This is a genomic window from Mycobacterium sp. (genome assembly GCF_052144515.1).
Taxonomy (GTDB): Bacteria; Actinomycetota; Actinomycetes; order Mycobacteriales; family Mycobacteriaceae; genus Mycobacterium.
Window position 1 is genome coordinate 1 of the sequence record NZ_JBKQQD010000279.1, and the last position, 50,762, is coordinate 50,762.

Consider the following 50,762-nt stretch of genomic DNA (forward strand, 5'->3'; position numbering starts at 1 on the left):
AACGCGCTCGCGTCTGCAGGCTGGATTTGGCTACTCTTCTTCACGGCGGTCCCCTTGCTGTTGGTGTTCTTTGGCGGAACGCCCGACACCTACACGGCAGGAATCAAGCGGGGGACCGCCACCTCAACTTCCACGAGACCCGGGACAACCTCTGCCAGTCGAGACAGACCAGATTGGTCTCGATGGACGACAAGGATTTTCCAAGGATTTGGCAAGGGCCGGGCGGAATTCTTTGAGTGTCAGCACCGACAAACATACCCACAGAAAGTGACACCAATGTTCAACAACCGCATTCGCACCATCGCTCGCACCGCCACCGGCTCGGCCCTACTGGCCTCCGGCCTCGGACTGGCCGCCTTCGGACTCGCCGGTACGGCCAACGCCGCCCCGGTCAACCACGCCCCGGAGCGGGTGTATTGCCAGGTGTACCACAACGGCATTCCGGTGTACTGGTACCCGGGCTTCTGCCGCTAAGTCCACACCGAAATCTGGACCCAGCCCGTAGTGGGCTGGGTCCTTTTGTGTGTAGCTTGCCCACCGAGCCCAGCGGACGTCTGCGCTTGCCGGGATCACGAAACATCGCAGTCGTCGCGGATGCCCCAAAGTCGGCAATTATCAGTTACGTAAAGGCTTCTCTAGAACAATGGTGTTTGTGCCGCGATGCCCGGCAACGTGAGCTCGCAGGCCAGCAACACCAGCATTTCGGAGCATCCGCCGTCGACCTTGACCGTGGCCAGGTCGTCGCCGCGGGTGCGCCCGCGGTTGACGATAGCGACGGGGATGCCCAGTGCGGCGGCATGGCGGACGAACCGGTAGCCGGAGAACACAGTCAGCGAGGAGCCTGCGACCAATAACGCCTCAGCTTCGTCCACGAGTGAATAAGCCCAGGCCACAATCTCTTTCGGTACAGTCTCGCCGAAATACACGATCTCGGGCTTGAGCATGCCGGCGCAGCGCGGACAGTCGAGGTAGCGGAATGACGCGGTGTCGGCGGCCGGCGATATTGAGGCGTCGGCGTCGGGAGCCACCGCCAGTCCGCCGATGGCCTCGGCGCGCTCGATGAATCCCGGGTTCATGGCCTCGAGCTGTTCGGCCAGCGCGGCGCGGCTCATCGTGCGGCCGCAGCCTAAGCAGATCACCCGCGCGTAGGTGCCGTGCAGGTTCACCACGTTTGTGCTGCCGGCCTTGGTGTGCAACAGGTCGACGTTCTGCGTGATCACGCCGGTCACCGCGCCGGCGTGCTCGAGCGCGGCCAGCGCCCGGTGCCCCGCATTGGGCAGGGTTTCGTCCATGTGCCGCCAGCCGACGTGGTTGCGTGCCCAGTACCGCTGCCGGAAGACGGGATCCGACGTGAACTGGCGGATCGTCATCGGATTGCTCGGCGGGGAATCAGGTCCCCGATAGTCGGGAATGCCCGAGTCGGTGGAGATCCCGGCACCCGTCAGCGCCGCAAACCGGCGTCCCTCCAACAGCGCGACGAGGTCCGGGGATTCGGAGGACTTCACAAACTCGAGCCTAGGCATTCACGAGGAGGAGGCGGCAGACGAGGCGAGTTTTGCGAGCTGATTGGGGTCTTAAGGCCCTGCTAGGCGACAATAGAGGTGATGGATTTCTACAACAGCTACAGCCAGGGTTTTGTCCGGGTCGCCGCGTGCACGCACCACACCACGATCGGCGACCCGGCGGCCAACGCTGAGTCGGTCTTGGGGTTGGCGCGCGAGTGCCACGACGACAGCGTGGCGTTGGCCGTCTTCCCCGAGTTGACACTGTCGGGCTACTCCATCGAGGACGTCTTGCTGCAGGATTCGTTGCTCGACTCGGTCGAGGACGCACTGCTGAACGTCGTGGTCGCATCCACCGATCTGCAATCCGTCCTGGTGGTCGGCGCGCCGCTGCGACACCGGCACCGCATCTACAACACCGCGGTCATCATTCACCGTGGCTCCGTGTTGGGCGTCGCGCCCAAGTCGTACTTGCCCACCTACCGGGAGTTCTACGAGCGCCGTCAACTCGCGCCCGGGGACGGCGAGCGCGGCGTCATCCGCATCGGCGACATAGCGGCCCCGTTCGGTCCCGACCTGCTCTTCGCCGCAGCCGACCTGCCCGGATTGGTGCTGCACGTGGAGATCTGCGAAGACATGTTCGTGCCGATCCCGCCGAGCGCCGAAGCGGCATTGTCGGGTGCGACGGTGCTGGCCAACCTCTCCGGCAGCCCGATCACGATCGGCCGCGCCGAAGACCGTCGCCTGCTGGCCCGCTCGGCGTCGTCGCGGTGCCTGGCCGCTTACGTCTACGCCGCCGCCGGGGAGGGTGAATCGACAACCGACCTGGCCTGGGATGGGCAGACGATGATCTGGGAGAACGGCGTGCTGCTCGCAGAATCCGAGCGCTTCCCCAAGGGAGAGCGACGCTCGGTTGCCGACGTGGACACCGAACTGCTCCGCTCGGAACGGCTGCGGATGGGGACGTTCGACGATAACCGGCGGCACCACCGGATGCTGACGGAGTCATTCCGGCGCATTGAGTTCCGGCTCGACCCACCGGCCGGTGACATCGGGCTGCGGCGGGAGATTGAGCGTTTTCCGTTCGTGCCGGCCGATCCGCAACGGCTGCAACAGGATTGCTATGAGGCCTACAACATCCAGGTCTCCGGGCTGGAGCAGCGGTTGCGTGCGCTGAAATATCCGAAGGTCGTCATCGGTGTTTCCGGCGGGTTGGACTCGACCCACGCGCTGATCGTCGCCGCGCGCGCGATGGACCGAGAAGGTCGCCCGCGCAGCGACATTCTGGCATTCACGCTGCCCGGATTCGCGACGGGAGATCGCACCAAGAACAACGCGACCAGGCTCGCGCATGCGCTGGGTGTCACATTCGAGGAAATCGACATCCGCGACACCGCCCGGCTGATGCTCGAGGAGATCGGCCATCCGGTCTCGGACGGCCAAAAGGTCTACGACGTCACCTTTGAGAACGTCCAGGCCGGCCTGCGCACCGATTATCTCTTCCGGCTGGCCAACCAGCGCGGCGGCATCGTGTTGGGCACCGGTGACCTCTCCGAGCTGGGGCTGGGCTGGTCGACGTACGGAGTCGGCGACCAGATGTCGCACTACAACGTCAACGCCGGCGTGCCCAAAACGCTGATCCAGCACCTGATCCGCTGGGTCATCTCGTCAGGGCAATTCGAGTCGGAGGTGGACGAAGTTCTGCAGTCGGTGCTCGACACCGAAATCACCCCGGAACTTATTCCGACCGGTGAGGAGGAAGAGCTGCAGAGCAGCGAGGCGAAAGTCGGGCCGTTTGCCCTGCAGGATTTTTCGCTGTTCCACGTCCTGCGCTACGGCTTCCGGCCGTCCAAGATTGCGTTCTTGGCCTGGCATGCATGGAACGACCCGGAGCACGGCGATTGGCCGGCGGGATTCCCCGAGGATAAGCGACCGTTCTACTCACTCAAGGAGATTCGGCACTGGCTGCAGATCTTTGTGCAGCGATTCTACTCGTTCAGCCAGTTCAAACGCTCGGCGTTGCCCAACGGCCCCAAGGTATCTCATGGAGGTGCGTTGTCGCCGCGCGGGGATTGGCGAGCACCATCAGATATGTCCGCGCGCATCTGGCTCGACGAAATCGAACGCGAGGTCCCCGAGGATTAGTCGGGTCTAACGCTGATAGGTACCGGTCAGCATGCCGCGGGCCAGCACGTGGCCGCTCATAGCCGCCAGCAGCGACTTGGCTCTGGTGACACCGCCCGGAATGGTGTCGTCGATCGCGAACACGTGAAACCGGTAGTGGTGCGGCCCGTGGCCGGGAATCGGGCGTGGGCCGGCATAGCCGCGGTGACCCAAATCCGCTCGGATGAAACGCATTCCCGTGCAGCCGGGTTGCAAGGAACCCGCGGTCACGTGGTCAATCGTTGGGTCGATCACCGCGATGGTGTGCAGCAGCGGGCGCGGCAGCGGAACATCGACGTCGTCGATGATGAGCACCACCTGCCGGGTCTGCGGCGGCAGGCCAGACCAGTGCAGCGCCGGTGACGTGTTGTCACCTAACCCTTTTCCTGAGCCCTTGCCCGCGCTGGACTGCGGCATCGGGCCACCATCGGTGAACGCCGCGCTGGTGACGGCGATGGAGGATGGCGCATCAAATCCGCTGCTGGACAACGGACTACGTCGCTCGCCGGCACGGATGCGGCGAAAAAGCCTTCCCAGCAGCGCCATCACGCGCCGCTTCCGGCGCCGCGCATCGCGACGGTGCTGGAGCGCAGCAGGTCGCCGAGTTCGGCCGGCAGGTAACCCTGCGCCGCCAATCGGGGCATGACGCCTCCGCTTTCGATGATGTCCAGGATCAGGTCGGGCAGTTTGGGAACCGTACCAGATGCTCCAGTCGTGTCGTTGCGCCACGTGCCTTCGGACAGGTCGAAGGTTCCGGTGTCACTTTCGGTGAAGACGGTGGTGGCGTCGGGCACGGTCATGGCCGGCAAGCCGGCGTTGACGGCATTGCGGAAAAACAGCGAGTTGAATTCCTCGGCGACCAGTCCGGCGATGCCCAGCTCGGTGAACAGGTACGCGACCGGGCGTGACGATCCGAGCCCGAAGTTCTTGCCGGCCAGCACGATATCGCCCGGCGATACCTGATCGGTCCAGCCGGGGCGGATCTCGTAGAAGATGTGTTTGGCCGCCTCCGCCGGTTCCATCTTCATCGCGAAGGCGGGGTACATGGCGTCGGTGTTCAGGTTGTCGCCGAACACCCAGACCTTGCCCGTGAAAGCGAGCGTCATACCGTCACACTCCGTGGGTCGGTGATGTATCCGGTGATCGCGGATGCGGCGACGGTTGCCGGTGAGGCCATGAAGATCTTGGCCTCGGGGCTGCCCATCCGTCCGGTGAAGTTACGGGTGCTGGAGGTGATGCATACCTCCCCGGGTCCGAGCACACCCATGTGGTAGCCGAAACAGGCGCCGCAGGTGGAGTTGGTGATGACGCCACCCGCATCGGCGATGTCCTGCAGGTAGCCCAGCCGCATGGCTTGCCGGTACACCGCCTGCGAGGCGGGCGTGACGAGCAGGCGCACCCCCGCAGCTACGGTCTTGCCGCGCAACACCCGTGCGGCGATCTCGAGGTCCTCGAGTTGACCGTTCGCGCAGGAGCCGATGAACGCCTGGTCGACCTTCTGGCGGTCCAACCGGGAGACCGGCAGCCCGTTGCGGCTGACGGTGCCCGGCCGCGCCACATAGGGCTCCAGCGTCGCCATGTCGACGTGCCGGACGTCGTGATAGGTGGCGTCGGGATCCGGTGTGGCCGCGGTGTATCCGGTCACCCCGGCGTCGTCGAGAAACCGGGTCAAGACGTCGTCGGCTTCGAAGGTGCTGAAATCGGCCGACACCTCGGCGCCCTGGGTTGCGATGGTGCGCCGGTCGTGCATCGGAATGCCGGCCAGGCCCGGGCCGCCGAACTCCAGGTTCAGGTTGGCGGCGTCGCCGTACTCGTTGGCGATATGCAAGAAGATGTCCTTGCCGCTCACCGTGTCTGGTTTGCGACCCTCGAGTTCATAGCGGACGGTCGGCGCGACCTGGAACCAGGTGGTTCCGGTGCACATGATCGAATACACCTCGGCGGGCCCCAGCCCACGGGCCGCGGTGTTGTAGGCGCCGGCGGCGCATGTGTGAGAGTCGGTGCAGGCCAGAATCTCTCCCGGGCGCGCCAGCCCGTTCTCGGCGATGACTTGGTGGCAGATGCCGTGCCGGCCGACATCGTAGAAACGCTTGATGCCGAAGTCGGCGACGAATTTTCGGGCATGCCCACCGCCGGCGGCGTCCTTGATGGTTGGCGCCGGTACGGCGTGGTCCATGATGACGGCCAGCTTGTCGGGATCGTTGATGCGTTTGGGCGCAATCCACATGGTGGCGAACTGCAGGTCGATCAAGACGGTCATGTCGACATCCACCACAACGGTGTCACCGACCGAGACGGAGTCCAGGCCGGCCTTGCGCGCGAAGATCTTTTCGATGATGGTCATGCCCATGAGGGGTCCTTGCGCGCATACCGGGCGTCGAGGTCCAGCCACTCGTCCATGCCGAGAAGATTGAAGAAGTCGGCGGGGCTAGTCGGCGTGTGCGCAGCGATGTCGGTGCCGTTGAGCTCGCAGAGGCTTTGCAGCATGCCGAAAGTCGCGCGCATCAGCAGGTTGCCCGGATGGATCGCGATCGCGTAACCCAGCTCCTGCAGCCGCGACGCCGACTCCAACGGTGTCATGCCGCCGAGCACCAGATTGATCAGCAGGGGAGCGGCGACTTCGCTTGCGATGCGCTCGATTTCGCCGGCGTTCTGCGGCGCCTCGACGAAGATGACGTCCGCACCGGCTTGCGCGTATCGGTTGGCCCGCTCGATCGCTGCGTCCAATCCCAGCGGGGCGCGCGCGTCGGTACGGGCCACCACGAGCAGGTCGTCATCGGAACGGGCGTCCAGCGCGGCGGCGAGCGTCTGTTCGAAGACCGCCGCGTCGACCACCTGCTTGCCCGCCAGATGGCCGCATCGCTTGGGGAATACCTGGTCTTCCAATTGGATCGCGGCCACCCCGGCCGCGTCGTAGGAACGGACGGTGCGTACCACGTTCATCGGTGCGCCGTAGCCGGTGTCCGCGTCGGCGATGAGCGGGATATCGCCCAGTGCGTCCGTGATCACCCGGACGCGGTCAGCCATTTCGGTCGCGGTGACCAGCCCTATATCGGGCAGGCCGAAACCTGAGGCCGCAACTCCCGCCCCGGTCATGTACGCCGCAGTGTGGCCGGTGCGTTTGGTCAGCTGCGCGGAGATGCCGTCGAAAACCCCTGGCGCTATGACGAGTTCGCGCTTGTCGAGCAGATCTTTGAGCCGCTGACGGGCCGGGGTGGTAGCCATGCCTGTTCCTTTCAGTGCAGTGTCAGTCCAGTGTCAGTCCAGTGTCAGTGCAATGCGCCCGCGACGGGCGCGGCCAGCAGATCTACCAGGTAGTTGACGTTGTCGAGGTCCTCGAGGCCGACGACCGCGCGCTCAATCGCTTCGGCACGTGGGCTGCTGGTGACGCGGTCGGCGAGCGCGTGGAACTTCGCGACGAGTTCGTCGTCGGTGACCGGGTCGGGGGGCGCGCCGTGCGGCACGTCGACGCAGGCGCGGTGCACCGCGCCGTCCCGTGTGGTGACCGCGACGTCGGTGCGGAACTTTTCGGTGATGTCGGCATGGGCCAGCGATGCGTCGAGGTGCACCGTGGTTGCCGCGATCAGCGACCAGATGTCGTCGGAATCCAGGCGGCTGGGGGTGAACTGCTCGGGCAACACGGTGCCGTCGAGCAGCGCCGCGGCCGTCGCGTACCCGATATTCATCTGAGCGCCGATCGGCGTCAGTGGCCGCTGCGGCACCCACCAACCGTGCTTGTAGACGGTCTCGCCGACGGTGATGTCGACCTTCGAGATATCCTCGGGCGCAACCGAACTACACAATTGTCGGGCCGCGTCGATGGCGCCGTGCAGCCCGCCCATGGCGGCGTAGGACTTGACCATGATGATCGTGGTCTCCCAGCGCTGGCCGAGTTGGGCGGTTAGCAGCGAGGCATCGGGATCATGGCCCTCACCGAAAACGCTGAGGAATCCACCATATTCGCGCTCGAACACCCGCTTGATGCCGGTATAGCCGCCCGCCGCAAGGCCCGCCGCGTAAAAGCCGTTGCGCGCCGCGAAACCGTGGTGCATGCGCTTGCTCATCGCCTCGTACTGCGCGGCCATCAAACCGGCCGACTGGGTGCCGGCCAAGCCGAGGGCGTCCTCCAATTGCGCCGGCCGCAGGCCGCGCAGCTTGCCCGACGCCATCGCCGCCGAGTGGGTGCCAAAGACGGGTCCCGAGTGCCAGCCGCGGTCCAGCATCTGGGTGCCGTGCAGCGTGTACCCGACTCGCGGGCCCACTTCGAAGCCGGCGATCGCCGCGAGCAGGAATTCGGCACCGGGGGTTGTTTCCGGCCGCGTTGTCGCCGTGGACAGCGCCGGAATGAGCAGCGAGCAGCTGTGCAGCGGTGCCAAGGGATGGAAGTCGTCGAGTTCGAACCCCTGGATGAACGTGCCGTTCAGCACGGCGGCCGCGGGCGCGCTGGTGACCTGGCCGGTGCCGATAACGAGGGTGTCGCCGTTGCCTTCCAGGCCGAGCACCGCTTCGGTGGCGACGCGCGACCACGGCAGTTGGGCGCCGACCAGGGCACAACCCAGGCCGTCGAGCAGGAGGTGTTTGGCTCGCTCGACGACGTGGTGCGGGACCTGGTCGAGCGTGAGGTCGGCGACCCAGGTGGCCAGTCTTCCGGTCGGCCCGTCCGGATCGGTGGCGGCCTGCGGGTGCACTGCGGTCATGGGATCTCCGCGCTCCTCGTACTTGCCTTGTTGTTATATACATATAACAATTAACAGGGCCGCGCAAGAGGGGCGGTGTGGAAACATTGATGACCGTGCTGTCGACTGACGCCGGGGTGCCGTTGCATCGGCAACTGTTTTTGGTGCTGCACGATGAGATTGACCGGGGCGTCATTGCTCCCGGCGACGCGTTGCCCACCGAACAGACGCTGTGCGACCAATTCGGGGTGTCCCGTATCACCGTGCGGCGGGCATTGGCGGATCTCGCCGAACAGGGATACATCGAGCGCAGGCAGGGCGTCGGTTCCTTTGTGCGCGAGCACGCTCCGTCGGAGCCGACGGATACGTTATTGGCGGGGCGTTCGTATATGGATGGACTGCGGCAGACGCAGTTCGAAACCGAGGTCGACGTGGTCGAACTCGACACGCGGCGCCCACCGCGGCCCATCGCCGAGGCCCTCGAGAGTTCCAGTGAGCTGCTGCACATCGTTCGGGTGCGGCGGCAACGCAGGACGGGTGAGCCGTTGATCGTGACCGATGCCTGGCTGCCAGCGCATCTGGCGGACACGTTGACCGAATCCGCGTTGCTGCGCGCCGCACTGTACGAACTGCTCGCGGATGCCGGAGTCGTCGTGGACCGTGTGCAGCATGAAATCACCGCCGAGATCGCCGGCCCGCGCAATGCAAACCTGCTCGACACGGCGATCGGCGCCGCGCTGCTGCGCCTCAACCGTCTGGCGTTCGTGGGTGGCGCGCCGCATCACTACGTGTCTGTTCTGTTGTCGCCGAACCGCAGTCGTGTGGTGATGAGTCAGTCGGCGGCCGAGCTGGAAACCGGTGACGGTATGGCGATCACCCACGACGTGCGCCGCGAGTCCCGCTAGCACCCGCGATCAGCAGCTAATCCGTTCGATCGCTTCGGCGTCCGGCGCGCAGTCACCGGCGCCGGGCACCAGTGTCGCCAACGCACCCGCGGCGCAGGCGCGCTGCAAGGCGTGCAAACGCTGGGCCTTCAACGCGGGGTTAGTACCCGGGTCGCTGGGCCAATTGGCGGCCAGCACACCGGCGAACACGTCGCCGGCCCCGGTCGTGTCCACTGCCTTTACTGCTGGGGCCGGTACCGCGAACTCTCCGTCCGGGCCGATGTAGCGGGCGCCGCGCGCGCCCAGCGTAACCACGAAATGGCTTGGCTGCCGCGGCCATTCGCCCGCCTCGGATTCGTTGGCGATCACGACCTCCGCGAGAGCCGCCAGTTCTGCCAGCGCGCTCGGGTCCTGACCGGCCGGTGAGGCATTGACCATGACGACCGCTCCGGCGGACCGGGCTTCCCGTGCCGCCGCCACCGCCGTCGCCACCGGAATCTCCAACTGGGTCAACAACACATCGCAGTCGGCAACCACCGCGCGCACGGCCGCCTGTGCCATCGTCAGGTGCCCGTTGGCGCCCGGCGCTACCACGATGGTGTTCTCGGCGCCGGCATCGACCACGATGATCGCCGTGCCGCTCGGTCCGGGCACCCCTACGGTCCCGTCCAGTCCAACATCGTTGGCCAGGAGGTGCGCTCGCAATGGGTCAGCGGCAGCGTCGTCGCCGACCGCGCCGACAAACTGAACCCGTGCGCCCGCACGTGCCGCCGCCACTGCCTGATTACCGCCCTTGCCGCCGGGTGCGTGGCTCATCGACGAGGCCAGTACCGTCTCGCCCGGACGCGGAAGGGTATCGACACCGAAGGTGATGTCCATGTTCACGCTGCCTACCACGCAAACCCGTGCCATCCCGCAGACGTTAGTCGTTCTCGGCCTTTGAAACGTACGAGGCGATTCCGTGCGCCACAGTATTTGTCCAATTGCTATACGACAAACGCCATTTTCTTTAGATCCGCGCGCTAGTCTGCTGCGTTAGCGATGCTGAATCCTCTCGGACAAGGGGGAAATTGATTGACGTCGGCCCAAGCAACAGACCGGGTACCGGACGCAGAGACCGCGCCGGCTCAAAAGCCCCCCAAGCGTACGCGCCGGCCTCTGGTGTGGACGCGTTTCCGGTTCGGTATCCAGTCCAAGATCCTGGTGGCATTGCTGTTGTCGAGCATCTTGGGCGTGGCGGTGATCGGCCTCATCGGGGCTGTATCCGGCCGCAGCGCGTTGCGGGAAGTCGAGTCCGAGCGGTTGATCGAGTTGCGCGAGTCCCAGAAGCGGGCGGTGGAGGCGCTGTTCAGGGAGGTGACGAATTCGCTGATCGTCTACAGCGGCGGATTCAGTATCAACCAGGCTACGACGGCGCTCACCGAGGGCTTCGCCCAATTGGCCAACGCCACGATCACTCCCGCGCAACAGGAGGCGCTCGTCAACTATTACGACAACGAGATGATCCAGCCGATCAAACGGGCGACCGGTGACGGTATCGATCTCAACGCGGTTCTGCCCAGTTCCAACGCTCAGCGATATGTTCAGGCGTACTACACCGCACCGCCCAGACCGACCGCCAACTCGCTGCCCGTCGTGGACGCCGGCGACGGCAGCCCATGGTCGGCGGCCAATGCCCGCTTCGATTTCTACATGCGCGGTATTGTCACCCGCTTCGATTACCGGGACGCGCTGCTGCTGGACATGCAAGGCAATGTCGTCTACAGCGTCATGAAGGGTCCCGATCTCGGGACCAACATCCTCGCCGGCCCCTACCGCGAATCAAATCTGCGCGACGCATACCAAAAAGCTTTGGCCTCCAACGACGTCGACTTCGCCTGGATCACCGACTTTCAGCCGTATCAGCCACACCTCGACGAGCCCACGGCGTGGGTGGTCTCGCCGGTCGGCATGAACGGCAAATTCAACGGGCTCATGGCCTTGCCGGTGCCGATCGCGAAGATCAACAAGATCATGACCGCCGACAAGCACTGGCAAGCCGCGGGCATGGGCACCGCGACCGAAACGTATTTGGCGGGTCCCGATAACTTGATGCGTTCTGATTCGCGGCTTTTCGTAGAAGACCCGAAGGAATACCGGCGCGAGGCTATCGACGCGGGTACGCCACCGGATGTCGTGGACCGAGCGATCCGGTTGGGTGGCACGACGCTGGTGCAGCCGGTGGCGACCGCGGGTCTTCGCGCCGCCCAGCGCGGAGAGACCGGAGTTGTCAGCGCCACCGATTACCTGGGCAACAGGGAGTTGGAGGCCTATGCGCCGTTGATCGTGCCGAACTCCGATCTGCATTGGTCGGTGCTGGCGACGCGAGACAACTCCGATGCTTTTGCGCGGCTGGGTCGGTTCAGCAAAGGGCTCGTGATTGCCGTCACGGCGATGGTTTTCGCCATCTGCGTGGCCTCGCTGATCATCGCCCAAGCAGCGGTGCGGCCGGTCCGGCGCCTCGAGGAGGGCACGCGAAAGATCAGTTCCGGCGATTACGACATCAACATTCCGGTAATGGCACGAGACGAAATCGGCGACCTCACAGCGGCTTTCAACGAGATGAGCCGGAATCTAGGGATCAAGGAAGAACTGCTCAACGAGCAGCGCCGGGAAAACGACCGCCTCTTGCTGGCGCTGATGCCCGAGTCGGTGGTGCAACGTTATCGCGAGGGTGAGGAGAACATCGCCCAGAAGCACCAGGACGTCGCCATTATCTATGCCGACATCGTTGGCCTCGACGAAATCTCCAACGATCTGCCGGGGGATCAATTGGTCGGGATTGTCGACGAACTGTTCCGGCAGTTTGATTCGGCCGCCGAATCCCTTGGCGTCGAACGGATTCGCACGTTCCACAACGGCTATCTCGCCAGCTGTGGGGTTGTCACCCCTCGGCTGGACAGCATTCACCGCAGCGTTGACTTCGCCCTGGAAATCGGCCGCATCATCGACCGGTTCAACAGCGAAACCGGCCACCAGTTGGGCCTTCGGGTCGGCGTCAATACCGGCAACGTCGTGAGCGGGCTGGTGGGCCGCTCCAGCCTGGTCTATGACATGTGGGGCGGCGCGGTAAGCCTTGCCTACCAAATGCACAGTGGCGCACCGCAGCCCGGCATCTATGTCAGCTCGCAGGTGTATGACGCGATGCGGGAAGTCCGACAGTTCGCGCCGGTCGGAACGATTTCGGTCGGAGGTACCGATCAGGCGATCTACCGCTTGTTGGAGCGCTGATGAATACGTGGGACGACCCGTGGTTCTACTGGGCGATCGGGATTGCGATCGGATTACCGGTCGGGCTGATCCTTCTCACTGAGCTGCACGACCTACTCGTCCGCAGAAACCGCCGTCTGGCCAGGCAGGTGAGCCTGGTGCGCAACTACCTGCTGCCGCTCGGTGCGCTTTTGCTGCTGCTTGTCCAGGCCTCGGAGGTCCCGGCCCGAGACATCCCGGTGCGAATCCTCACCACGGTGTTCGGCATGTTGGTGCTGGTCCTGTTGTTGTCGGGGCTGAATGCAACCGTGTTCGAGAGCGCGCCCGAAAAGAGCTGGCGCAAACGGCTACCCACCATCTTCCGCGACGTGGCCCGCTTCGCTGTGATCGGCGTCGGTCTGGCGCTGATGCTGTCGTACATCTGGGGTGTGCGGATCGGCGGACTTTTCACCGCGCTGGGCGTCACGTCGGTCGTCATCGGACTGATGCTGCAGAACTCCGTCGGCCAGGTCGTATCGGGCTTGTTCATGCTGTTCGAGCAGCCCTTCCGGATCGATGACTGGCTGGACACGGGGACGGCGCGGGGGCGCGTTGTCGAGGTGAACTGGCGCGCCGTGCACATCGACACCGGTAGCGGCATGCGGATCATGCCGAACTCGATGCTGGCCACCACCTCGTTCACAAATCTCAGTCGCCCGCCCGGCACCCACAAATTGGCGGTGACGACGACATTCTCCAGCGCCGACCCACCCGACCGGGTCTGCGCGATGCTGTCGGATGTTGCCCGCGCGTTGCCGCAGCTCAAGGCTGGCAGTGTGCCCCGCTCGGTACCGCTCGGCGCCGCCGAGTACGGCACGTCGATCGGGCTGAGCTCACCCGCTGACGCTAGCGCCGCGAAGGCAACATTTCTGCGGTGGGCCTGGTACGCCGCACGACGGGAGAACCTGCACCTCGACGACGCCGACGACGACTTCTCGACGGCCGAACGAGTGGAGCATGCATTGCGCACCGTGGTGGCGCCGGCATTGCGGCTCAGCGCTGAGAACCAGCGGTCGCTGCACTCGTGCGCGAAGATCTTCCGGTACGGCGCCGACGAGATCGTGGAGTACGCCGGTCAGGTGCCGGCAGGGATGACGTTCCTGGTGTCCGGGCGGGTTCAGCTGACCGCGACGGCTGACGACGGGTCGGTGGTGCCGGTCAGCACGCTGGTCGAGGGGTCCTTTCTCGGGCTGACCACGCTGACTCGGCAACCGAACCTTGCCAGCGCCTACGCGCTGGAAGAGGTGACCGCGTTGGTGATCGGTCGCGAGCACCTCGAGAATCTGGTGATGCATGAACCGTTGCTGCTACAAGAGTTTGGCCGCACCCTGGAAGAGCGTCGAAGCAAGGTGCGGCAGGCGCGCGCGGTGAGCGGGTCAGCTGAGGTGCCGGCGCGTCAGCGGTCCTGATGCTAGGCCGCCCCGGCCGGGTGGGGCAGCCTAACTTGCCCGGCTAAGGACCGATACCCTGGTTCAATGAGTCTGCAAGGACCATCCCGAAGCGGAGCGACACAGCAGCGGGAGTCCGACTTGCGTCAGGAGGTCCACGACGCTGCGCGCCGCTCCCGCGTCGCTGCCCGCGCCCTCGCGTTGTTGCCGACCGTGGCCAAGGACCATGCGCTCAAGGCCGCGGCGGAGGCGATCACGGCCAACGCCGGGCACATCCTTGCGGCCAATGCCGAAGATCTCGACGCCGCCCGGGCCGCCAACACACCGACCGCGATGCTGGATCGGCTCGCGTTGAACGCGAACCGCATCGACGGAATCGCCACCGGTCTACACCAGGTGGCCGGGCTGCCCGACCCGGTCGGGGAGGTCTTGCGCGGCTACACCTTGCCCAATGGGCTGCATTTGCGCCAGCAGCGGGTTCCGCTGGGCGTGGTCGGCATGATCTACGAGGGCCGGCCCAACGTCACCGTCGACGCTTTCGGTTTGGCGTTCAAGTCCGGTAATGCCGTGCTGCTGCGCGGGAGCTCGTCGGCCGCGAAGTCCAACCAGGCGCTCGTCGACGTGTTGCGCGCCGCGTTGGTCAGCGAGGATTTGCCCCCCGACGCGGTCCAGCTGCTTTCGGCCGCCGATCGGTCCACCGTTACCCACCTCATCCAGGCCCGCGGCTTGGTCGACGTGGTCATTCCGCGCGGGGGAGCGAGCCTGATCGACGCGGTAGTGCGCGATGCGCAGGTGCCCACCATCGAGACCGGTGTCGGCAACTGTCACGTCTACGTGGACGAAGGCGCCGACCTGGAGGTGGCCGAACGGGTCCTGCTGAACTCCAAGACCCGCCGGCCCAGTGTCTGCAACGCCGCCGAGACGCTGCTGATCGACGCGGCGATCGCCGACCGCGCCATGCCCAGGCTGGTGGCCGCCCTGCACGATGCCGGGGTGACGGTGCATCTCGACGCGGGAGAGGACGACCTGCGCCGCGAATATCTTTCGATGGACATCGCGGTGGCGGTGGTGGACGGCGTCGACGCCGCGATCGCCCACATCAACGAATACGGCACCGGACACACCGAGGCCATCGTGACCACCAATATGGCTGCGGCCCAACGGTTTGCCGACGGAGTCGATTCGGCCGCGGTGATGGTCAATGCTTCGACGGCCTTCACCGACGGTGAGCAGTTCGGTTTCGGCGCCGAGATCGGCATCTCCACCCAGAAACTGCATGCCCGCGGCCCGATGGGACTGCCCGAATTGACCTCGACCAAATGGATCGCGTGGGGAGACGGCCAGACCCGTCCGGCCTGAGTGCTTAGGAGAATTCGATTGTGACCGTGCCCGCCCGGCCCACCCCGCTGTTCGCCGACATCGCCGACGTCTCGCGACGGCTGGCCGAGACCGGCTACCTGGTGGACACCGCCACCGCGACAGCGGTGTTTCTCGCCGACCGGCTCAGTAAGCCGCTGCTGGTCGAAGGCCCCGCCGGCGTCGGCAAAACCGAGCTGGCGCGGGCAGTCGCCCAGGCCACCGGGTCCGGTCTGGTCAGGCTGCAGTGCTACGAGGGCGTCGACGAGGCCCGTGCGCTCTACGAGTGGAACCACGCCAAGCAAATCCTGCGCATCCAGTCGGGTTCGGGGGACTGGGAGGCGACCAAGACCGATGTGTTCACCGAGGAGTTCCTGCTGCAGCGTCCGTTGCTGACCGCCATCCGGCGCACCGAGCCGACGGTGCTGTTGATCGACGAGACCGACAAGGCCGACATCGAAATCGAAGGCCTGCTGCTGGAGGTGCTGTCCGACTTCGCGGTGACCGTCCCAGAACTGGGCACGCTCACCGCGGAGCACCCGCCGTTTGTGTTGTTAACCTCCAACGCCACCCGGGAACTGTCCGAGGCGCTCAAGCGCCGCTGTCTGTTCCTGCACATCGACTTCCCCAGTGCTGACCTGGAACGCCGCATCCTATTGTCGCGGGTCCCCGAGCTGCCCGAGCACCTGGCCGAGGAGCTGGTGCGCATCATCGGCGTGATGCGCGGGATGCAGCTCAAGAAATTGCCGTCCATCGCCGAGACCATCGACTGGGGTCGCACGGTGCTGGCGCTGGGCCTGGACACCATCGACGACGCGGTCGTCGCCGCAACTCTTGGCGTGGTGCTCAAGCACCAATCCGATCAGCAACGCGCCGCCGGAGAACTGAGGCTGAATTAATGGCTGCCCGCCGCATCCGACCCACCCGGCCGCTCGCCCCGCACGGGCTGCCCGGGCATCTGGTGGGGTTCGTGGAAGCGCTTCGCGGGGCAGGGATTTCGGTGGGCCCGTCTGAGACGGTCGATGCCGGCCGGGTGATGGCCACCCTTGGCCTGGGTGATCGTGAGGTGCTGCGCGAGGGTATCGCCTGCGCGGTCTTGCACCAGGCGGATCACCGCGACACCTACGATGCCATGTTCGACCTATGGTTTCCCCCGGCATTGGGTGCGCGCGCAGTGGTCACGGAAGAAGAGGAAGGCGGGGCCGCCGGGGACGACAGCGGCCTGCCGCCCGACGACGTCGAGGCGATGCGCCAGATGCTGCTGGATTTGCTCGCCGACAATCCCGAGCTCGCCGACCTGGACCAGCGGCTGGTGGCGATGATCGCCCGGATCGTGGAGGCCTACGGCAAATACAACTCCAGTCGCGGTCCGTCATTCTCGTCCTATCAGGCGCTGAAGGCGATGGCGCTGGATGAATTGGAGGGCAAGCTGCTGGCGGGACTGCTGGCCCCCTACGGCGACGAACCCACCCCTACCCAGGAGCAGATCGCCAAAGCGCTTGCCGCGCAGAAGATCACGCAGCTTCGTAGAATGGTCGACGCCGAGACCAAGCGGCGCACCGCCGAGCAGCTGGGCCGCGATCACGTCCAGATGTACGGCATCCCACAGCTTTCCGAGAACGTCGAGTTCCTGCGCGCGTCCGGCGAACAGTTGCGCCAGATGCGAAAGGTAGTGGCGCCGCTGGCCCGCACCCTGGCGACCCGGCTGGCGGCCCGCCGGCGCCGCACCCGCGCCGGGTCGATCGATCTGCGCAAGACGCTGCGCAAGTCGATGTCCACCGGCGGTGTGCCGATCGACTTGGTGCTGGCTAAACCACGCCCGGCGCGGCCGGAATTGGTCGTGCTCTGCGACGTGTCCGGTTCGGTCGCCGGGTTCAGCCACTTCACGCTGCTGCTGGTACATGCTCTGCGCCAACAGTTCTCGCGTGTTCGTGTCTTCGCCTTCATCGACACCACCGACGAGGTGACGCACATGTTCGGGCCGGAAGCCGATCTGGCCGTGGCGATTCAGCGGATCACCCGGGAGGCCGGTGTGTACAGCCGAGACGGGCACTCCGACTACGGGAATGCGTTCGTCTCGTTCATGCAGGCTCACCCGAATGTGCTGTCGCCGCGCAGCTCGCTGTTGGTGCTCGGGGACGGGCGCACCAACTATCGTGATCCGGCCCTCGACGTGCTGGCCGATATGGTGACCGCCAGCCGCCATGCGCACTGGCTGAATCCCGAGCCCAAACATCTGTGGGGCAGTGGAGACTCGGCGGTGCCGCGCTACCAAGACGTGATCGCGATGCACGAATGCCGGTCCGCCAAGCAGCTGGCCGCGGTGATCGATCAGCTGCTGCCGGTCTGACGGCGTTAGCGCGTCTTCTGGTAGACGAGCCAGCGCATCTCGATCGGGCACTTATCGCGCTCGATGGTGAACACGTCCTGGCCACTGACCCAATCCGCGTACCAGCTGGTGGGCGGCCAGGCGCCCAGGGGCAAATGCTCTTTCTCGTAGTCGTAGACGGAGTCATCGGCAACGAGCTCCAGGGGCAGTCCGGCTGCCGCGGTCGACATCTCGTACCGGGTGAAGATGGTGGTGTAGGTCTGCTGCCCGAACTCACGCGCGGCCTCATCGGGTGCGTAGCTACCGCGGGGCAGGAAGGTGTTGAACACCAAGCGGCCACCGCGCGCCAGCGAATGGGCAGCGAGCTCGAACAGGCTGCGCAACTGCTGCGTAGTCCGAAAGTCCGATACCACCTCGGAGAGCAGAATCAGCTGATAGTCCTGCCGTAGATCGTCCTTACTCGTGAACACGTCTCGGTTGATGACGTGCAGGTCGATGGATTCGCGTTGGGCGTCAGAGCGGATCATCGAGGCGAACGCCGGGGTCATTTCCACCGCGTCGACCGGGTGGCCACGCCGTGCCAGAGCAAGGGCGTTGCGCCCGGTTCCTGCACCGATGTCGAGGATCGGATGCGTCCTGGGATCGGCTGCCTCGTTAGCCAGCGCCCACACCCTAGCGTCGGGTTCGGTGCCGAACAGCGGAGGCTCTCGGGTGCTAATCCAATCTTCGTAGGCAGCCTCCACCGTCCACCATCGGGTGTCCACTTGATAGTGCAGGGTCGGGCCGACGGGTGCGTTGTACGAGATCACGACGCTCGAACGCGGCGAAGCGGAATAGGCGCTGGCCAACTGGCCCTCGAGCGCCGACCTGAGATGAGCGATTTCGTCGTCGGAAAACTTCCTCCCCACACTTGCGAATATGTCGGCACACATCGTCACGTACTCGTCGATCAAGCCCGGAACTGCTGGCAGCGAGATCTCGCCCTTGACGAGCGACCGGGTAAGGAACCGTTGCTTCATTGCATCTTTGGCCAGCTGCTGAGCTTGATCGACTGAACCGAGGTGAAAATCATCCACAGACACCTTCTACACGACCGGGCGGGCCGTTGACGGTGCAATGGATGGAAGGCCTTAGCGTGATGCTCGCGGGTAACGGAATTCAGGAGGCGGCCGATGACATCGGGGGCCCGCCATCGGTATTAGGTCCGAGCTGGGAAATCGGCGCTCATCGGCCGCTCAAGTAAGCTGGCAAACCGTGCAAAAACACCGCCGCAGGCTGGGAGTGATGGGGGGGACGTTCGACCCCATCCATTACGGCCACCTGGTCGCGGCCAGCGAGGTGGCGCACCTGTTCGAGCTGGACGAAGTGGTGTTTGTGCCCAGCGGCCAGCCCTGGCAGAAAGAACGGCACGTCTCCGCCGCCGAGGACCGGTACCTGATGACGGTGATCGCCACCGCGTCCAATCCCCGTTTCTCGGTGAGCCGGGTCGACATCGACCGCGCCGGCCCCACCTACACCAAAGACACGCTGCGGGATCTGCACGCGCTGAACGCGGACTCCGAGCTGTACTTCATCACCGGCGCCGACGCGCTGGCGTCCATCCTGTCGTGGCAAGGCTGGGAAGAGCTGTTCGAGTTGGCGCGGTTCATCGGGGTCAGCCGGCCCGGCTACGAGCTACGCCACGAGCACATCACCGGCGTGCTGGGCGATCTGGCCGAGGACGCGCTGAGCCTGGTCGAGATCCCGGCCCTGGCGATCTCGTCGACCGACTGCCGCCTGCGCGCCGAACAGCGCCGACCCCTGTGGTACCTGATGCCCGACGGCGTCGTCCAATACGTCTCGAAACGCCGGCTCTACCGCGGAGAAGGCGCCCGCCACACCGCACCGCGCCTGGCCGCCGGGAACAACTCATGACCGCAACTCAGGAAGCCATCGACATGGCGACGGTGGCGGCCGGCGCGGCCGCCGCCAAGCTCGCCAACGACGTCGTCGTCATTGACGTCTCCGAGCAGCTGGTCATCACGGACTGCTTCGTCATCGCCTCGGCGTCCAACGAGCGGCAGGTCAACGCCATCGTCGACGAAGTCGAGCAGAAAATGCGCAAGGCGGGCCACAAGCCGGCACGCCGCGAGGGCACCCGGGAAGGCCGCTGGACCCTGCTGGATTACCGCGACATCGTCGTGCACATCCAGCATCAGGACGATCGCGACTTCTACGCCCTGGACCGGTTGTGGGGCGACTGCCCGGTGGTGTCGGTGGACTTGGATTCGGAAGACTCAGCGAGCGCGCAATGAGAATCCGTCGCCTGGTGATGCTGCGGCATGGGCAAACCGACTTCAACGCGGGTAGCCGGATGCAGGGGCAATTGGACTCCGCGCTCAGCGAACTGGGCCGCACCCAGGCGATCGCCGCCGCCGAAGTGCTGGGCAAGCTGCAGCCGTTGCTGATCGTTTCGTCGGACCTGCATCGCGCCTACGACACCGCGGTCACACTCGGGGAGCGGACGGGGCTGTCGGTCCGGGTGGACCCCCGGCTGCGCGAGACCCATCTGGGCGACTGGCAGGGGTTGACCCACACCCAGGTCGACGCGCAGGCTCCGGGCGCCCGGATGGCCTGGCGCGAAGACGCAACGTGGGCACCGCATGGCGGGGAAAGCAGGGTCGACGTAGCGGCCCGAAGCCTGCCGGTGGTCACCGAGCTGGTGTCCGGCGAGCCGGAATGGGGCGACCCCGACGGTCCGGACCGACCGGTGGTGCTGGTGGCACACGGAGGTTTGATCGCCGCCTTGTCCGCCGCGCTGCTCAAGCTGCCGGTCGACAACTGGCCGATTCTGGGCGGCATGGGCAATGCCAGCTGGGTGCAGCTGAGTGGGCATGCCGGCGACTCGGATGTCGAGTTCGACAGCATCCGCTGGCGCCTGGACGTGTGGAACGCTTCGGCTCAGGTCGCCAACGATGTCCTCTGAAACGCGGCCGACTCTGCTGGTCTTCGCCGACTCGCTGTCCTATTACGGGCCGACCGGCGGCCTGCCCGCCGACGATCCACGCATCTGGCCCAATATCGTTGCCTCGCAACTAGGTTGGGATTTGGAGCTGATCGGGCGTATCGGCTGGACCTGCCGCGACATCTGGTGGGCGGCAACCCAGGACCCACGGGCCTGGGCGGCGCTGCCCAGGGCAGGCGCGGTGATCTTCGCGACCTGCGGGATGGACTCGCTGCCGTCGGTGTTGCCGACCGCGTTGCGTGAGCTGATCCGCTATGTGCGGCCGCCCTGGCTGCGGCGCTGGGCGCGCGACGGTTATGCGTGGGTGCAGCCCCGGTTGTCACCGGTGGCCAGGCCGGCGTTACCGCCGCACCTGACCGCCGATTATCTTGAACAGACCCGTGCTGCAATCGATTTCAACCGTCCGGGCATTCCGATCGTGGCGTCGCTTCCATCGGTGCATATCGCTCCGACGTACGGCCAGGCTCACCGCGGTCGGGCAGGGACGGTGGCGGCGATCACGGACTGGGCCCACCGCCATGATGTTCCGCTGGTGGATCTCAAAGCCGCCGTCGGCGACGAGGTTATGAACGGACGCGGCAATCCCGACGGGATCCATTGGAATTTCGAGGCGCACCAGGCGGTAGCGGAACTGATGCTGAAGGCGCTGGCCGAGGCAGGGGTGCCGAACGAGAAGTCGCACGGGTAGGGCCATGTCCCGCGCCGGCGACGATGCAGAGCGAAGCGATGAGGTGGGGGCACCTCCCGCTTGCGGGGGAGAGCGGCGCTCGTGACTGTCGTGGTGGTGACCGATGCGGCCGCGCGCCTGCCTGCCGACTTGCTCGACAAGTGGGCGATACGCGTTGTCCCGCTGCACATCTTGCTCGACGGGGTCGATCTGCGCGACGGCGTGGACGAGATCCCCGATGACCTTTACAAGCGCCACGCCACCACCGCGGCGGCCACCCCGGCCGAACTGGCCAACGCCTACCAGCAGGCGCTGAGCGACAGCGGTGGCGACGGCGTGGTAGCAGTGCATATTTCGTCGGCGTTGTCGGGGACCTACGGCGCCGCCGAACGCACGGCCGCCGACCTCGACCCCGCGATTCGGGTTGTCGACTCCAGGTCAGCCGCGATGGGCACCGGTTTTGCCGCGCTGGCCGCCGCGCGGGCCGCGGCCGGCGGCGCCGACCTGGATGCGGTTGCGGGCGCTGCGCGTTCGGCGGTGGGTCGTAGTCACTCGTTCATCGTGGTGCACCGGTTGGACAATCTGCGCCGCAGCGGCCGCATCGGCGGGCCCCAAGCGTGGCTGGGCACCGCGCTGGCGCTCAAGCCGCTGTTGCGTATCGATGACGGCAAACTTGTTTTGGCCCAACGGGTTCGCACGGTAAGTCACGCGACGGCCACCATGATCGATCGGGTTTGCGAGGTGGTCGGCGAAGGTTCCGCCGCTGTGGCGGTACACCACGTCACCAACCCCGACGGCGCGAAGGAGGTGGCCGCCACTCTGGCGCAGCGGCTGCCCGCATGCGAGCCGGCGATCATTACGCCGTTGGGGCCCGTGCTGGCGCTGCACGTCGGCGCCGGAGCCGTTGCGGTGTGTCTGGAATTACCCGAGGCGTAACAGAATTACGCTCGACGTGCGTTATCACCGCGGGGATGGACGATTTGCGGCCACCAGAACCAACGGCCCAACAGCGTGGCGATCGACGGCATCAGTAGCGTGCGCACGATCAGCGTGTCGAGCAGCAGACCGATACAGACGGTGGATCCGAACTGGCCGAGAACCGTCAGCTCGCTGCCCAACATGGACGCCATGGTGAAGGCGAACACCAGACCCGCGGCCGTCACCACCCCGCCGGTGCCGGCCATCGACCGGATGATGCCTGTCTTGAGGCCGGCGTGGATCTCTTCCCTGAATCGGGAGACCAACAGCAGGTTGTAGTCGGATCCGACGGCCAACAGGATGATGACCGACAGCGCCATCACGATCCAGTGGATCCTGAAGCCGAACAAGTTCTGCCAGATCAGCACGGACAGGCCGAAGGACGCGGCGATCGAGCTGGCGGCCGTGCCGACGATCACCAGTGCGGCGACCGCGCTTCGGGTGAGCAGCAGCATGATCATGAAGATCAGCGTCAACGACGCGACCACCGCGATCATCAGGTCGTATTTAGCGCCGTCGTGCATGTCCTTGAAGGTCGCTGCGGTTCCGCCCAGATAGACCTTGGCCTCCGACAGCGAGGACTGCTTCAGTCCCTCCTGCGCAGCCGTCCGCTCGGCATCGACCCGCGAGATCCCTTCCGGCGTCATCGGATCGCCCTGGTGGGTGATGAAGAAGCGCGCCGACTTGCCGTCCGGCGACAGGAACATTCGCAGTCCCGTTTGGAAGTCCGGGTTCTGGAATGCCTCCGGGGGCAAGTAGAACATGTCGTCGTTCTGCGACTGGTCGAAGCTTTGCCCCATCACGATCGCGGTATTGCTCATGGCCTCCATCTGGTTGATCATCGCCGAGAACGTCTGATACAGCGTCAGCGTGATGGCCTTGGTGGCCTTCTGCGAAGCGATCAGCGCGGGGAACAGCGACATCAGCTCGTGCGTAGCCGCGGCGGTGTGCTGGATGTCAGCCGTGAGCTCGTGGAACTTCTCGGCAAGCTGGTCGAAACCGTCGATCGTGTCGAATATGGACCGTAACGAGAAGCAGATGGGGATGTCGTAGCAGTGCTTTTCCCAGTAGAAGTAGGACCTGATCGGCCGCCACATGTCTTCGAAATCCGCAATATGATTTCGTAATTCATCGGTGATCTGCGATGTTTCCGCTGTGGTCTTCGCGCTGTCGTCAGCGGCCTTGGAAAGATCTTGCGTCACCGCGTACTGGCGTTCCGTGATGTCGATGTTGACCTGCAGCTGGTCGGCCAACTTGAGGATGTCGGCTATGCGGTCTTTGAGGAAGGCCATGTTCTGCATGGTCGTCTGGCTCTGCATGCTGTTCTGAAACGGTATGGAGCTGTGCTGAATTGGGATGCCCAACGGCCGGGTGATGTCCTGGATCATGGCGATACCGACCACGCGAATGACATTCTTGGCGACTTTGTCCAAGACAAGCATGTCAGCCGTGTTGCGCATGTCGTGGTCGGCCTCGATCATCAGCATGTCGGGGTTCATCCGGGCCTGCGAGAAATGCCGGTCGGCGGCGGCTTGCCCCTGGTTCGACGGGGCACTGGTGGGTAGGTAGTAACGGTCGTTGTAGCTCGTCCTATAGCTCGGCAGGGTGACCATGCCGACTAGGACGACCGCGGCGCTCACCGCCAGAATCGGTGCGGGCCAGCGCACCACCGCGGTGCCGACCCGTCCCCATAGGCGACCCCTCTTGGCCGCCACTTTGGATTCGAAACGGCCGAACTTACTGCCCAAAAAGACGATGGCGGGACCGAGCGTGAGCCCGGCCAGCACGACGACGAGCATGCCGATGGCCACCGGCGCGCCCATCGTGTTGAACCAGGGCAGCCGCGCGAAGCTCAGGCAGTAGGTCGCACCGGCGATGGTCAGGCCGGACCCGAGCACCACCGGGGTCACTCCGCGAAACGTCGTGTAGTACGCCGTTTCTGGATCCTCACCGGAGCGCCGTGCCTCTTGATATCGGCCGACGAGGAAGATCCCGTAGTCGGTGCCGGCCGCGATCGCCAGCATGGTCAGGATGTTCGCGGCGAATGTGGTGAGCCCGAATGCGTTGTTATAGGCCAGAACCGCGACCACTCCACGTGCGCACAGCAACGAAACAAAGGTCATGAACAACTGGATCAACGTGGTGGCGATGGAGCGGTAGACCAGCAGCAGCATGATCGCGATCGCGCCGAGGGTGAACAGCGTGATCTTGGCCAGGCTGGCGTTCCCGATGACGTGCATGTCGTCGCTGAGCGCGGCCGGGCCGGTGACATAGACCTTCAGCCCGGAGGGCGGCGGATTCTTGTCGATGACCTTGCGGACCGCCTCGACCGAGTTGTTGGCCTGGGTGGTGCCCTGGTTGCCGGCAAGGTTCAACATGACGTAGGCGCCCTTGCCGTCGGCGCTCTGGGCGCCCGCCGCGGTCAATCGGTCACCCCAGAAGTCCTGGATGTGCTGGATGTGGTTGTGATCCTGCTGCAGTTGGCGAATCAGGTTGTCGTAGTAGTGATGCGCGTCGGCACCCAGGGGCTCCTGACTCTCCAGCACGATCATGATGGTGCTGTTGGAATCGAATTCCTTGAAATTGTGCCCCAGTCGCATCATCGCCTTCATCGACGGGGCGTCCAGCGGGGCCATCGGCGCCGAATGTGCCTCGCCGACGACCTCCAGCGTGGGGACGGCGATGTTGACGAGCGCCGTGATGACAACCCAGCCCAGAATGATCGGCACCGCGAACAGGCGGATCATGTGCGGAATGAAGGGGCGGTGCGGGCGCTTGGTGCTCTCGTCTGCGCCTTTGACGTCTTGGGCCTTGATTGGGCCCGTGGGCGCGTCAGTCGCCTCGTCTGTCCGATTCTCGAGGTCGCTCATGCGGACTTCACCAGGCAGAAGGTTTGCGGGTTGAAGCCGTCGGACTTCCGCTCTTCGCGGACCACGCCGTCCACGGTGATGCGGCAGCCGATCTGACTGCCGTCACCTTGCACCATGATGTTGGCGCTCACCGAGGGCAGCGTCGTGGAGACGGTGTACGACCAGGGCAGTGCGGCGGCGTTGACTTGGTTGGTGTTGGCGTCGGCGTCCCAGTAGTTGATGTTCGCGGTGCTTCCGGGCGAGCCGTAGACCTCATACAGGACGACTTTTGGGTTGAATTGCACAATCTTGATCCCGGCGCCGGCGTTCGCATTGAGGTCCTCGGAGCCGAAAATCTTGTGGATCCGGGACACGATCAATGCCGAGACGGCGAGCACAACCACCAGGACCAGGGGTATCCAAGCTCGCTTGATTAAGCCGGTAATGCGACCCACCTTCATTCACCGCCCTTCGCGCACCGATCCTGGGTTGCAACGCGCCACCGCAAAGCTTGCTTCCTGCGTCATTTGCCCGGGTCGACGGAACGGAACCTTTGTTCGGCTAAGCATGTTAGACCTTAGAGGACGCAAGCGTTCCTCCGGGGTGCCCTCGATGTGGTGAACGGCACACGTCAGCGTCCCACCCGCCCGGTGACCGGGGGCAGGTCGGCGAGCGTCACGATCCCGGGTTCGGCGGCCACCACCGCCGGGACCGCGTTGGTGACCGGCATCGCGGTGTAGATCATGCCCAGACCCATGAAGCCCGGCTCCGTCCAATCCTTCGGGGGCAGACAGTGCAGGACGGTGCGCATGTTGGGCAGCCCGAAGACCTGGATGACGTGACCGTGCTCGAGTGGTTTGGGTGGGGCCACGTGACTGCCCATGACCCAGTTGAACCCGACACTGACGACGTTGCGATCACCCACCCAGCCGCGGTGGTAGCCGTAGACGCCGCCGATGGTGCCGGCCGGGATGGTCATGAAACCCAGGTCGGAGTCGCCGGTGGCCGCGGTGAAGGTGACGTCGAAGGTCACCTTGTCCAGCTTCGCCCCAATCGCATCGGCCATCATCGCGGCTGACTCCGCGAAGACCTCACTTTGCCGGCGCACGCTCTCGGCCAGTCCCGGGGTGTCGGGGTGTTGCGAAAACCCCATCGCCGTTTGGGTTTCCGCCGATTCGTAGGTCGAGCAGTCGACCGACTCGGTGATCCGGATCTCGTCGACCCGCTCGCAGGACGCGCTCAGCACCATGCCGACCATGTTCGTCATCCCGGGATGTGCGCCGCTGCCGAAGATCGTCGAGCTGCCGCGCTTGCACGCGTCCTCGATGCGTTGCCGGTCCTGCGGGGTCTGCTTGCCGCCGGTGATCCAGGCCGCGCTGGAACACACATTGACGCCCGATTCCAGCAGGCGGACCAATTCGTCGATGTCGGGCCACAACGGGTTGTAACAGCACGCATCGGGTTGTAGCGCAAGCAGCGCGTCTATGTCGTTGGTCGCGTGCACACCCGTCGGCGCCGGCCAGCCCGATAGGTCGGCGGCGTCGACGCCGACCTTGTCCGCGCCGTGCGCGTACACGCCGACCAGCTCCATATCGGGCCGGCCGATGATGGCGTGCAACGATCGCCGCCCGATGTTGCCGGTCGTCCACTGGATCACCCGCAGCGGGCGGTCGGTGCTGGCTGTGCTCATCGGGGCTCCTTTGCCGGTGCGATTGGACTCATTATGTTCAACCCGTCCCACGGGCACACGAGCCGGGCGTCCCAATATTCGAAAGCGATCGGCAATTGGCTTGACGCTGCTGGGCTTTAACGCTGGAGAACCAGCAGAATTGCAACGTCAGGCGTCCAGCCGGGTGAATTGGTCGCGGCGGTACTGCTCAACACAGGCGGCGCGCCGGATCTTGCCGCTCGTCGTGGTGGGAATCGACCCGGGCGATACCAGCACGAGGTCTCCGACATTCAAGCCGTGCGCATTGGATATTGCCGAGGTGACGTCGCTTTTGACCCCGCTGAGCCAGCGCATCGCCTCCTCGTTGGAATCGCCGCGCTTCTTGAGCTCGATGACGGTGACGAGGTTCTCGGTGCTGTTCACCGGAACCGATATCGCCGCGACCGGACCTGGGTACGGATTCACTGATGGCGGTCGAACTCCGCAACCGGTTGCACAGCCAGTTCGGTGGCGCCTTCACGATCAGCGCCACCGCGGTATTCGACTATCCGACGATCGGCGGGCTCGCCGAGTACCTGGCTGGCCAGATGCCGGGGTTGGCCGCACAGTCGGGTGAGGCGGAATCCGTCGACGCGCCCGTGTCTACGTGATCGAACCGGCCGCGGCTCGGTCGTGGTACTAAGAACTCACCCTGGGGCGTCGAGTTGCTCAGCAAGACAAGCAATTTCGCCGGTCGTCTGCCTGTTCGTTGGATGGGCCGTAGCTTAGTCTTGCAGCCTGGCCAAGTCGTAGTCGGTGATGTGGTCGATCAGCACCCCGAGGTGATCCTGCGAAGAGCCCAGGGTTTGCTCTATCGCCGTGAGCCGGGCCGCGTAGTGGCTGACCGGATACTCCACGGTGATGCCGATGCCGCCGTGCATCTGGATCGACTCCTGCGCGATATGCCGGCCCGAGCGGCCGATCTGCAGCTTGGCGCGCGACGCGATCACCGGGTCGAGGTTGCCGTCGGCGATCGACATCGCCGCGTAGAAGTTCATGCTGCGCGCCATTTCCAGCGAAACGTACATGTCGGCGGCGCGCTGAGTGAGTCCCTGGAACTTGTTGAGTGTGACACCGAACTGCTTGCGGGTCTTGAGGTGATCGGTGGTCAGGCGCAGCGCTTCCTCCATGGCCCCGACCGCTTCGGAACACAACGCCGACTGGATGCGGACGAGGGTGTCGCGGATGGCACGTGATGCATCGACCGCTTCGCCCAGCGGTTGCGCAGGTGCGGACTCCAGCTCGATCTGGGCGCCGCGCTGTCCGTCGAATGTTCGATAGCCATGACGGGTCACAGTCTCGGCGTCCACCAGGAACAACCCTGTGCCGCCGTCCGGCAGCGCGGCGCTGACCAGCAGCGTGTCGGCGCAGTCGCCGGCCAGAACTGGGTTCTTCCGTCCGCTCACTGTCCACGAATCACCTTGCCGCGCAGCTTGAGTGGAGGTTTCGGTCGTCGGTTTGCGGTGGCCTGGCTCCAGGTGGGCGAAGGCCAGTAGATGCTGGCCGGCGGCGACATCGTCCAGTAGCTGTTTCTGCTCATCGGTGCCCAGTTCGGCGACCAGCGCGCCGGGCGCCAGCGCGGCGTGCAGGATCGGCTCGGGGGCCAACCTGCGCCCAACCTCGGTGAGCACCACCATGATCTCGATGTGGCCCGACTCGTCCTGATCGAAGCCCAGGCCGAGAATGCCGGTATCGGCGAGCTGGCTCCAGACCTCGCGGCTCCAGCCCAGATCCGAGCCGATGACCTTGATGCGGCTCTCCGGGTCGTAGGTGCGTGACAGCAGGTCACGGGTGGTGTCGCGGAGCAGGGTCTGCTCGTCGCTCAACTGAAAGTCCATGGCTGCCTCACAATCCCAGAATGGTGGACGCGATGATGTTGCGCTGCACTTCGCTGCTGCCGCCGTAGATCGACGCCTTGCGCCAGTTCAGGTAGCGCGGGGCACTGGTCTGCGCCCAGCTCGGAGACGAAATGCCTTCCCCGTCGGCGGGAAGCGCGTCCGGCCCAGCCACCTCGGCCAACAGTTCGGTGGCTACCTGCTGTAACTGGCTGCCGCGCAGCTTGAGCACCGACGACGCCGGGTTGGGCGTGCCGTCCGAGGAGTCTGAGACCACCCGTGCCTGCGTGAGTTCCAATGCCAGCAGATCGTTTTCGGCCTCTGCCAGCCGGGCCGCGAACAGCGGGTCGTCGAGCACTCCGGTTTCCGCGGCGTGCTTTTTCACCTCGGCGAGGCGCACCTTGGTCCGTCCCACCCCGGCGATGCCGGTGCGCTCGTTGCCCAGCAGGAATTTTGCGTACGTCCAGCCCCGGTTCTCTTGTCCGACAAGCTGATTGGCCGGTACCCGAACGTCAGAGAAGAACAACTCGTTGATTTCCTGGCCGCCGTCGATCGTCTTGATCGGCCGGAGTGTGATGCCCGGCGTCTTCATGTCGAAGAGCAGGAACGTAATCCCGGCCTGGCGTTTGGGTGCCTGCGGGTCGGTGCGCACCAGGCAGAAGATCCAGTCCGCATACTGGCCCAGCGTCGTCCACGTCTTCTGGCCATTGACGACGTAGCTGTCGCCGTCGCGGACCGCGGTGGTGCGCAGCGACGCGAGGTCCGAGCCGGCCTCGGGTTCGGAGAATCCCTGGCACCACCAGATGTCGAGGTTGGCGGTCGGCGGCAGGAAGCGCTCCTTGATCTCCTGTGACCCGAATTCGGCGATCACCGGGCCGACCATCTTGGTATTGAAGTTCAGCGGCTCGGGCACACACGCCAATTGCATCTCGTCGGACCAGATCTGGTGCTGGGTGGGCGTCCAGTCCTTGCCGCCCCATTCGACCGGCCAATTCGGTACCGCCAGACCGTGTTCGTTCAGGATTTTGTGCGTGGCGACGATCTGGTCCTTGCTCAGCGACGAGCCCTCTCGCATCAGCTCGCGGACGTCTTCGGGGATCTTCGTGGTATAGAAGCTGCGAAGCTCGTCGCGAAACGCGGCTTCGTCTGCTGTGAGCGCCAGTTTCACGGCAGCCTCCTGTTTTTGGGAGCTGGGGGGCTTCTCCTGCACGTTAAGCTGCCGTCGTCGCGGTACGCCAACCGGGTGCCGCAGCGGCGTTTGTGCACAAGTTCGCGTTGATCCACAGACCGGCGTCCGGACGGCTTCGGAGGCGGCCATTGTGGCGGTTGTCGGGCCTACGGTCGGCGACATGCGAACCGAACTTCCCGCCGAGCGACTGCATCGACGGCTCGGCGCCGACCCGGACACCAGGGACATCCAAGCACCCGCCGACTCCGACAGTTCGGACCCGACGCCCGAAGCCGCGGACGAGGACCAGAACTCGTTGTTGCCGCGCTGGGTTCCGGACGCGTCTCAACGCGCAGGCTGGCTCGCCAGGGTGCGTGCCGATCCGGGCCGCGCCGGTGCCATCGCATTGGCGGTCGTCGCCGCACTGGCCGTGCTGATCACGGTATTCACCTTGGTGCGCGACCGGCCCGCGCCGGTGATGTCCGCCAAGCTGCCCCCGGTGGAGCGGGCCGCGTCGGCGCGCCCTAGATCGTCGGCCGCTCCGGCCGCCGGCCAGCCGGCCAATCCGGATCGACCCGTAGTGGTCAGCGTGGTCGGTCTGGTGCACACCCCCGGACTGGTCACCCTGGCGCCCGGCGCGCGTATCGCCGATGCGGTGCAGGCCGCGGGCGGCGCGGTGGACGGTGCGGACACCATCGGACTGAATATGGCCCGTCCGGTCGGCGACGGTGAGCAGATCGTGGTTGGGCTTGCACCCGTTTCGGGGCAGCCGGCGGTGCTCGGCAGCTCGGTGGGCTCGGGTTCGGCCCCGGCTTCCGCGAGCCCGCCAGGTTCCGGGCCGGCGCCGGGATCGACCAAACCCAAGGGCGGTGAGGTGGTCGACCTCAACGCCGCGACCGTCGAGCAGCTGGACGCGCTGCCCGGAGTCGGCCCGGTCACCGCTGCGGCGATCGTGGCGTGGCGGCAGGCCCACGGCAGGTTCACCAGCGTGGACCAACTCGCCGACGTCGACGGCATCGGCCCGGCTCGCCTGGACAAGCTGCGCCCTCTGGTTCGTGTCTGATACCGGTGCGCCAACCCGGCGGTGATGAGCGTGATGAGCTTCTGGCGGCGCCACTCGATGTCCGCCTGGTGCCGGCCGCGCTCACCAGTTGGGCGGCGACGGCTGCCGGGACCGTGTGGCCGGTCGGCCGGGTGTTCGCGTTGTGCTGCGTCACGCCGGCCGCCGTCTCGGGTGCGCTGTTGTGGTACGCGACGCGCCGGTGCGGTCGATGCGCGCGGCTCCGGTCGATCAGCGCCGGACTGGTGGCGATCGGTGTTGTGGGCGCGGGGTTCGGGCTTGCGATCGCGTTGCGCGCCGACGCCGTTAGTCGCCACCCGATCGCCGCGGCGTTCGGAACGGCCGTGCCGGTCACGGTCACCCCCAGCGAGAGCGCGCTGTCGCTGGGCTCAGGCCGGCTGATGTTTCGTGCCACCTTGCAACGGCTGCGCGATGACGAAATGTCCGGGCGGGTCGTGGTTTTCGCGCGCACGTCGGACTTCGATTCGGAAGACGGCTCAGTGATGGTCGGCCAGCCGATGCGGTTCACCGCTCGCATCAGCCACCCGTCCCGCCACGACCTGACCGTCGCGGTGCTCAACGCGACGGGCCAGCCCACCTTTGGCCGGGCCGATGCGGTGCAGCGCGCGGCGCACACCGTCCGCAGCCGGTTCGTCGCGGCGGTTCGGGGTGTGTTGCCTCCCGATCAGGCCGCGATGTTGCCCGCCCTGGTTCTCGGTGACACCTCGGCGGTCGCCGCCGAAACCGGCCGCGAGTTTCGCGCGGCGGGCATGACGCACTTGACCGCGGTGTCGGGGGCCAACGTCACCATCGTGTGCGGCGCGGTGCTGTTGTCGGCCCGGCTGCTTGGTCCCCGGGTGGCCGTGCTGCTGGCCGCGTCGGCTCTGGTCGCCTTCGTCATCGTGGTGCAGCCGACGGCCAGTGTGTTGCGGGCGGCATTGATGGGTGCCATCGCGTTGGCGGGGATAGTGTCGTCGCGCCGCCGGCAAGCGATTCCGGCGCTGTCTGCCACCGTGCTCGTGTTGATGGCCACCGCCCCGCAGCTGGCCGTCGATGTGGGCTTCGCACTGTCCGTGCTGGCGACGGCCGCGCTGATCCTCATCGCGCCGGTCTGGTCACGGCGGCTGGTCGGGCGGGGCTGCCCCAAGCCGTTTGCGGACGCGCTCGCCGTGGCCTGGGCGGCGCACGTGGTGACCGTTCCGCTGGTCGCCGGTATCTCGGGCCGGGTCAGTCTGGTCGGCGCGGTCGCCAATCTCGCGGTGGCCGCCGTGATAGCACCGATCACCGTGCTCGGCAGCGCGGCGGCGGTGCTGTGTTTGCTGTGGCCGGGCGGTGCGCAACTGTTGATCCGTTTCACCGGCCCCGAACTGTGGTGGGTGCTGAGGGTGGCGCACTGGGCGGCCGGTATGCCGGGCGCGACGGTGTCTGTTCCGGCTGGTGTGCCGGGCGTGGTGGTGGTCGGTGCTACCGCGGTGTTGGTGGTGGCGCTGTGGCGGTGGCGGTGGTTTCGCGCCGCGACGGGACTGGCCGCGATGGTCGGTGTCGGTTGCCTGCTGGCCTGGTCGCTGTCACGAGTAGTCGGGCGGTCGTGACACCATCGTGGGGTGAGCGAGGTTTCACCGTTGCACCTGGTCCTGGGAGACGAGGAATTTCTGGTCGAGCGGGCCGTGGCGGCGGTGCTGCGGTCGGTCCGGCAGGGGGCCGGGACCGATGATGTGCCCGTCAACCGGATGCGGGCGGGTGACGTCAGTACCTACGAGCTCGCCGAACTGCTGAGCCCGTCACTGTTCGCCGACGAGCGCGTCGTCGTGCTGGAGGCAGCCGCCGACGCGGGCAAGGAAGCCGCCGCGGTGGTCGCATCGGTGGCCGCCGACATTCCGCCGGGCACGGTGCTTGTGGTGGTGCACTCGGGTGGCGGGCGAGCCAAAGCGCTGGCCAACGACCTGCGCTCGCTCGGCGCCGCGGTGCATCCGTGCGCGCGGCTGACCAAGGTCAGCGAGCGCGTCGACTTCATCCGCGAGGAATTTCGCGCGTCGGGGGTCAAGGTCGATGAGGGGACGGTGACAGCGCTGCTCGACGCTGTCGGTTCCGATGTGCGCGAACTCGCCTCGTCCTGTTCGCAATTAGTCGCCGACACCGCCGGTGAGGTGGACGCCGCCGCGGTGCGGCGCTATCACAGCGGCAAAGCCGAAGTGAAAGGCTTCGACATCGCCGACAAGGCAGTGGCCGGCGATGTGGCGGGAGCCGCGGAAGCCCTGCGGTGGGCGATGATGCGCGGCGAGCCGCTCGTGGTGTTGGCCGACGCGCTGGCCGAAGCCGTGCACACCATCGGCCGGGTGGCACCGCTGTCCGGCGACCCCTACCGTCTGGCTGCGCAACTGGGAATGCCGCCCTGGCGGGTGCAGAAGGCGCAGAAACAGGCCCGGCGTTGGTCGCGTGACACGGTCGCCGTCGCGATGCGAGTGGTGGCCGAGCTCAACGCCAACGTCAAGGGAGCCGTCGCGGACGCCGACTATGCGCTGGAATCGGCGGTCAGGAAGGTTGCCGAGCTGGCTGCCGACCGGAGCTGACGCGTCAGTCCAGGCCGTTGAGGGCTTTGGCCAGCGCCGACTTCTTGTTGGCCGCCTGGTTCTTGTGGATCACGCCCTTGCTGGCCGCCTTGTCCAGCTTGCGGTTGGTCGACGCCAGCAGCTCCGCGGCCTTTTCCTTTTCGCCCGCGTGGGCGGCCTCGCGGAACGCGCGGACAGCGGTACGAAGCGAGGACTTCACCGACTTGTTGCGCAGCCGGGCGCGCTCGTTGGTGCGGTTGCGCTTCTGCTGCGACTTGATGTTTGCCACGCGTTAGTTCCTTAGTTGGTCTGGGGCTGGTCTGGGTCGGCCAGGGTGGCTTGACCGCCCGTAGCGACTGTCCAGGTTATCAGCCGGTTACGTTTTCGCCCAAAAGTGGAACTCAAGGAAACCTAAGCCTGCTGGGACGTCGCTTTTGGGGGAGCATGTCAGACGTGACGCTTGCTAACTCGGTCGACAGGCCCAAGCGACGTGCGCGTGCGCGCGCTGAACGCATCTTCGGCGGGTACAACAGGTCGGACGACGTCTATTCAATGGCGTTCGACGAGATGTTCGACGCCCAGGGCAATGTCCGCGGCCCGTACAAGGGCATCTACTCCGAGCTCGCGCCGTCGGACGCGTCGGATCTCAAGGCCCGCGCCGAGGCGCTGGCCCGGGCGTTCATCGACCAGGGCATCACCTTTTCGCTGTCGGGCCAGGAACGCCCCTTCCCACTGGACCTGGTGCCGCGGGTCATCTCGGCGGCCGAATGGAACCGGCTGGAGCGGGGCATCACCCAGCGCGTCAACGCCCTCGAGCGCTACCTCGACGACATTTACGGGGATCAGGAGATCTTGCGCGACGGCGTGATCCCGCGCCGCTTGATCACGTCCTGCGAGCACTTCCACCGCCAGGCCGTGGGCATCGTCCCGCCCAACGGGGTGCGCATCCACGTCGCGGGCATCGATTTGATCCGCGATGACCGTGGCGACTTCCGGGTCCTCGAAGACAACCTGCGCTCGCCGTCCGGGGTGTCCTACGTCATGGAGAACCGGCGCACCATGGCGCGGGTTTTCCCGAACCTCTTCGCTACCCATCGGGTGCGCGCGGTCGACGACTACTCCTCGCACCTGCTTCAGGCGCTGCGTAACTCCGCGGCCACCAACGAGGCCGACCCGACGGTGGTGGTGCTGACCCCGGGCGTGTACAACTCGGCCTACTTCGAGCATTCGCTGCTAGCCCGCCAGATGGGCGTCGAGCTGGTCGAGGGCCGCGACCTGTTTTGCCGCGACAACCAGGTGTACATGCGCACCACCGAGGGGGAGCGGCAGGTCGACGTCATCTATCGACGCATCGACGACGCCTTCCTGGACCCGCTGCAGTTCCGTGCCGACTCGGTGCTCGGGGTGGCGGGCCTGGTCAACGCCGCGCGCGCCGGCAACGTCGTGATTTCCAGCGCTATCGGCAACGGCGTCGGCGACGACAAACTCATCTACACCTATGTGCCGACCATGATCGAGTACTACCTGGGCGAAAAGCCGCTGCTGGCGAACGTCGACACCTACCGCTGCTGGCTCGATGACGAACGCGAAGAGGTGCTCGACCGCGTCCGCGAACTGGTCCTCAAGCCGGTCGAGGGTTCCGGTGGTTACGGCATCGTTTTCGGTCCGGAAGCCTCCGACAAAGAACTCGCCGTCGTCAGCAAAAAGATTCGCGACGATCCGCGAAGCTGGATCGCGCAGCCGATGATGGAGCTGTCCACCGTGCCAACCCAGATCGAAAACACGCTGGCCCCCCGCTACGTCGACCTGCGGCCGTTCGCGGTCAACGACGGCGACGGCATATGGGTGCTGCCGGGCGGGCTGACCCGCGTCGCGCTGGTCGAAGGTTCGCGCGTGGTCAACTCCAGCCAGGGCGGCGGCTCCAAGGACACCTGGGTGCTGGCGCCGCGCGCCTCGGTGGCCAACCGCGAGCTGGGCGCCGCCGAGGTGGTGCATTCGCTGCCGAAACCCTTGCCCGACCCGGAGGGCGACAGATCGTCACCGCCATCAAAGCAGTCACAAAAGCAGACGCAGCGCACCCAGCAGCCGCGAGAAGAGCGCTCCCAGCAACAGGGTGAGCAACAGCAACAACAGAAGGCGAGGCGCTGATGCTCGCCCGCAACGCCGAAGCGCTGTATTGGATCGGTCGCTATGTCGAGCGCGCCGACGACACCGCCCGCATCCTGGACGTAGCCGTGCACCAGTTGCTCGAGGATTGCAGCGTCGATCCTGACCAGGCCTCCCGGCTGCTGCTGCGGGTGCTCGGCATCGAGGCGCCGGACCACGAGCTGGACGTCTGGTCGCTGACCGACCTGGTGGCATTCAGCTCCGACACCCAGGGTGGTTGCTCCATCGTCGGCTCGATTTCGGCGGCGCGGGAAAACGCGCGGTCGGCGCGGGAAGTGACCTCGAGCGAGACCTGGGAGTGTCTGAACACCACCTACCATGCCCTCGCCGAACGCGAGCGCGCCGCGAAACGACTTGGGCCGCACGAGTTTTTGTCCTTCATCGAGGGCCGCGCGGCAATGTTCGCCGGCCTGGCCGATTCGACGCTCTCCCGTGACGACGGGTACCGCTTCATGGTGCTGGGCCGCGCTATCGAGCGTGTCGACATGACGGTGCGGCTGTTGCTGTCACGGGTGGGGGACAGCGCCTCGTCGCCGGCGTGGGTGACGCTGCTGCGCTCTGCGGGTGCGCATGACACCTACCTACGCACCTACCGCGGTGTGCTGGACGCGGGCCGGGTCGTCGAGTTCATGATGCTCGACCGGCTGTTTCCGCGTTCGGTTTTCTACTCGCTGAGGCTGGCCGAACACAACCTCGACGAGTTGCTGCACAATCCGCACAGCCGGGTGGGGGCCACCGCCGAAGCGCAGCGGTTGCTCGGGCAGGCCCGCAGCGAACTGGAGTTCGTGCAACCCGGTGTATTGCTGGAGTCACTGGACAGCCGCCTGGCCAGCCTGCAGAGAACCTGCCACGATGTCGGAGATGCGTTGGCATTGCAGTATTTTCACGCCGCGCCGTGGGTGGCGTGGTCGGATGCGGGGCATCAAGGTCGACTGGTCGGCAAGAACGGGGAAGCCTGATGTGGCGGGTGCGGGTGGTGCACACCACCGGATACGCCTACCGATCGCCGGTGACGGCCTCCTACAACGAAGCCCGGCTGACGCCGCGGTCCAACACCCGGCAGAACGTCATCCTCAACCGCGTCGAAACCATTCCGGCCACCCGGTCCTACCGCTACATCGACTATTGGGGTACCGCCGTCACGGTGTTCGATTTGCATGCGCCGCACACCGAACTGACGGTGTCGTCGTCGTCCGTCGTCGAGACGGAGCGCCCGGAGTCGGCGTCGACGCGGGCGACATGGACCGATCTGCAATCGGTGGCCGTCATCGATCGGTTCGACGAAGTGCTGCGCCCCACCGAGTACACGCCGGTAAGCGAACGTGTTGCGGCGGTGAGCAAGCGGATCACCAAAAACCACGAGCCGCGGGAAGCTGTCGTGGCCGCCGCCCGGTGGGCGCGCAGCGAGCTGGATTACCTTCCGGGCACCACGGGCGTGCACTCGTCGGGGCTGGACGCGCTGGAGCGGGGCAGGGGCGTCTGTCAGGACTTCGCACACCTGACGCTGATGGTGTTGCGCGGCATGGGAATTCCCGCCCGCTATGCGTCGGGGTACCTACACCCCAAACGCGACGCCAAGGTCGGAAAGACCGTTGACGGCCGCAGCCACGCCTGGGTCCAGGCTTGGACGGGCGGCTGGTGGAACTACGACCCGACCAATGACACCGACATCACCGAGCAGTACATCAGCGTGGGCGTCGGCCGCGACTACAGCGACGTGCCCCCGCTGAAAGGTGTCTACTCCGGCAAAGGAGCGACCGACCTCGACGTGGTCGTAGAGGTCACTCGGCTGGCGTGATCGCTGGATTATCGGCCGGCCGATCGCCCAAGTGTGCGGTAGCCGGGGTGGACATGCGGCGTTAGGTCCTGCTGCCGCGCCACCGTGGCAAGAAGGCCGCGCAGCACGTCGCGTTGCTCGGCGTCCAGTGCCGCGGTGAGCCGCAGCTCGTGCTGGTGCGCGAGTTCGGAAAGCTTCCGCATCAATTTTTTCCCGGCCGCGGTGAGGTGGAGGGCGTGCAGTCGGCGATCGTCGGGGTTGCGGCGACGCTCGACGTAGCCACGCTGCTCGAGCTCGTCTACGTAGACGACGACGCGGCTGGGCAACATGCCCAATTGCGCGCTGAGGGCTTGCTGGCTGCGGCCGGGCTCGTCGGCGATCGCGCGCAGGATCCCCGCGTGCGGCGGGCCCAACTCGATCGTGGCCATCTGCTCGGCGAACAGCGCCGCCGCGTGATGGCCAAGTTGAGCCAACAGGAAGGCCACTCCGTCCTGGTGGTCTCTGGCCGAGGGTGATGACACCGTCACATCATAATCGCTACGAATAATTCTTCCAGTGAATCCTCTTGAGCCTTGCCAGTGTTCGGATCCCGGCATAGCGTTCATAGCATGAATGATTCGTCGACAGATGCATCCGTACGGAGTCGTCGCCGGCAAGGGGGCCCCCCGCTGGCATTGCTCGCCGTGATCAGTTTTGGGCTGCTCCTCGGCGGACTGGCCATCGGGGTCGCGCTGGGCGGTGTGATGCCCTTGCCGTACGGACCGGTGGCTGCAATCCAGGCGTATGTGCACGCCCAGCCGGTCGCGGTGCAAGTCGTCGCCACCGCGGCGTTCGGGTCGTCGGTGCCGTTGGCGATCTACGCGGCCACGGCCAGTGCCCGGTTGCGGCAACTCGGCGTGATCGCGCCCGGGGCGACGATCGCCCTGACGGGCGGCACCCTGGCTGCCGGCGCGCTGGGTCTGACCGGTTTGTTGGGCTGGACGCTGTCGCGACCCGAAGTCAGCGCAGACATCGGACTGGTCAGGGCGGTCTATTACCTGGTGTTTCTGGTGGGTGGCCCCGGGCACATCGTGGCCTTGGGTCTGCTCGTGGCCGGTATGTCGGTGCCTAGCCTCATCCTGGGGCTGACGCCGAGAACGGTGGCCTGGATCGGCCTCGCGATCGCCGCCCTTGCTGAATTGACGACGCTGGTGTTGGTCTGGCCGCAACTGGGAGTGATCCTGCCGATCGCACGGGTCTCGGCGTTAGTGTGGCTGGTGGTGGCTGGCGCGCTATTGCCGTTGCAGCGCAAGGATATTCGCGACGCGCGTGGGCGATCGCGTCGCCCGGCCGGCGCCGCGATCGGGGGGTGACGTTACGGCCGCGCCGGGACCTCGACGCGGTGTAGGTCGTCGCCGAGCTCGATGCGCCCGCCGAATTCGGTCGCGGCCAGCGCCCGCCACTGTTCCTCCTGCCCGGGCGCGATGGCCGGCACATAGTGCGTCATGACCAGGGTGCCCACGCCCGCGCGCGCGGCGGTTGCGGCGGCCTCCTGCACCGACGAGTGGTAACCGCAAACGTCCTTGATGCGTTGTTGTGGGACATGCGTGAGGATGTCTTTGCGGATCACGGTGTGCACCAGGGCGTCCGCTCCGGCCGACAGCTCGTCCAGGCTGGCGCAGGGCACCGTGTCGCCGGCCAGCACCACCGAAGCGCCATCGAATTCGATCCGGAACCCGATCGTCGGCGCCACCGGCCGGTGATCGGTCGGCGCCACCCGGATCGTCACGCCGTCGCGATCCCACACCGGGCCTTCGGTGCATTCGTGAACCTCAATCGGCGGCGGCGCGTTCAGATCAGTGTGATGGGCGATCCGGTAACCAATGTCGTGGCCGAACGCCCTCAGCGTCGCCTCCACCGTCTCGGCCGTGCCCGGGGGCCCGATGATCGGCAACGGCGCCGGATCGGGCTCAAAGTTGGTGATCCAACTGGTGATGAGGACGTCGCCGAGTTCGGCGATGTGGTCGCTGTGCAGGTGGGTGAGCAGCAGCGCCGATAATCCGGCGGCGCCCACACCGACCGCCGCCGCGCGCTGCAACACGCCACGCCCGCAATCGACCAGGAACACTTGTCCGCCGGCCCGCACCAGGGTGGACGGCCCGGCGCGGTTCGGGTCGGGGATGGGACTTCCGGTTCCGAGCAGCGTGACCTCGATCATGGCCCCATCCTTGCAAGCCACAGGGGCGTGCAGTGGCAACAGCGGCCGCGTTTCGGCCGTCAATCAGCGGGTACGTCGGCTAGGGCTGCGTCTTTCGCGGGTTCGCTTTCCCGCCGCGCGAGTTAGCCGTAGCCTGGTGTGAAGCAGGTCACAAACCCGGGTGGAGGTCTCAATGCGGATCGCGGACGTCTTGCGGAACAAAGGTGCGGCGGTGGTGACGATCCACCCCGACGCGACTGTCCGGGAGCTGCTGGCCGGCCTTGCCGAGCAGAATATCGGCGCCATGGTGGTGGTCGGCACCGACGGTGTCGTCGGCATCGTCTCGGAGCGCGACGTGGTACGCCAGCTGCATACACACGGGGCCAGCGTGCTGTCTCGTCCGATCTCCACGATCATGACCACCACCGTCGCCACCTGCACAAAATCGGACACGGTAGACAGCGTGAGCGTGCTGATGACCAAGAACCGTGTCCGCCATGTGCCGGTGCTGGACGGCAAAAAGCTGGTCGGCATCGTCAGTATCGGCGACGTCGTGAAGACGCGGATGGAAGAACTCGAGGCCGGGCAGCAGCAGCTGCAGTCCTACATCACGCAAGGCTGAGCATCGGCGCGACTCAGCGCCAGGAGTACTCGGCGCGCAGCCGGGCGGCCACCACGTCGAAGAGTTCACGATCCAGGATCGCACCCTCGCGGCGAATGCCCTCCTCGGGCACGTCGAGCACCCGGTCCAGCCGGACCCAGCTTTCCCGACCCTCGTAGTCCCAACCGCCCGAGCCGATCCCGACCCAATCCTTGTCCGCTGCGTGGCGTTGCTGGCTGGACAGCATCAGCCCCAGCAGGATGCTGCGGTCACGGCCCACGACGAGGACCGGTCGGTCCTTACCCTGGCTGGGGTCTTCCTCGTGGACCACCCAGGTCCACACGATCTCCCCGGGGTCAGCCCGGCCATCGAGGTCGGGGGCGTAGACCACCTTGCGGGCGCGCTGCGCGGTCGGGAAGCTGGTGTTGGTCACCGGCCGGCCCGCGGTGATCGCCACGGGTGGCGGCGGCGCGACCGCCGCGATGACGTTCACAGTGATCTTGACGGCGTGCTGAAGTTCCTTCAGGACGGCCTGGGACTGCTGAACCTGACGGACGAGGTTCGGAGCCCGTTTGGCCACCAGATCCTCGGCGAATCCCTGCAACGTCTTCCACCGTGACTTCCGGTCCGACGCCATACGGGGCAGTTTAGTCGTGCGCGCAGACCGCTGATCGCGGCGAATTGTGTCCTCGCCGCCCTGCCTGGATACGCTGAACATCGGCGAACCGCCGCTCAAGCACCCCAGTCCAGGAGATCCCCATCAGCAGTTTCGCCGACAAGACCTTCACCGCGCCGGCGCAGATTCGGAACTTCTGCATCATCGCCCACATCGACCACGGCAAATCCACGCTGGCGGATCGAATGCTGCAGCTCACCGGCGTGGTCGACGAGCGCTCGATGCGGGCCCAGTACCTGGACCGGATGGACATCGAGCGGGAACGCGGGATCACGATCAAGGCCCAGAATGTGCGGCTGCCATGGCGGGTGGGTGACACGGATTACGTGCTGCATCTGATCGACACCCCGGGCCACGTCGACTTCACCTACGAGGTATCGCGCGCGCTGGAGGCCTGCGAGGGCGCGGTGCTGCTGGTCGACGCCGCGCAGGGGATCGAGGCGCAGACCCTGGCCAACCTCTACCTGGCCCTGGACCGTGACCTGCACATCATCCCCGTGCTGAACAAGATCGACCTGCCCGCCGCCGACCCGGACCGCTACGCGGGTGAGATCGCCCACATCATCGGCTGCGAACCCGGCGAGGTGCTGCGCGTGTCCGGCAAGACGGGCGAGGGCGTCGCCGACCTGCTCGACCACGTCGTGCGTGAGGTGCCGCCCCCGCAAGGCGCCGCCGACGGACCGACTCGCGCGATGATCTTCGACTCCGTCTACGACATCTACCGCGGCGTGGTGACCTACGTCCGGGTGGTGGACGGCAAGATCAGCCCCCGGGAGCGCATCGCGATGATGTCCACCGGCGCCACCCACGAACTGCTCGAGGTCGGCATCGTCTCGCCCGAACCCAAGCCCAGCGCAGGCCTGGGCGTCGGGGAGGTGGGCTACCTGATCACCGGGGTGAAGGACGTCCGCCAGTCCAAGGTGGGCGACACGGTGACGACGGCGCGCAACGGCGCCAAGCAGGCGCTGACCGGCTATCGCGAACCCAAGCCGATGGTCTACTCCGGGCTGTATCCCGTCGACGGCTCGGACTACCCGAATCTGCGCGACGCCTTGGACAAGCTGCAGCTCAACGACGCGGCCCTGACCTACGAGCCGGAAACCTCGGTGGCGTTGGGCTTTGGGTTCCGGTGCGGCTTTTTGGGCTTGCTGCACATGGAGATCACCCGCGAGCGCCTGGAGCGCGAGTTCGACCTGGACCTGATCTCGACGTCGCCGAACGTCGTCTACCGCGTGATCATAGAAGGGCGCGCGGGCGGGGCGGAGGACTCCATGGTCGTGACCAACCCGTCGGACTGGCCGGAGGGCAAGATCCGCACGGTGTACGAGCCGGTGGTGAAGACCACCATCATCGCGCCCAGCGAGTTCATCGGCACCATCATGGAGCTGTGCCAGTCTCGCCGCGGCGAGATGGGCGGCATGGACTATCTGTCGCCGGAGCGGGTGGAGCTGCGCTACACAATGCCGTTGGGGGAGATCATCTTTGACTTCTTCGACTCGCTGAAGTCGCGCACCCGTGGTTACGCCAGCCTCGACTACGAGGAGGCCGGTGAGCAAGAGGCTCAGCTGGTCAAGGTCGACATCTTGTTGCAGGGCGAGCCCGTCGACGCGTTCAGCGCGATAGTGCACAAGGATTCGGCGTTCGCCTACGGCAACAAGATGACCGCCAAGCTTAAGGAGCTGATCCCGCGTCAGCAGTTCGAGGTGCCGGTGCAGGCGGCCATCGGATCGAAAATCATTGCGCGCGAGAACATTCGCGCGATCCGCAAGGACGTGCTGTCCAAGTGCTACGGCGGTGACATCACCCGCAAACGCAAACTTCTGGAAAAGCAGAAGGAGGGCAAGAAGCGGATGAAGACCATCGGGCGGGTCGAGGTGCCGCAGGAGGCGTTCGTCGCCGCGTTGTCCACCGACGCTGGCGGCGACAAGGGGGAGAAAGGCAAGAAGTAGCCGTGCTGCGCACTGGCTGCGTCAGCAGCCTAGTGGACTCGGCCTCATCAGCGAATTCATAGGAACCTCTAGGGTAGTTTGCCAGTCGCGGTGGAAAGGGTTGGGCGGCATGGATTTTCGTCGCCCGAACGGATGGAACCGCGCTGCCCGACGCCGCTCGGCGAGATCATTTTGATGTAGTCGGCTCGTTGATGCCGCACATCGGACGTAACATTGATGATGAACATAAGCTGTTTACAAAGTTAACAAAAAGTAACGTAAAGTTAAACAAAGGCCAGCGTGTCGAGCGCGCTGCTCGAGTAGTTTGCGGCAGCATTATCCACAAAAGCGCGGCAGCATTATCCACAAAAGCACTGTGGGGACACCGGCAAGAAGTAGGCAAGGAGTAGGGGAGCGAGGCACTGGCCATGACGGTGGTGCGAGGCGGCTTGGCGCGGGCGGTTGCCGTGCTGGGCATCGGACTGCTCGCCACCGCTTGCACCGCCGTCACCGGCGGCAAAGCTCAAGCACCGCCAAGTTTGGAGCCTCGGTCGCTCACCGGGCAAGCAGTCAGGCAGGTGCTGCTTGGTGACAAGATGCTGTCGAGAATTCTCCAACAGCCCTTCGTGATTGATTCTCGCCTTCCGCCGCGGTTCGGCGGTCCCGAGGCCTTGCAGGACTTGGGTTCGTTTTCGCCTGCCGACTGCCTCGGCGTCGCAGAGATGCTGCACCAAAGCGTCTATGGCGCAAGCAAAGTCAACGATGTTGCGGTTGAGGCTTGGCGGCATGCAGCCCTGCCCGCCCAGCTGACCAGCATCAAGGAGGGCGTGGTCAGCCTGGCCACGGCGGCCGACGCCAACGCGCTTTTCTCAAGATTCGCCCAGCAGTGGCAGGGCTGCGATGGTCACACGGTGCTATTGCCGGACGCCGTGTTCAGGCTCAAGGCGGAGATCACGAACGTACAAGTTGCCCCGTCAGTTCTCGCGGGAACCGTTGCGATCGCGTTCGATTCGCTCGGTCAGGATCCGACGTCGATTCCAGCGGGGCGGGCCATCGGTGTACGGGGCAATTGCCTTGTCGAGGTCGAGGTCGACTTCTTCAATGCATCGAGCCGGTCGCTGCAAGGATCGAGCGTTACCAACGCCACGGCTTTCGACATCGCGCACCTCATGATGGAAAGAGTCAGCGCGCTGAGCTGACGGCTATCTAACCGCTACATGGGCGCGTTGGCGGGCTGGAACATCCCGGAGCCGTCGGCTTCCTCCTCCGCGCGGATCACGTGAACCACCGCGTTGATCAGCGCCAGGTGGGTGAACGCCTGCGGGAAGTTGCCCAGGTGCCGGCCGGTTCGCGGTTCGATCTCCTCGGCGTAGAGGTGCAGCGGACTGGCGTAGGACAGCAGCCGTTCGCACAGCCGCTTGGCGCGACGCACCTCGCCGATTTCGACCAGCGCCGACACCAGCCAGAACGAGCAAATCGTGAAGGTTCCCTCCTCGCCGGAGAGCCCGTCGTCGGTCTCGTGCACCCGGTAGCGCAGCACCAGCCCTTCCTCGGTGAGTTCGTTGGCGATCGCCAGCACGGTGTTGCGCACGCGCGGATCGTCCGGCGGCAGGAACCGGGTCAGCACCACCAGCAGCAGGGAGGCGTCCAGTGCGTCGCTGCCGTAACGCTGGGTGAACACGCCCCGGGCGTCCACCCCGTGCTGCAGGATGTCGGCCTTGATCTCCTCGGCGATGGCCCGCCACTGTTGGGCGTAGCTCGTCTCGCCCTGTCGCTCGGCCAGCTTGGATCCGCGGTCAAGCGCGACCCAGCACATCACCTTCGACGACGTGAAGTGCTGGGGCTCCCCGCGCACCTCCCAGATTCCGCGGTCGGGCTCGCGCCAGTGCTTGATCGCCTCTTCCACCTGCTTCTTGAGCACCGGCCACAAGGTCTCCGGGATTTGCTCACGCGACTTGGCGTGCAGGTAGAAGGAGTCCAGGATCGATCCCCAAATATCATGCTGGACCTGGTCGAAGGCGCCGTTGCCGATCCGTACCGGGCGCGCGTGGTCATAGCCGGACAGATGGTGCAGTTCCTCTTCGACCAGGCTGCGCTCGCCGCCGACGCCGTACATCACCTGCAGCGGATGGCGCTCGTTGCTGTTGGCGCCGGACACGTCGGCGATGAACGCGAAGAAATCGTCGGCCTCGCGGTCCAGTCCCAGCGTGTAGAGCCCCCACAACGCGAACGTCGAGTCGCGCACCCAGGCGTAGCGATAGTCCCAGTTGCGTTCGCCCTGCGGCGTTTCCGGCAGCGAGGTGGTGCTGGCCGCCAGCAGCGCGCCCGTGGGGGAATAGGTCAGCCCCTTCAGCGTCAGCGCGCTGCGCTGCAGGTACGCCCGCCACGGGTGGTCGGGGAAGTTACCGATGTTGATCCACTGCCGCCAGCACTCGGTGGTTTGCCACATCCTGTCGGTGGCCTCTTCGTAGGTCTGCGGCGCGGGATGCTTGGTCCAGCTCAGCGCGACGAACACGTCGTCGCCCTCGGTCATCCGGGTGCGAGCGCGAGCTTCCCGCCCCTCCAGCCCGATCCGCAGATTGGTCGTCAGCCGCAACGTCGGGTGGGCGTCGGGGTGTTTGCCGGCGCGCGCGATGGCCTCGCCGTACGCGTTGGCCGAGTACTCCCACACGGCGCCGACGCGGTGGTAGTCGAACGCCGGCTCGCAGCTCATCATCAACTCAACCGTGCCGCTCACGCAGCGCACCGTACGCAGCAGGATGTGTTCGGCATCCCAATCCATCGGAGTCCGGCGATGGGTTCGGGATCGGCGCTCGATGTCGTGCCACTTTCCCATCACCAGCGCGTCGCGCACGATCACCCACCCGGTGTGGGTCTGCCAGGTGGTTTCCATGATCAGGCTGCCCGGCAGGTAACGGCGGGCCGAAGGCACCGAGACGCCGTACGGGCCGATCCGGAAATGGCCCGCGCTGCGGTCCAGGATCGCGCCGAACACGCTGGGGGAGTCCGGCCGGGGCACGCACAGCCACTCCACCGAACCGGCGGGCGAGATCAGGCACGTCGTCTCCCAGTCGGACAGGAAGGCGTAATCGGCGATCGGCGGGAACGGATTGCGCAGCGCTCCGCCGGAGGTGAACGGCGCGGGCGAGCTGAAATCGAACGGCGCGGGTTTGCCGGCACGGTTGACCGCTTCAAACGCTGTAGCCTCGGCGTCGACGTCGGATTGAGCGGTCTCGTCTGCAGGTTGGGCGGGTTGGTCGGCGGGTTCGACGTGCAGGACCATGCCGACATCATCATCTGTCGACCTGCCCGGCGTCCATTGATTGACCGAGATGTGGGGTTTACCCGGGACGCTTGGCGTACTCGGGTGTGTGCTCGGCCAGCGGCCCGATCGCCATCATGTAGCCGATCAAGCGGCGCAACGCCGGCGTGCGGCTCACCAGCCGCACGGCGCGCGGCGGTTCGCGGTCAGTGCCGGTGACCGCGCCGGCGATCACTCTGGCATGGATCACGCGTTGTACCGCCTGCACCATCGCCGTTGGTATCCAGCGGCGCACTTGCACCCGGGCCAGCTGCCGGTTGGATACCCGCCCGGCGCGCAGCGGTCCGGCCAGTATCCGCGCGGTGGCGACGGCGTCGGCCACCGCCAGATTGATTCCGACGCCGCCGACCGGCGACATCGCGTGCGCCGCATCGCCGATGCATAGCACACCACCCGAGTACCACCGCCGGAGCCGATTGAGTTGCACATCAAGCAGTTTCACGTCATCGAATGACGTCAATGTGGCGACGCGCTCGGCAAGCCAGGGCACCATGCTCACCAGCACGCGGTGCAACGATTCGATACCCTGCGACCGCATCTCGGCGTCGGTTCCCTTGGGAATGATGTAGGCGATCTGGTAGTAGTCGCCGCGGTCGATCAAGATGGCCCCGTGCCCGGCCTTGAACGTGCCGGCAAGTCCGGGCGGGTCGTCGGGCTGGCGAGGCAACCGGAACCACCAGACGTCCATCGGCGCGCCGAAGGCTCGCGGCCTCAGGCCAACTGCCGAGCGCACGGCCGACGTGCGGCCGTCGCACCCCACCGTCAGTTCGGCGCGCATCTCCTTGACCCCGGATTCGTCGCGGTAGGTGACGCCTAGAACGCGATTGTCGCGATTGTCGCGGCCGCGGTCCTGCCCGCGGACCACTCCGGTCACCTCGGTGCTGCGCATCAACCGGAAGCTGGGCTCCGCCTCGGCGGCGGTGGCCAGCATCTCGAGGAAGTCCCACTGCGGCACCAGGGCGATGTGCTGATGCGCGCCGGGGAGGTGGGTCAGGTCGAGATCCACGGATTGGCCCTGCAGCTGCATCCGGGCCGTGTCGATGAGGCGATGCGGCAGCTGCGCGAACTGCTCGGCCAAACCGAGTTCGTCGAGCAGGCGCAACGTGCTCGCGTGCACGGTGTCGCCGCGGAAGTCACGCAGAAAGTCGGCGTGCTTTTCCATCACCGTGACATCCACGCCGGCGCGGGCCAACAGCAGGCCAAGCATCATTCCCGCCGGTCCGCCGCCGGCGATCAGACAGGTGGTTGCCTCGGCTTCCGGGGCTGCGGGAGACACCTGCCGATCTTGACACACCGGTTGGTGGTCTCGGCGGGACCAGGAGGAATCCAGGGGGAATATAGGGTGAACCTGGTGAACGGGCTCCTGAATTGGTGGGACGGCATCGAGCTGTGGCTTTCAGGGCTCGCCTTCGTGCTGCAGGCACTGGTGGTGATGCCGGTGGTGTTGGCGCTGGCTTACGTCACGGCGTTATTGCTGGACCGCCTGCTGGGCAAGGGCATCGAGCTGATGCGCCTCCTCCGCCGCACCGACGGGGCGTCCGGGTAATCGGCATGCCGCGCTCTCGGGTGACGTTGGTTCTCGTCGCGCTCGTGGTGCTGGTCATCGTCACCTGGTTGCTGACGCACTGAGGCGTCCGCGCTTGCTCGAGATGACACTCGGGCAAAGTCTGTTAGGCTTCGCGCCATGCACGCAGCGTCCTGTGGCCTTGAGTGCTGTGCCTTTGTGCACTGTTGTCGCTGAGTCCCACACCCGTGCGCGGTCTGGTATGGAGTTAGCGAATTCTCCGCACATCTGATCCGATCGCCTTTCCGCAGCAACGGGACCTACAGCCAAAAGTCCCCTACGGAAGGCCAGGAATGCTTAACGACATCGGGCGCGCTTTGCGGCGCCCCGTTGTCGCGCTTGCCCTGATTGTCGCTGTCGTTGCGGGGTGTCAGGGTGGTGCCAGTGACGTCGTTGGCGGTGGGGGGCTGACCAACGCGCACACGAGCATCACCCTGGTCGCTTACTCGGTCCCAGAACCCGGCTGGAGCAAGGTAATTCCCGCGTTCAACGCCTCCGAGGAGGGCAAGGGCGTGCAGGTGATCACCTCATACGGGGCCTCAGGCGACCAGTCACGCGGTGTTGTCGACGGCAAGCCTGCCGACGTCGTGAACTTCTCGGTCGAACCCGACATCACGCGATTGGTGAAGGCCGGCAAGGTTTCCAAGGACTGGAATACCGACGCCACCAAGGGCATCCCGTTCGGGTCGGTGGTGACGTTCGTGGTGCGCAAAGGTAATCCGAAGAACATCAAGGATTGGGATGACCTGTTGCGGCCCGGCGTGCAGGTCATTACGCCCAGCCCGCTGAGTTCGGGGTCGGCCAAGTGGAACCTGCTCGCCCCATACGCCGTCAAGAGCGAAGGGGGCACGAATAGCCAAGCCGGCGTTGACTTTGTCGCCAGATTGGTACGCGAACACATCAAATTGCGTCCTGGGTCAGGACGGGAAGCCACCGATGTCTTCGTCCAGGGCAGCGGAGACGTGTTGATCAGCTACGAGAACGAGGCCATTGCGACTGAGCGGGCAGGCAAGCCGGTCGAGCACGTCAATCCGCCGCAGACCTTCAAGATCGAAAATCCGGTCGCGGTGGTAACCAGCAGCCCCCACCTCCAAGCCGCGGTCGCCTTTAAAAACTTCCAATACACCGCGGCCGCGCAGAAGGTGTGGGCGCAGGCGGGTTTTCGGCCGGTCGATCCCGCGGTCGCCGCCGACTTCCGGGACCAGTTCCCGATGCCGGCGAAACTGTGGACCATCGCCGACCTCGGTGGCTGGAGCACGATCGACCCCCAGCTCTTCGACAAGAACGCCGGCAGCATCACCAAGATCTATACGCAGGCCACCGGATGAGTGCGCCGATAACCAGGGTGCCGAGAGGGGCGCTCACGGATGCACGTTCGCGTAGGCGGGCGGGCGACACGTCGCTTCGGGTCGGGGTGGCGATCGTGTGGCTTTCGGTGATCGTGCTGCTCCCGCTGGCCGCGATCGCATGGCAGGCCGCCGGTGGGGGCTGGGAGGCCTTCTGGCTGGCGGTCACGTCGCATGCCGCGCTGGAGTCGTTTCGGGTGACCCTGACCATCTCGGTCGCTGTCACGGTGATCAACATCGTGTTTGGTCTGCTCATCGCCTGGGTGCTGGTGCGTGACGACTTCGTTGGCAAACGGCTGGTCGACGCGATCATCGATCTGCCCTTCGCGTTGCCCACCATCGTCGCAAGCCTGGTGATGCTGGCCCTCTACGGGCACAACAGCCCGGTGGGTCTTCATCTGCAGCACACCGCGTGGGGTGTGGGTGTGGCGCTGGCGTTCGTCACGTTGCCGTTCGTTGTGCGCGCCGTTCAGCCGGTGCTGCTGGAAATCGATCGGGAGACCGAGGAGGCGGCGGCGTCGCTGGGCGCCAACGGCCCGAAGATCTTCACTTCGGTGATATTGCCGTCGCTGCTGCCGGCATTGCTGTCCGGTGCCGGCCTGGCGTTCTCGCGGGCGATCGGTGAGTTCGGTTCGGTGGTGCTGATCGGTGGCGCGGTGCCGGGCAAGACCGAGGTGTCGTCGCAGTGGATCCGAACGTTGATCGAGAACGACGACCGCACCGGTGCCGCCGCGATATCCATTGTGCTGCTGTCAATCTCGTTCGTTGTACTGCTCTTGCTGCGCATCGTGGGCGCGCGTGCGGCCAAACGCGAGGAGTTGGCCCCGTGACATCTTCGCCGCGGGTTCGCTATCTTCTCCGATCTCTTGCTCTGGCGTACATCGTTGTGTTGCTGGTCATTCCGGTAGCGGTGATCCTGTGGCGGACCTTCCAACCCGGGTTGGGTCAGTTCTATGACTGGGTGAGTACCCCGGCGGCGATATCGGCGCTGAACCTTTCGCTGCTGGTGGTGGCCATTGTGGTGCCGCTGAACGTGATCTTCGGCATCCCGACGGCATTGGTGCTCGCCCGCAACCGATTTCGTGGCAAAGGGGTGCTTCAGGCCGTCATCGACTTGCCGTTCGCGGTCTCGCCCGTCATCGTCGGTGTCGCGTTGATCTTGCTGTGGGGATCGGCTGGCGCGCTGGGCTTTGTCGAGAAAGACCTCGGGATCAAGATCATCTTCGGGCTGCCCGGCATCGTGCTGGCCAGCGTCTTCGTCACCCTGCCGTTCGTGGTTCGCGAAGTGGAACCGGTATTGCACGAATTGGGAACCGATCAGGAGGAGGCGGCCGCGACCCTGGGTTCGAGCTGGTGGCAGACGTTTTGGCGGATCACGCTGCCCTCCATCCGGTGGGGCCTGACCTACGGCATCGTGCTGACCATCGCGCGCACCCTCGGTGAATACGGCGCGGTCATCATCGTGTCGTCCAACCTCCCCGGGAAGTCGCAAACGCTGACACTGCTGGTCTCCGACCGTTACAACCGCGGGGCCGAATATGGTGCTTACGCCCTGTCGACGCTGCTGATGGGTGTTGCCGTACTGGTTTTGGTTGTCCAGGTGGTTCTCGATGCCCGCCGGGCGCGCGCGGCCAGACAGGCCTGACAAGGAGACTTGAAATGACCGACGCTGGGTCTGACCACGCGATTGTGGTGCGTGACGCCTTCAAGCGTTATGGGGATTTCGTCGCGCTGGATCATGTGGATTTCGTGGTGCCCGCCGGTTCGCTGACGGCGTTGCTGGGGCCCAGTGGGTCGGGCAA

The 50,762-nt window shown here is 65.7% G+C and carries 47 protein-coding genes and 3 pseudogenes; 29 read left to right on the forward strand and 21 right to left on the reverse strand.

Features of this window, described 5'->3' with window-relative positions; translation table 11 throughout:
* The first annotated feature begins 276 nt into the window (after window positions 1-276).
* Window positions 277-474, forward strand: a complete 198-nt coding sequence (locus ACLP9N_RS18110) for a hypothetical protein (protein WP_442408711.1) — start codon at window positions 277-279, stop codon at window positions 472-474.
* A gap of 161 nt (window positions 475-635) precedes the next feature.
* Here ACLP9N_RS18110 and ACLP9N_RS18115 read toward each other — a convergent pair whose 3' ends face one another.
* Entirely contained in the window at window positions 636-1,505 is an 870-nt protein-coding gene (locus ACLP9N_RS18115; RefSeq protein WP_442408712.1) for an SIR2 family NAD-dependent protein deacylase, read from the reverse strand.
* Between the two features lie 99 nt (window positions 1,506-1,604).
* On the opposite strand from ACLP9N_RS18115, the gene ACLP9N_RS18120 reads away from it, so the two are divergent.
* Window positions 1,605-3,647, forward strand: coding sequence for an NAD(+) synthase (locus tag ACLP9N_RS18120; protein ID WP_442408713.1), 2,043 nt, complete (start codon window positions 1,605-1,607; stop codon window positions 3,645-3,647).
* A 6-nt stretch (window positions 3,648-3,653) separates the two neighbouring features.
* On the opposite strand, the gene ACLP9N_RS18125 is transcribed toward ACLP9N_RS18120, so the two are convergent.
* Genes ACLP9N_RS18125 through ACLP9N_RS18145 form a run of 5 tightly spaced genes read right to left on the reverse strand, consistent with a single transcriptional unit; the run spans window position 3,654 to window position 8,362 of the window.
* Window positions 3,654-4,211 (reverse strand): YbhB/YbcL family Raf kinase inhibitor-like protein, encoded by a 558-nt coding sequence (locus tag ACLP9N_RS18125; protein ID WP_442408714.1) that lies wholly within the window; start codon window positions 4,209-4,211, stop codon window positions 3,654-3,656.
* Entirely contained in the window at window positions 4,211-4,771 is a 561-nt protein-coding gene (locus tag ACLP9N_RS18130; protein ID WP_442408715.1) for a LeuD/DmdB family oxidoreductase small subunit, read from the reverse strand. Before ACLP9N_RS18130 ends, ACLP9N_RS18125 begins: the two co-directional genes overlap by 1 nt.
* Window positions 4,768-6,015, reverse strand: a complete 1,248-nt coding sequence (locus ACLP9N_RS18135; RefSeq protein WP_442408716.1) for a 3-isopropylmalate dehydratase large subunit — start codon at window positions 6,013-6,015, stop codon at window positions 4,768-4,770. Before ACLP9N_RS18135 ends, ACLP9N_RS18130 begins: the two co-directional genes overlap by 4 nt.
* Window positions 6,006-6,890, reverse strand: coding sequence for an isocitrate lyase/PEP mutase family protein (locus ACLP9N_RS18140; RefSeq protein ID WP_442408717.1), 885 nt, complete (start codon window positions 6,888-6,890; stop codon window positions 6,006-6,008). Before ACLP9N_RS18140 ends, ACLP9N_RS18135 begins: the two co-directional genes overlap by 10 nt.
* Window positions 6,891-6,934: 44 nt before the next feature.
* The gene (locus ACLP9N_RS18145) at window positions 6,935-8,362 is read right to left on the reverse strand and encodes an MmgE/PrpD family protein (protein ID WP_442408718.1); all 1,428 of its coding nucleotides are present in this window, start codon (window positions 8,360-8,362) and stop codon (window positions 6,935-6,937) included.
* A gap of 89 nt (window positions 8,363-8,451) precedes the next feature.
* Between ACLP9N_RS18145 and ACLP9N_RS18150 the strand changes: the two genes are divergently transcribed.
* Window positions 8,452-9,246 (forward strand): GntR family transcriptional regulator, encoded by a 795-nt coding sequence (locus ACLP9N_RS18150; protein ID WP_442408753.1) that lies wholly within the window; start codon window positions 8,452-8,454, stop codon window positions 9,244-9,246.
* A 9-nt stretch (window positions 9,247-9,255) separates the two neighbouring features.
* On the opposite strand, the gene ACLP9N_RS18155 is transcribed toward ACLP9N_RS18150, so the two are convergent.
* On the reverse strand, window positions 9,256-10,137 hold the full coding sequence (locus ACLP9N_RS18155) for a ribokinase (RefSeq protein ID WP_442408719.1): 882 nt from the start codon (window positions 10,135-10,137) through the stop codon (window positions 9,256-9,258).
* A 162-nt stretch (window positions 10,138-10,299) separates the two neighbouring features.
* Here ACLP9N_RS18155 and ACLP9N_RS18160 point away from each other — a divergent pair, with 162 nt between their 5' ends.
* The 5 genes from ACLP9N_RS18160 to ACLP9N_RS18180 all read left to right on the forward strand — a co-directional run bounded on the left by ACLP9N_RS18160 (window position 10,300) and on the right by ACLP9N_RS18180 (window position 17,607).
* The gene (locus ACLP9N_RS18160; protein WP_442408720.1) at window positions 10,300-12,495 is read left to right on the forward strand and encodes an adenylate/guanylate cyclase domain-containing protein; all 2,196 of its coding nucleotides are present in this window, start codon (window positions 10,300-10,302) and stop codon (window positions 12,493-12,495) included.
* The gene (locus ACLP9N_RS18165; RefSeq protein ID WP_442408721.1) at window positions 12,495-13,922 is read left to right on the forward strand and encodes a mechanosensitive ion channel family protein; all 1,428 of its coding nucleotides are present in this window, start codon (window positions 12,495-12,497) and stop codon (window positions 13,920-13,922) included. The genes ACLP9N_RS18160 and ACLP9N_RS18165 overlap by 1 nt, the downstream gene beginning before the upstream one ends.
* 66 nt (window positions 13,923-13,988) lie before the next feature.
* Entirely contained in the window at window positions 13,989-15,260 is a 1,272-nt protein-coding gene (locus tag ACLP9N_RS18170; protein WP_442408722.1) for a glutamate-5-semialdehyde dehydrogenase, read from the forward strand.
* A gap of 20 nt (window positions 15,261-15,280) precedes the next feature.
* Window positions 15,281-16,156, forward strand: a complete 876-nt coding sequence (locus tag ACLP9N_RS18175) for an AAA family ATPase (protein ID WP_442408723.1) — start codon at window positions 15,281-15,283, stop codon at window positions 16,154-16,156.
* Complete coding sequence (locus ACLP9N_RS18180; protein ID WP_442408724.1) at window positions 16,156-17,607, forward strand: vWA domain-containing protein; 1,452 nt, start codon at window positions 16,156-16,158, stop codon at window positions 17,605-17,607. The genes ACLP9N_RS18175 and ACLP9N_RS18180 overlap by 1 nt, the downstream gene beginning before the upstream one ends.
* Before the next feature lie 5 nt (window positions 17,608-17,612).
* Here ACLP9N_RS18180 and ACLP9N_RS18185 read toward each other — a convergent pair whose 3' ends face one another.
* On the reverse strand, window positions 17,613-18,605 hold the full coding sequence (locus ACLP9N_RS18185; protein WP_442408754.1) for a class I SAM-dependent methyltransferase: 993 nt from the start codon (window positions 18,603-18,605) through the stop codon (window positions 17,613-17,615).
* 235 nt (window positions 18,606-18,840) lie between these two features.
* On the opposite strand from ACLP9N_RS18185, the gene nadD reads away from it, so the two are divergent.
* The 5 genes from nadD (at window position 18,841) to ACLP9N_RS18210 (ending at window position 22,193) form a co-directional block, all read left to right on the forward strand.
* Window positions 18,841-19,500, forward strand: coding sequence for a nicotinate-nucleotide adenylyltransferase (nadD, locus tag ACLP9N_RS18190; RefSeq protein ID WP_442408725.1), 660 nt, complete (start codon window positions 18,841-18,843; stop codon window positions 19,498-19,500).
* A complete protein-coding gene (rsfS, locus tag ACLP9N_RS18195) occupies window positions 19,497-19,880 on the forward strand; it encodes a ribosome silencing factor (RefSeq protein ID WP_442408726.1) in 384 nt (127 codons plus the stop codon). Before nadD ends, rsfS begins: the two co-directional genes overlap by 4 nt.
* Window positions 19,877-20,551, forward strand: coding sequence for a glucosyl-3-phosphoglycerate phosphatase (gene gpgP, locus ACLP9N_RS18200; protein WP_442408727.1), 675 nt, complete (start codon window positions 19,877-19,879; stop codon window positions 20,549-20,551). Before rsfS ends, gpgP begins: the two co-directional genes overlap by 4 nt.
* Window positions 20,541-21,278 (forward strand): diglucosylglycerate octanoyltransferase, encoded by a 738-nt coding sequence (octT, locus tag ACLP9N_RS18205; RefSeq protein ID WP_442408728.1) that lies wholly within the window; start codon window positions 20,541-20,543, stop codon window positions 21,276-21,278. Before gpgP ends, octT begins: the two co-directional genes overlap by 11 nt.
* Before the next feature lie 81 nt (window positions 21,279-21,359).
* Window positions 21,360-22,193 carry a DegV family protein gene (locus ACLP9N_RS18210; RefSeq protein ID WP_442408729.1) on the forward strand — a complete coding sequence of 278 codons (834 nt, stop codon included), beginning with the start codon at window positions 21,360-21,362 and terminating at the stop codon, window positions 22,191-22,193.
* 5 nt (window positions 22,194-22,198) lie between these two features.
* Here ACLP9N_RS18210 and ACLP9N_RS18215 read toward each other — a convergent pair whose 3' ends face one another.
* The 4 genes and pseudogenes from ACLP9N_RS18215 to ACLP9N_RS18230 all read right to left on the reverse strand — a co-directional run.
* Window positions 22,199-25,105, reverse strand: a complete 2,907-nt coding sequence (locus tag ACLP9N_RS18215; RefSeq protein WP_442408730.1) for an MMPL/RND family transporter — start codon at window positions 25,103-25,105, stop codon at window positions 22,199-22,201.
* Entirely contained in the window at window positions 25,102-25,530 is a 429-nt protein-coding gene (locus ACLP9N_RS18220; RefSeq protein WP_442408755.1) for an MmpS family transport accessory protein, read from the reverse strand. The genes ACLP9N_RS18215 and ACLP9N_RS18220 overlap by 4 nt, the downstream gene beginning before the upstream one ends.
* Before the next feature lie 185 nt (window positions 25,531-25,715).
* Entirely contained in the window at window positions 25,716-26,774 is a 1,059-nt protein-coding gene (locus tag ACLP9N_RS18225; protein ID WP_442408731.1) for an NAD(P)H-dependent amine dehydrogenase family protein, read from the reverse strand.
* A 147-nt stretch (window positions 26,775-26,921) separates the two neighbouring features.
* A pseudogene (locus ACLP9N_RS18230) lies at window positions 26,922-27,203 on the reverse strand (acyl-CoA synthetase); the annotation flags it as partial.
* Here ACLP9N_RS18230 and ACLP9N_RS18235 point away from each other — a divergent pair.
* Window positions 27,200-27,403, forward strand: a pseudogene (locus ACLP9N_RS18235) (acyl carrier protein); the annotation flags it as partial. The pseudogenes ACLP9N_RS18230 and ACLP9N_RS18235 overlap by 4 nt on opposite strands.
* A gap of 114 nt (window positions 27,404-27,517) precedes the next feature.
* Here ACLP9N_RS18235 and ACLP9N_RS18240 read toward each other — a convergent pair.
* Window positions 27,518-28,630, reverse strand: coding sequence for an acyl-CoA dehydrogenase family protein (locus ACLP9N_RS18240; protein WP_442408732.1), 1,113 nt, complete (start codon window positions 28,628-28,630; stop codon window positions 27,518-27,520).
* 7 nt (window positions 28,631-28,637) lie between these two features.
* Window positions 28,638-29,795, reverse strand: a complete 1,158-nt coding sequence (locus ACLP9N_RS18245) for an acyl-CoA dehydrogenase family protein (RefSeq protein ID WP_442408733.1) — start codon at window positions 29,793-29,795, stop codon at window positions 28,638-28,640.
* A 181-nt stretch (window positions 29,796-29,976) separates the two neighbouring features.
* Here ACLP9N_RS18245 and ACLP9N_RS18250 point away from each other — a divergent pair, with 181 nt between their 5' ends.
* Genes ACLP9N_RS18250 through holA form a run of 3 tightly spaced genes read left to right on the forward strand, consistent with a single transcriptional unit; the run spans window position 29,977 to window position 33,425 of the window.
* A complete protein-coding gene (locus ACLP9N_RS18250) occupies window positions 29,977-30,858 on the forward strand; it encodes a ComEA family DNA-binding protein (RefSeq protein ID WP_442408734.1) in 882 nt (293 codons plus the stop codon).
* 5 nt (window positions 30,859-30,863) lie between these two features.
* Window positions 30,864-32,447 carry a ComEC/Rec2 family competence protein gene (locus tag ACLP9N_RS18255; protein ID WP_442408735.1) on the forward strand — a complete coding sequence of 528 codons (1,584 nt, stop codon included), beginning with the start codon at window positions 30,864-30,866 and terminating at the stop codon, window positions 32,445-32,447.
* A gap of 30 nt (window positions 32,448-32,477) precedes the next feature.
* The gene (holA, locus tag ACLP9N_RS18260) at window positions 32,478-33,425 is read left to right on the forward strand and encodes a DNA polymerase III subunit delta (RefSeq protein ID WP_442408756.1); all 948 of its coding nucleotides are present in this window, start codon (window positions 32,478-32,480) and stop codon (window positions 33,423-33,425) included.
* Window positions 33,426-33,429: 4 nt separating this feature from the next.
* On the opposite strand, the gene rpsT is transcribed toward holA, so the two are convergent.
* A complete protein-coding gene (rpsT, locus tag ACLP9N_RS18265; protein ID WP_442408736.1) occupies window positions 33,430-33,693 on the reverse strand; it encodes a 30S ribosomal protein S20 in 264 nt (87 codons plus the stop codon).
* A 155-nt stretch (window positions 33,694-33,848) separates the two neighbouring features.
* On the opposite strand from rpsT, the gene ACLP9N_RS18270 reads away from it, so the two are divergent.
* Genes ACLP9N_RS18270 through ACLP9N_RS18280 form a run of 3 tightly spaced genes read left to right on the forward strand, consistent with a single transcriptional unit; the run spans window position 33,849 to window position 37,368 of the window.
* A complete protein-coding gene (locus tag ACLP9N_RS18270; protein WP_442408737.1) occupies window positions 33,849-35,552 on the forward strand; it encodes a circularly permuted type 2 ATP-grasp protein in 1,704 nt (567 codons plus the stop codon).
* Window positions 35,552-36,529 carry an alpha-E domain-containing protein gene (locus ACLP9N_RS18275; RefSeq protein ID WP_442408738.1) on the forward strand — a complete coding sequence of 326 codons (978 nt, stop codon included), beginning with the start codon at window positions 35,552-35,554 and terminating at the stop codon, window positions 36,527-36,529. The genes ACLP9N_RS18270 and ACLP9N_RS18275 overlap by 1 nt, the downstream gene beginning before the upstream one ends.
* On the forward strand, window positions 36,529-37,368 hold the full coding sequence (locus ACLP9N_RS18280; protein ID WP_442408739.1) for a transglutaminase family protein: 840 nt from the start codon (window positions 36,529-36,531) through the stop codon (window positions 37,366-37,368). The genes ACLP9N_RS18275 and ACLP9N_RS18280 overlap by 1 nt, the downstream gene beginning before the upstream one ends.
* 8 nt (window positions 37,369-37,376) lie before the next feature.
* Here ACLP9N_RS18280 and ACLP9N_RS18285 read toward each other — a convergent pair whose 3' ends face one another.
* The gene (locus tag ACLP9N_RS18285) at window positions 37,377-37,868 is read right to left on the reverse strand and encodes a MarR family winged helix-turn-helix transcriptional regulator (protein WP_442408740.1); all 492 of its coding nucleotides are present in this window, start codon (window positions 37,866-37,868) and stop codon (window positions 37,377-37,379) included.
* A gap of 87 nt (window positions 37,869-37,955) precedes the next feature.
* On the opposite strand from ACLP9N_RS18285, the gene ACLP9N_RS18290 reads away from it, so the two are divergent.
* A complete protein-coding gene (locus ACLP9N_RS18290) occupies window positions 37,956-38,699 on the forward strand; it encodes a hypothetical protein (protein WP_442408741.1) in 744 nt (247 codons plus the stop codon).
* A gap of 2 nt (window positions 38,700-38,701) precedes the next feature.
* On the opposite strand, the gene ACLP9N_RS18295 is transcribed toward ACLP9N_RS18290, so the two are convergent.
* Entirely contained in the window at window positions 38,702-39,544 is an 843-nt protein-coding gene (locus ACLP9N_RS18295) for a ribonuclease Z (protein ID WP_442408742.1), read from the reverse strand.
* A gap of 172 nt (window positions 39,545-39,716) precedes the next feature.
* On the opposite strand from ACLP9N_RS18295, the gene ACLP9N_RS18300 reads away from it, so the two are divergent.
* Window positions 39,717-40,145, forward strand: coding sequence for a CBS domain-containing protein (locus tag ACLP9N_RS18300; RefSeq protein ID WP_442408743.1), 429 nt, complete (start codon window positions 39,717-39,719; stop codon window positions 40,143-40,145).
* Window positions 40,146-40,158: 13 nt separating this feature from the next.
* Here ACLP9N_RS18300 and ACLP9N_RS18305 read toward each other — a convergent pair whose 3' ends face one another.
* Entirely contained in the window at window positions 40,159-40,761 is a 603-nt protein-coding gene (locus ACLP9N_RS18305) for a type II toxin-antitoxin system PemK/MazF family toxin (protein WP_442408744.1), read from the reverse strand.
* 10 nt (window positions 40,762-40,771) lie between these two features.
* The gene (locus ACLP9N_RS18310) at window positions 40,772-40,972 is read right to left on the reverse strand and encodes a hypothetical protein (protein ID WP_442408745.1); all 201 of its coding nucleotides are present in this window, start codon (window positions 40,970-40,972) and stop codon (window positions 40,772-40,774) included.
* Between ACLP9N_RS18310 and lepA the strand changes: the two genes are divergently transcribed.
* Window positions 40,878-42,749 carry a translation elongation factor 4 gene (lepA, locus tag ACLP9N_RS18315; protein ID WP_442408757.1) on the forward strand — a complete coding sequence of 624 codons (1,872 nt, stop codon included), beginning with the start codon at window positions 40,878-40,880 and terminating at the stop codon, window positions 42,747-42,749. The two genes, ACLP9N_RS18310 and lepA, sit on opposite strands and share 95 nt — an antisense overlap.
* A 446-nt stretch (window positions 42,750-43,195) precedes the next feature.
* Window positions 43,196-43,927: a sensor domain-containing protein gene (locus tag ACLP9N_RS18320; protein ID WP_442408746.1), complete on the forward strand. Its 732-nt coding sequence runs from the start codon at window positions 43,196-43,198 to the stop codon at window positions 43,925-43,927.
* A 14-nt stretch (window positions 43,928-43,941) separates the two neighbouring features.
* Here the strand turns inward: ACLP9N_RS18320 and ACLP9N_RS18325 are convergent, their stop codons facing one another.
* Together ACLP9N_RS18325 and ACLP9N_RS18330 are read right to left on the reverse strand one after the other, a co-directional pair.
* Complete coding sequence (locus ACLP9N_RS18325; protein WP_442408747.1) at window positions 43,942-46,011, reverse strand: glycoside hydrolase family 15 protein; 2,070 nt, start codon at window positions 46,009-46,011, stop codon at window positions 43,942-43,944.
* A gap of 58 nt (window positions 46,012-46,069) precedes the next feature.
* Window positions 46,070-47,326 carry an FAD-dependent oxidoreductase gene (locus tag ACLP9N_RS18330; RefSeq protein WP_442408748.1) on the reverse strand — a complete coding sequence of 419 codons (1,257 nt, stop codon included), beginning with the start codon at window positions 47,324-47,326 and terminating at the stop codon, window positions 46,070-46,072.
* A gap of 75 nt (window positions 47,327-47,401) precedes the next feature.
* On the opposite strand from ACLP9N_RS18330, the gene ACLP9N_RS18335 reads away from it, so the two are divergent.
* From ACLP9N_RS18335 to ACLP9N_RS18355, 5 genes and pseudogenes are all read left to right on the forward strand, one after another.
* Window positions 47,402-47,596 (forward strand): hypothetical protein, encoded by a 195-nt coding sequence (locus ACLP9N_RS18335; protein ID WP_442408749.1) that lies wholly within the window; start codon window positions 47,402-47,404, stop codon window positions 47,594-47,596.
* A gap of 311 nt (window positions 47,597-47,907) precedes the next feature.
* Window positions 47,908-48,942: a sulfate ABC transporter substrate-binding protein gene (locus tag ACLP9N_RS18340; protein ID WP_442408750.1), complete on the forward strand. Its 1,035-nt coding sequence runs from the start codon at window positions 47,908-47,910 to the stop codon at window positions 48,940-48,942.
* Window positions 48,939-49,790, forward strand: coding sequence for a sulfate ABC transporter permease subunit CysT (gene cysT, locus ACLP9N_RS18345; RefSeq protein WP_442408751.1), 852 nt, complete (start codon window positions 48,939-48,941; stop codon window positions 49,788-49,790). The genes ACLP9N_RS18340 and cysT overlap by 4 nt, the downstream gene beginning before the upstream one ends.
* Entirely contained in the window at window positions 49,787-50,605 is an 819-nt protein-coding gene (gene cysW, locus ACLP9N_RS18350) for a sulfate ABC transporter permease subunit CysW (RefSeq protein ID WP_442408752.1), read from the forward strand. The genes cysT and cysW overlap by 4 nt, the downstream gene beginning before the upstream one ends.
* Window positions 50,606-50,619: 14 nt before the next feature.
* Window positions 50,620-50,762 (forward strand): annotated as a pseudogene (locus ACLP9N_RS18355) (sulfate/molybdate ABC transporter ATP-binding protein); the annotation flags it as partial.

Coding starts and splice junctions, on each gene's coding strand:
- ACLP9N_RS18340 (WP_442408750.1), top strand. CDS start 47,908: ATGCTTAACGACATCGGGCGCGCTTTGCGGCGCCCCGTTGTCGCGCTT.
- ACLP9N_RS18270 (WP_442408737.1), top strand. CDS start 33,849: ATGTCAGACGTGACGCTTGCTAACTCGGTCGACAGGCCCAAGCGACGT.
- ACLP9N_RS18155 (WP_442408719.1), bottom strand. CDS start 10,137: ATGGCACGGGTTTGCGTGGTAGGCAGCGTGAACATGGACATCACCTTC.
- ACLP9N_RS18215 (WP_442408730.1), bottom strand. CDS start 25,105: ATGAGCGACCTCGAGAATCGGACAGACGAGGCGACTGACGCGCCCACG.
- ACLP9N_RS18135 (WP_442408716.1), bottom strand. CDS start 6,015: ATGGGCATGACCATCATCGAAAAGATCTTCGCGCGCAAGGCCGGCCTG.
- cysT (WP_442408751.1), top strand. CDS start 48,939: ATGAGTGCGCCGATAACCAGGGTGCCGAGAGGGGCGCTCACGGATGCA.
- ACLP9N_RS18180 (WP_442408724.1), top strand. CDS start 16,156: ATGGCTGCCCGCCGCATCCGACCCACCCGGCCGCTCGCCCCGCACGGG.
- ACLP9N_RS18130 (WP_442408715.1), bottom strand. CDS start 4,771: ATGACGCTCGCTTTCACGGGCAAGGTCTGGGTGTTCGGCGACAACCTG.
- ACLP9N_RS18250 (WP_442408734.1), top strand. CDS start 29,977: ATGCGAACCGAACTTCCCGCCGAGCGACTGCATCGACGGCTCGGCGCC.
- ACLP9N_RS18125 (WP_442408714.1), bottom strand. CDS start 4,211: ATGGCGCTGCTGGGAAGGCTTTTTCGCCGCATCCGTGCCGGCGAGCGA.
- ACLP9N_RS18170 (WP_442408722.1), top strand. CDS start 13,989: ATGAGTCTGCAAGGACCATCCCGAAGCGGAGCGACACAGCAGCGGGAG.
- rsfS (WP_442408726.1), top strand. CDS start 19,497: ATGACCGCAACTCAGGAAGCCATCGACATGGCGACGGTGGCGGCCGGC.
- ACLP9N_RS18110 (WP_442408711.1), top strand. CDS start 277: ATGTTCAACAACCGCATTCGCACCATCGCTCGCACCGCCACCGGCTCG.
- ACLP9N_RS18280 (WP_442408739.1), top strand. CDS start 36,529: ATGTGGCGGGTGCGGGTGGTGCACACCACCGGATACGCCTACCGATCG.
- ACLP9N_RS18165 (WP_442408721.1), top strand. CDS start 12,495: ATGAATACGTGGGACGACCCGTGGTTCTACTGGGCGATCGGGATTGCG.
- ACLP9N_RS18150 (WP_442408753.1), top strand. CDS start 8,452: ATGACCGTGCTGTCGACTGACGCCGGGGTGCCGTTGCATCGGCAACTG.
- ACLP9N_RS18140 (WP_442408717.1), bottom strand. CDS start 6,890: ATGGCTACCACCCCGGCCCGTCAGCGGCTCAAAGATCTGCTCGACAAG.
- ACLP9N_RS18325 (WP_442408747.1), bottom strand. CDS start 46,011: ATGGTCCTGCACGTCGAACCCGCCGACCAACCCGCCCAACCTGCAGAC.
- ACLP9N_RS18300 (WP_442408743.1), top strand. CDS start 39,717: ATGCGGATCGCGGACGTCTTGCGGAACAAAGGTGCGGCGGTGGTGACG.
- ACLP9N_RS18290 (WP_442408741.1), top strand. CDS start 37,956: ATGAATGATTCGTCGACAGATGCATCCGTACGGAGTCGTCGCCGGCAA.
- ACLP9N_RS18240 (WP_442408732.1), bottom strand. CDS start 28,630: ATGGACTTTCAGTTGAGCGACGAGCAGACCCTGCTCCGCGACACCACC.
- octT (WP_442408728.1), top strand. CDS start 20,541: ATGTCCTCTGAAACGCGGCCGACTCTGCTGGTCTTCGCCGACTCGCTG.
- ACLP9N_RS18225 (WP_442408731.1), bottom strand. CDS start 26,774: ATGAGCACAGCCAGCACCGACCGCCCGCTGCGGGTGATCCAGTGGACG.
- gpgP (WP_442408727.1), top strand. CDS start 19,877: ATGAGAATCCGTCGCCTGGTGATGCTGCGGCATGGGCAAACCGACTTC.
- ACLP9N_RS18295 (WP_442408742.1), bottom strand. CDS start 39,544: ATGATCGAGGTCACGCTGCTCGGAACCGGAAGTCCCATCCCCGACCCG.
- ACLP9N_RS18185 (WP_442408754.1), bottom strand. CDS start 18,605: ATGAAGCAACGGTTCCTTACCCGGTCGCTCGTCAAGGGCGAGATCTCG.
- ACLP9N_RS18145 (WP_442408718.1), bottom strand. CDS start 8,362: ATGACCGCAGTGCACCCGCAGGCCGCCACCGATCCGGACGGGCCGACC.
- ACLP9N_RS18305 (WP_442408744.1), bottom strand. CDS start 40,761: ATGGCGTCGGACCGGAAGTCACGGTGGAAGACGTTGCAGGGATTCGCC.
- ACLP9N_RS18120 (WP_442408713.1), top strand. CDS start 1,605: ATGGATTTCTACAACAGCTACAGCCAGGGTTTTGTCCGGGTCGCCGCG.
- ACLP9N_RS18275 (WP_442408738.1), top strand. CDS start 35,552: ATGCTCGCCCGCAACGCCGAAGCGCTGTATTGGATCGGTCGCTATGTC.